At 70.3% G+C, this 57,671-nt stretch carries 45 protein-coding genes and 1 pseudogene (1 of these 46 running past the window's edge); 25 read left to right on the forward strand and 21 right to left on the reverse strand.

The features are described 5' to 3' along the window. Nucleotides 1–840: phosphatase PAP2 family protein (locus tag ABD378_RS37150; protein WP_344528571.1), on the reverse strand; the 840-nt coding region annotated here is incomplete at its 3' end. 477 nt (nucleotides 841–1,317) lie between these two features. Between ABD378_RS37150 and ABD378_RS37155 the strand changes: the two genes are divergently transcribed. Together ABD378_RS37155 and ABD378_RS37160 are read left to right on the forward strand one after the other, a co-directional pair. After that, on the forward strand, nucleotides 1,318–3,012 hold the full coding sequence (locus ABD378_RS37155) for an MFS transporter (RefSeq protein ID WP_344528573.1): 1,695 nt from the start codon (nucleotides 1,318–1,320) through the stop codon (nucleotides 3,010–3,012). Nucleotides 3,013–3,119: 107 nt separating this feature from the next. Then, nucleotides 3,120–4,316 carry an acyl-CoA dehydrogenase family protein gene (locus ABD378_RS37160; protein ID WP_344528575.1) on the forward strand — a complete coding sequence of 399 codons (1,197 nt, stop codon included), beginning with the start codon at nucleotides 3,120–3,122 and terminating at the stop codon, nucleotides 4,314–4,316. Nucleotides 4,317–4,329: 13 nt separating this feature from the next. Here the strand turns inward: ABD378_RS37160 and ABD378_RS37165 are convergent, their stop codons facing one another. After that, nucleotides 4,330–4,773 (reverse strand): cell division protein SepF, encoded by a 444-nt coding sequence (locus ABD378_RS37165; protein ID WP_344528577.1) that lies wholly within the window; start codon nucleotides 4,771–4,773, stop codon nucleotides 4,330–4,332. Between the two features lie 289 nt (nucleotides 4,774–5,062). On the opposite strand from ABD378_RS37165, the gene ABD378_RS37170 reads away from it, so the two are divergent. Continuing rightward, entirely contained in the window at nucleotides 5,063–6,325 is a 1,263-nt protein-coding gene (locus ABD378_RS37170) for a DUF5685 family protein (RefSeq protein ID WP_344528579.1), read from the forward strand. Nucleotides 6,326–6,435: 110 nt separating this feature from the next. Here ABD378_RS37170 and ABD378_RS37175 read toward each other — a convergent pair whose 3' ends face one another. Beyond that, complete coding sequence (locus tag ABD378_RS37175; RefSeq protein ID WP_344528581.1) at nucleotides 6,436–7,425, reverse strand: ABC transporter substrate-binding protein; 990 nt, start codon at nucleotides 7,423–7,425, stop codon at nucleotides 6,436–6,438. Nucleotides 7,426–7,930: 505 nt separating this feature from the next. Between ABD378_RS37175 and ABD378_RS37180 the strand changes: the two genes are divergently transcribed. The 9 genes from ABD378_RS37180 to adhE all read left to right on the forward strand — a co-directional run bounded on the left by ABD378_RS37180 (nucleotide 7,931) and on the right by adhE (nucleotide 18,790). Beyond that, the gene (locus tag ABD378_RS37180) at nucleotides 7,931–8,788 is read left to right on the forward strand and encodes an amino acid ABC transporter permease (protein ID WP_344528583.1); all 858 of its coding nucleotides are present in this window, start codon (nucleotides 7,931–7,933) and stop codon (nucleotides 8,786–8,788) included. Next, complete coding sequence (locus ABD378_RS37185; protein WP_344528585.1) at nucleotides 8,785–9,663, forward strand: amino acid ABC transporter permease; 879 nt, start codon at nucleotides 8,785–8,787, stop codon at nucleotides 9,661–9,663. The genes ABD378_RS37180 and ABD378_RS37185 overlap by 4 nt, the downstream gene beginning before the upstream one ends. Continuing rightward, nucleotides 9,660–10,421, forward strand: coding sequence for an amino acid ABC transporter ATP-binding protein (locus ABD378_RS37190; protein ID WP_344528587.1), 762 nt, complete (start codon nucleotides 9,660–9,662; stop codon nucleotides 10,419–10,421). The genes ABD378_RS37185 and ABD378_RS37190 overlap by 4 nt, the downstream gene beginning before the upstream one ends. 38 nt (nucleotides 10,422–10,459) lie before the next feature. After that, nucleotides 10,460–11,431 (forward strand): ABC transporter substrate-binding protein, encoded by a 972-nt coding sequence (locus ABD378_RS37195; RefSeq protein ID WP_344528589.1) that lies wholly within the window; start codon nucleotides 10,460–10,462, stop codon nucleotides 11,429–11,431. Nucleotides 11,432–11,499: 68 nt separating this feature from the next. Continuing rightward, nucleotides 11,500–12,315 carry a DUF1684 domain-containing protein gene (locus tag ABD378_RS37200; protein WP_344528591.1) on the forward strand — a complete coding sequence of 272 codons (816 nt, stop codon included), beginning with the start codon at nucleotides 11,500–11,502 and terminating at the stop codon, nucleotides 12,313–12,315. Between the two features lie 257 nt (nucleotides 12,316–12,572). Continuing rightward, nucleotides 12,573–13,469, forward strand: a complete 897-nt coding sequence (locus ABD378_RS37205) for a S1 family peptidase (protein WP_344528593.1) — start codon at nucleotides 12,573–12,575, stop codon at nucleotides 13,467–13,469. A gap of 156 nt (nucleotides 13,470–13,625) precedes the next feature. Next, the gene (locus ABD378_RS37210) at nucleotides 13,626–14,528 is read left to right on the forward strand and encodes a slipin family protein (protein WP_344528594.1); all 903 of its coding nucleotides are present in this window, start codon (nucleotides 13,626–13,628) and stop codon (nucleotides 14,526–14,528) included. Between the two features lie 275 nt (nucleotides 14,529–14,803). Then, nucleotides 14,804–15,889, forward strand: coding sequence for a S1 family peptidase (locus ABD378_RS37215; RefSeq protein ID WP_344528596.1), 1,086 nt, complete (start codon nucleotides 14,804–14,806; stop codon nucleotides 15,887–15,889). A 270-nt stretch (nucleotides 15,890–16,159) separates the two neighbouring features. Next, the gene (adhE, locus tag ABD378_RS37220; RefSeq protein ID WP_386545639.1) at nucleotides 16,160–18,790 is read left to right on the forward strand and encodes a bifunctional acetaldehyde-CoA/alcohol dehydrogenase; all 2,631 of its coding nucleotides are present in this window, start codon (nucleotides 16,160–16,162) and stop codon (nucleotides 18,788–18,790) included. An 18-nt stretch (nucleotides 18,791–18,808) separates the two neighbouring features. On the opposite strand, the gene ABD378_RS37225 is transcribed toward adhE, so the two are convergent. Both ABD378_RS37225 and ABD378_RS37230 read right to left on the reverse strand, forming a co-directional pair. After that, nucleotides 18,809–19,957 carry an AAA family ATPase gene (locus ABD378_RS37225; RefSeq protein WP_344528598.1) on the reverse strand — a complete coding sequence of 383 codons (1,149 nt, stop codon included), beginning with the start codon at nucleotides 19,955–19,957 and terminating at the stop codon, nucleotides 18,809–18,811. A 94-nt stretch (nucleotides 19,958–20,051) separates the two neighbouring features. After that, a complete protein-coding gene (locus ABD378_RS37230) occupies nucleotides 20,052–21,098 on the reverse strand; it encodes an ABC transporter permease (RefSeq protein ID WP_344528600.1) in 1,047 nt (348 codons plus the stop codon). A gap of 163 nt (nucleotides 21,099–21,261) precedes the next feature. On the opposite strand from ABD378_RS37230, the gene ABD378_RS37235 reads away from it, so the two are divergent. From ABD378_RS37235 to ABD378_RS37245, 3 genes are all read left to right on the forward strand, one after another. After that, entirely contained in the window at nucleotides 21,262–24,753 is a 3,492-nt protein-coding gene (locus ABD378_RS37235; protein ID WP_344528602.1) for a DNA polymerase III subunit alpha, read from the forward strand. Next, nucleotides 24,750–25,733: a DNA polymerase Y family protein gene (locus ABD378_RS37240; RefSeq protein WP_344528604.1), complete on the forward strand. Its 984-nt coding sequence runs from the start codon at nucleotides 24,750–24,752 to the stop codon at nucleotides 25,731–25,733. Before ABD378_RS37235 ends, ABD378_RS37240 begins: the two co-directional genes overlap by 4 nt. 317 nt (nucleotides 25,734–26,050) lie before the next feature. Then, nucleotides 26,051–26,914, forward strand: coding sequence for an esterase/lipase family protein (locus ABD378_RS37245; RefSeq protein WP_344528606.1), 864 nt, complete (start codon nucleotides 26,051–26,053; stop codon nucleotides 26,912–26,914). Nucleotides 26,915–27,003: 89 nt separating this feature from the next. Here ABD378_RS37245 and ABD378_RS37250 read toward each other — a convergent pair whose 3' ends face one another. Further along, on the reverse strand, nucleotides 27,004–28,002 hold the full coding sequence (locus ABD378_RS37250) for a lytic polysaccharide monooxygenase auxiliary activity family 9 protein (protein WP_344528608.1): 999 nt from the start codon (nucleotides 28,000–28,002) through the stop codon (nucleotides 27,004–27,006). A gap of 290 nt (nucleotides 28,003–28,292) precedes the next feature. Between ABD378_RS37250 and ABD378_RS37255 the strand changes: the two genes are divergently transcribed. After that, nucleotides 28,293–29,618, forward strand: a complete 1,326-nt coding sequence (locus ABD378_RS37255) for a deoxyguanosinetriphosphate triphosphohydrolase family protein (protein ID WP_344528610.1) — start codon at nucleotides 28,293–28,295, stop codon at nucleotides 29,616–29,618. A 69-nt stretch (nucleotides 29,619–29,687) separates the two neighbouring features. Here the strand turns inward: ABD378_RS37255 and ABD378_RS37260 are convergent, their stop codons facing one another. Next, on the reverse strand, nucleotides 29,688–30,374 hold the full coding sequence (locus tag ABD378_RS37260; RefSeq protein ID WP_344528612.1) for a response regulator: 687 nt from the start codon (nucleotides 30,372–30,374) through the stop codon (nucleotides 29,688–29,690). A 195-nt stretch (nucleotides 30,375–30,569) separates the two neighbouring features. On the opposite strand from ABD378_RS37260, the gene ABD378_RS37265 reads away from it, so the two are divergent. The 4 genes from ABD378_RS37265 to ABD378_RS37280 are packed head-to-tail and all read left to right on the forward strand — an operon-like array spanning nucleotide 30,570 to nucleotide 34,051. Continuing rightward, nucleotides 30,570–31,553: a Bug family tripartite tricarboxylate transporter substrate binding protein gene (locus tag ABD378_RS37265; RefSeq protein ID WP_344528649.1), complete on the forward strand. Its 984-nt coding sequence runs from the start codon at nucleotides 30,570–30,572 to the stop codon at nucleotides 31,551–31,553. After that, the gene (locus ABD378_RS37270; RefSeq protein WP_344528614.1) at nucleotides 31,550–32,098 is read left to right on the forward strand and encodes a tripartite tricarboxylate transporter TctB family protein; all 549 of its coding nucleotides are present in this window, start codon (nucleotides 31,550–31,552) and stop codon (nucleotides 32,096–32,098) included. The genes ABD378_RS37265 and ABD378_RS37270 overlap by 4 nt, the downstream gene beginning before the upstream one ends. A 1-nt stretch (nucleotide 32,099) precedes the next feature. Then, nucleotides 32,100–33,608 (forward strand): tripartite tricarboxylate transporter permease, encoded by a 1,509-nt coding sequence (locus ABD378_RS37275; RefSeq protein ID WP_344528616.1) that lies wholly within the window; start codon nucleotides 32,100–32,102, stop codon nucleotides 33,606–33,608. After that, nucleotides 33,605–34,051, forward strand: coding sequence for a GNAT family N-acetyltransferase (locus tag ABD378_RS37280; RefSeq protein WP_344528618.1), 447 nt, complete (start codon nucleotides 33,605–33,607; stop codon nucleotides 34,049–34,051). Before ABD378_RS37275 ends, ABD378_RS37280 begins: the two co-directional genes overlap by 4 nt. A gap of 45 nt (nucleotides 34,052–34,096) precedes the next feature. Here ABD378_RS37280 and ABD378_RS37285 read toward each other — a convergent pair whose 3' ends face one another. After that, the gene (locus ABD378_RS37285; protein WP_344528620.1) at nucleotides 34,097–34,237 is read right to left on the reverse strand and encodes a hypothetical protein; all 141 of its coding nucleotides are present in this window, start codon (nucleotides 34,235–34,237) and stop codon (nucleotides 34,097–34,099) included. Between the two features lie 108 nt (nucleotides 34,238–34,345). On the opposite strand from ABD378_RS37285, the gene ABD378_RS37290 reads away from it, so the two are divergent. Then, entirely contained in the window at nucleotides 34,346–35,821 is a 1,476-nt protein-coding gene (locus tag ABD378_RS37290; protein ID WP_344528622.1) for a trifunctional class I SAM-dependent methyltransferase/NUDIX hydrolase/VOC family protein, read from the forward strand. Between the two features lie 15 nt (nucleotides 35,822–35,836). Here the strand turns inward: ABD378_RS37290 and ABD378_RS37295 are convergent, their stop codons facing one another. Further along, nucleotides 35,837–36,367 (reverse strand): ribonuclease FAU-1 family protein, encoded by a 531-nt coding sequence (locus ABD378_RS37295; protein WP_344528624.1) that lies wholly within the window; start codon nucleotides 36,365–36,367, stop codon nucleotides 35,837–35,839. Beyond that, nucleotides 36,348–37,277, reverse strand: a complete 930-nt coding sequence (locus ABD378_RS37300) for a GNAT family N-acetyltransferase (protein WP_344528626.1) — start codon at nucleotides 37,275–37,277, stop codon at nucleotides 36,348–36,350. Before ABD378_RS37300 ends, ABD378_RS37295 begins: the two co-directional genes overlap by 20 nt. Before the next feature lie 70 nt (nucleotides 37,278–37,347). Between ABD378_RS37300 and ABD378_RS37305 the strand changes: the two genes are divergently transcribed. Continuing rightward, complete coding sequence (locus ABD378_RS37305) at nucleotides 37,348–37,749, forward strand: GntR family transcriptional regulator (RefSeq protein WP_386545647.1); 402 nt, start codon at nucleotides 37,348–37,350, stop codon at nucleotides 37,747–37,749. A 50-nt stretch (nucleotides 37,750–37,799) separates the two neighbouring features. Here ABD378_RS37305 and ABD378_RS37310 read toward each other — a convergent pair whose 3' ends face one another. Next, on the reverse strand, nucleotides 37,800–38,894 hold the full coding sequence (locus ABD378_RS37310; protein WP_344528628.1) for a DUF5925 domain-containing protein: 1,095 nt from the start codon (nucleotides 38,892–38,894) through the stop codon (nucleotides 37,800–37,802). A gap of 198 nt (nucleotides 38,895–39,092) precedes the next feature. On the opposite strand from ABD378_RS37310, the gene ABD378_RS37315 reads away from it, so the two are divergent. Further along, nucleotides 39,093–40,517, forward strand: a complete 1,425-nt coding sequence (locus tag ABD378_RS37315) for a GH39 family glycosyl hydrolase (RefSeq protein WP_344528630.1) — start codon at nucleotides 39,093–39,095, stop codon at nucleotides 40,515–40,517. A gap of 50 nt (nucleotides 40,518–40,567) precedes the next feature. Here ABD378_RS37315 and ABD378_RS37320 read toward each other — a convergent pair whose 3' ends face one another. From ABD378_RS37320 to ABD378_RS37345, 6 genes are all read right to left on the reverse strand, one after another. Then, nucleotides 40,568–44,461 carry a lipopolysaccharide biosynthesis protein gene (locus ABD378_RS37320; protein WP_425583943.1) on the reverse strand — a complete coding sequence of 1,298 codons (3,894 nt, stop codon included), beginning with the start codon at nucleotides 44,459–44,461 and terminating at the stop codon, nucleotides 40,568–40,570. After that, nucleotides 44,454–45,230 (reverse strand): polysaccharide deacetylase family protein, encoded by a 777-nt coding sequence (locus tag ABD378_RS37325; RefSeq protein WP_344528655.1) that lies wholly within the window; start codon nucleotides 45,228–45,230, stop codon nucleotides 44,454–44,456. The genes ABD378_RS37320 and ABD378_RS37325 overlap by 8 nt, the downstream gene beginning before the upstream one ends. Nucleotides 45,231–45,285: 55 nt before the next feature. Then, complete coding sequence (locus tag ABD378_RS37330) at nucleotides 45,286–46,296, reverse strand: glycosyltransferase family 2 protein (RefSeq protein WP_344528657.1); 1,011 nt, start codon at nucleotides 46,294–46,296, stop codon at nucleotides 45,286–45,288. A 29-nt stretch (nucleotides 46,297–46,325) separates the two neighbouring features. After that, nucleotides 46,326–47,165: a glycosyltransferase family 2 protein gene (locus ABD378_RS37335; RefSeq protein WP_344528632.1), complete on the reverse strand. Its 840-nt coding sequence runs from the start codon at nucleotides 47,163–47,165 to the stop codon at nucleotides 46,326–46,328. Nucleotides 47,166–47,545: 380 nt separating this feature from the next. Then, the gene (locus tag ABD378_RS37340; RefSeq protein ID WP_344528634.1) at nucleotides 47,546–48,646 is read right to left on the reverse strand and encodes a GNAT family N-acetyltransferase; all 1,101 of its coding nucleotides are present in this window, start codon (nucleotides 48,644–48,646) and stop codon (nucleotides 47,546–47,548) included. A 1-nt stretch (nucleotide 48,647) separates the two neighbouring features. Next, the gene (locus ABD378_RS37345) at nucleotides 48,648–49,079 is read right to left on the reverse strand and encodes a hypothetical protein (protein WP_344528636.1); all 432 of its coding nucleotides are present in this window, start codon (nucleotides 49,077–49,079) and stop codon (nucleotides 48,648–48,650) included. A gap of 234 nt (nucleotides 49,080–49,313) precedes the next feature. Here ABD378_RS37345 and ABD378_RS37350 point away from each other — a divergent pair, with 234 nt between their 5' ends. After that, on the forward strand, nucleotides 49,314–50,138 hold the full coding sequence (locus tag ABD378_RS37350; protein ID WP_344528637.1) for an SGNH/GDSL hydrolase family protein: 825 nt from the start codon (nucleotides 49,314–49,316) through the stop codon (nucleotides 50,136–50,138). Nucleotides 50,139–50,143: 5 nt separating this feature from the next. Here the strand turns inward: ABD378_RS37350 and ABD378_RS37355 are convergent, their stop codons facing one another. From ABD378_RS37355 to ABD378_RS37370, 4 genes are all read right to left on the reverse strand, one after another. Then, nucleotides 50,144–51,757 (reverse strand): serine/threonine-protein kinase, encoded by a 1,614-nt coding sequence (locus ABD378_RS37355; protein WP_386546867.1) that lies wholly within the window; start codon nucleotides 51,755–51,757, stop codon nucleotides 50,144–50,146. Nucleotides 51,758–51,867: 110 nt separating this feature from the next. Beyond that, nucleotides 51,868–53,259: an urease accessory protein UreH domain-containing protein gene (locus ABD378_RS37360; RefSeq protein WP_344528639.1), complete on the reverse strand. Its 1,392-nt coding sequence runs from the start codon at nucleotides 53,257–53,259 to the stop codon at nucleotides 51,868–51,870. A 700-nt stretch (nucleotides 53,260–53,959) separates the two neighbouring features. Continuing rightward, the gene (locus ABD378_RS37365) at nucleotides 53,960–55,291 is read right to left on the reverse strand and encodes a tetratricopeptide repeat protein (RefSeq protein WP_344528640.1); all 1,332 of its coding nucleotides are present in this window, start codon (nucleotides 55,289–55,291) and stop codon (nucleotides 53,960–53,962) included. 91 nt (nucleotides 55,292–55,382) lie between these two features. After that, on the reverse strand, nucleotides 55,383–56,942 hold the full coding sequence (locus tag ABD378_RS37370) for a DUF4331 domain-containing protein (RefSeq protein ID WP_344528641.1): 1,560 nt from the start codon (nucleotides 56,940–56,942) through the stop codon (nucleotides 55,383–55,385). Nucleotides 56,943–57,154: 212 nt separating this feature from the next. Here ABD378_RS37370 and ABD378_RS37375 point away from each other — a divergent pair. Then, nucleotides 57,155–57,671 (forward strand): annotated as a pseudogene (locus ABD378_RS37375) (sigma-70 family RNA polymerase sigma factor); its annotated part runs 47 nt beyond the window's last position; the annotation flags it as partial.

The following is a 57,671-nucleotide window of genomic DNA, read 5'->3' on the forward strand; positions in this document are numbered from 1 at the left end:
CTCGCGGTGGGGCTCGTCGGCCGGTGCGGCGGGCTGTGGCGACATCGCAGGGACAGGGGTTGCCGGGGCCCCGACACCGGCGCGGCGGCCGCGCCAGAGGTCCCGCAGGCTGAAGATCCAGCCCTCGACCCGGGTGAGCAGCGGCTCCGCCCAGGGCAGCGCGAGCAGGACGAGCAGACCCGCCGCCCAGCCGAGGAAGACGTCGCTCAGCCAGTGCGTGCCGAGATACACGGTGGTGAGGCCGACGCTCAGGGAGACCACGGCGGAGAGCGCCGAGAGGTATCGCCTGGCGCGCGGGGTGGAGGCCATGTGGGCCAGGATTCCCCAGGTCACCACGGCATTGGCGGTGTGCCCGGAAGGGAATATATCGCCGCCGAGCCACATCTCGTTGGCGCCGATCGTGGTGGCGTAGTGCGGGCCGAGGCGGCCCATGCCGATCTTGGCGGCGCCGACCGTGACGTTGAGAAGCAGCAGGGCGGCGCCGAACGTCAGGAGCGGGCGGATCGTGTGCTGACGCCAGGAGCGCCAGCCCAGCCAGGCCGCGACCATCACGGCGGTCGGGCCACGCTGGCCGAGGACCACCCAGTAGTCGAGGAAGGCGTGGATCTCGGGCCACTGCTGGTAGGGCCGGAAGAACATGACCTGCCAGTCGAACCGCACCAGCCACGACGTGGCCAGCACGGCGACCACGATGGCGAGGTAGAAGGCCAGGGTCGCGCTGAAGAGCACGATCCGGTGCCTGCTCATCCTCGGCACATCGAGGCCGGCCGGTCGTTCCGGCTCACGGTCAAGACGGGCGAAGACCCGGTCCAGACGGGTGAGGTTTCGTTCGGTACGCACCCAATCGACGTTACAGCGAGTGAGTGCGGGACTAGGCCGAATCAGTGGCTTTGTGATGACGATGTGATGTGGCATTGATCTCAGACGGGCGGTTTATTCCCGCGGCTTCCTCTTATTTCGCGGTGAGCCCCTTGTTGAATTCGTTGATCATTGGCATGGCCGTTTTATAGTGCTTACTAATTCGTTCACCGGGGCCTGGTGCGGAATTTCCCCTCCGCTCACCGGGCCCCGTGAATGATCATGGTGGGCCCGAGTCGTTGGCGGGAACCGGATGCCCGCCCCTGCGCGTGGTCCATGCGTGACAGCGTGGCAGCGTGGCGTACGCCACACCGACTCAGTGCAACCGTGAGAGGTCCGCCACGCGCCACAGCCGTGAACTCGCGTACTCTGACGGCTCACTCGCCTTTCGCCGCCGCCAGCTGGGAGATCACGTCCCGCGAGGCCGCCGATGCGAGGGATCACTGGGAGGTATCGCACATGTCGGGTTCAACCACGGCCACCGCTCCTTCCGGCCGTCGGGTACCCGGGTCGCAGGGCGGCGCCAACCGCTGGCTGGTGCTCGTCGTTCTCTGCGTAAGCCTGCTGCTCGTCGCCGTCGACGCCACCGTCCTGCACGTGGCGGTGCCCGCCGTCACCGAAGACCTGAAGCCCGGTGGCATCGAGCTGCTGTGGATCGTGGACGTCTATCCACTGGTCTGCGCCTCGCTGCTCATCCTCTTCGGCACCCTCGGTGACCGGGTGGGCCGCAGACGGGTGCTGCTCCTCGGCTACGCGCTCTTCGGCGTGGCATCGGCCGTCGCGGCCATGGCGGACAACGCCCAGATCCTGATCGCGGCCCGCGCCCTGCTCGGCGTCGGCGGCGCGATGATCATGCCGGCGACCCTCTCGATCCTCCGCCAGGTCTTCCCCGACCGGCGTGAGCGCGCCGTCGCCATCGGTGTGTGGAGCGCGGTGGCCGGTATCGGCGCCGCGGGCGGGCCGCTGCTCGGCGGCTTCCTGCTCGAGCACTTCTGGTGGGGCTCGGTCTTCCTGATAAACATCCCGCTGATGCTGGTCAGCCTGCCCATCGGGCGCTGGCTGCTTCCCGAGTCGACGGGCGACCGCGACGGGCCGTGGGACGTGGTCGGCGCGCTGATGGCCGCGGGCGGTCTCTTCGGCCTCGTGTTCGCGGTGAAGCGGGCGGGCGGCGGAGAGTCACCGTTCGGCATGACGACCCTCCTCTCCTTCTTCGTCGGCGCGGCCCTCCTGGTCGGCTTCGTCCGCAGGCAGCGGCGGCGCAAGCACCCGCTCATAGACCTGTCGATGTTCGCGCGGCCCGCGTTCAGCACCTCGCTCGGCTGCATCGTGCTCGCGATGCTCGCCCTGGTGGGCCTCGAACTGGTCGCCGCGCAGTATCTGCAGCTGGTGCTCGGCCTCTCCCCGCTGGAGACCGGTATGCGGCTCGTGCCGCTCACCGTCGCCGCGATGGCCGCCGGCCTGGCCGGATCGAAGTTCCTGCACCGCTTCGGCCCGCGCACGATGGTCGCCTCCGGCTTCACCCTGACCGCGGTGGCGGTGGTGATCCTCACCGGGATGGGCGACCAGCTGAACGACCCGCTGATGATCACCAGCTTCGTGCTGCTCGGCCTCGGTCTGCAGACCACGCTCTTCGGCTCGTACGAGTCGATGCTCAGCGAGGCGCCCCAGTCGCAGGCGGGCGGCGCCGCCGCGATCGGCGAGACCTCGTACCAGCTGGGCGCCGGCATCGGCATCGCGCTGCTCGGCAGCGTCATGAACGCGGCGTACGCCCCTGGCCTCTCGTCCGTGCAGGGCGTCCCCGCCAAGGAGAGCGCCGCCGCGAGTCATTCCCTTGGCGAGGCGTACGAAGTCGCTTCGGGGCTCGGCGGCGGGGCGGGCGAGGCGCTGCGCAGCGCGGCGCGCGAGTCCTTCGTGCACGGGCTGCATGTGACCCTGCTGGTCAGCGCGGGGCTGCTGCTGCTCGGCGCGCTGATGGCGCTGAAGCTGCCGCGGACCATGGAATGCGGGGCCGCATCGCAGGAGTGCCAGGAGCAGGACCCGGAGCAGGACCAGAGCCAGAAGCAGGAGCAGGGCCAGGAGCAGGAGCACGGCGCGGATGCCGGGGTGCCCGCACCGCGTGACGCGGCGGGCGTCCGCGTGGAGTCGGTCCGCTGACGCGGGGACGCACCGGGGGACTCTGGACGTGCGGGATGCTGCGTCGTAACGTCAGCCGAGCCCTAGCTAACTACCACTGCTAGTTTTTGTGCCGCCGGAGGCCCGAGATGTCCGCACGCAGCCGTACGCCCCTGCCGCCCTTCGACCCCACCGACCCCCTCGGCATCGACGATCTCCTGGATCCGGAGGACCTCGCGATCCGTGAGACCGTCCGCTCCTGGGCGGCCGACCGCGTCCTGCCGCACATCGCCGACTGGTACGAGAAGGGCGACCTGCCCGGCATCCGCGATCTCGCCCGTGAGCTCGGCTCGATCGGCGCGCTCGGCATGTCCCTGGAGGGCTACGGCTGCGCGGGCGCCAGCTCCGTCCAGTACGGGCTCGCCTGTCTGGAGCTGGAGGCAGCCGACTCCGGCATCCGCTCGCTCGTCTCCGTGCAGGGCTCCCTCGCGATGTACGCCATCCACCGCTTCGGCTCCGAGGAGCAGAAGCAGCGCTGGCTGCCCGGCATGGCCGCGGGCGAGATCATCGGCTGCTTCGGCCTGACCGAGCCCGACCACGGCTCCGACCCGGCGTCCATGCGTACCTTCGCGAAGAAGGACGGCACCGACTGGGTGCTCACCGGGCGCAAGATGTGGATCACCAACGGGTCGGTGGCCGGGGTCGCGGTGGTCTGGGCGCACACCGACGACGGGATCAGGGGCTTCGTCGTCCCCACCGAGACCCCCGGCTTCTCCGCGCCCGAGATCAAGCACAAGTGGTCGCTGCGCGCGAGCGTCACCAGTGAGCTGGTGATGGACGAGGTACGGCTGCCCGCCGACGCCGTCCTGCCCGAGGTCACCGGGCTCAAGGGCCCCCTGAGCTGTCTCTCCCACGCGCGCTACGGCATCGTCTGGGGAGCCATGGGCGCCGCCCGCTCCTCCTTCGAGACTGCCGTCGAGTACTCCAAGACCCGCGAGCAGTTCGGCAGGCCCATCGGTGGCTTCCAGCTCACCCAGGCCAAGCTCGCCGACATGGCGGTCGAGCTGCACAAGGGCATCCTGCTCGCGCACCACCTCGGCCGCCGCCTGGACGCGGGCAGGCTCCGCCCCGAACAGGTCAGCTTCGGCAAGCTCAACAACGTACGAGAAGCGATCGAGATCTGCCGCACATCCCGGACGATCCTGGGCGCGAACGGGATCTCGCTCGAGTACCCCGTGATGCGGCACGCGACGAACCTCGAGTCGGTGCTCACCTATGAGGGCACCGTCGAGATGCATCAACTCGTGTTGGGCAAGGCGCTCACCGGTCTTGACGCCTTCCGGTGAGCGGCCTCGCCCGCTAGCTCTGGTTGAAGAAGCCGTCCGCCGGACGGCTCGTGGCCTCCCCGTTGACAATCTGCGTGTTGGCGGGGGTGAGCAGGAAGACCCGCGTGGCCACGCGCTCGATGGAGCCGCGCAGACCGAACGTCAGGCCCGCCGCGAAGTCCACGACGCGCTTGGCGTCGCCGGGCTCCATCGACGTGAGGTTGATGATGACCGGGACGCCGTCCCGGAAGAGTTCGCCGATGCCGCGCGCGTCCCGGAAACTGTCCGGGGTCACGGTCCCGATCCGGCGCCCTTCCTCTTCGGCGGCCTCGGTCGCCACCCGCACCCGCGGGTCGGTCACCCAGGCCTCGCCGGGACCCTCGGCCCCGTCGTCGTCGTAGCCGTCGTAGTAACGCTCGTCATTGTTGTTGTCGTCGACGAGGCCAAGCCAGGCACTCGCCTTGCGCACCGATCCCATGGACGCCTCCTCTCACAGCGGGCTTTCTGCGTTCCGCATCCCCATGTTCGTCCATGATGCGGATAGTGCGCCAAGTGGATAGTCGCCGCGCGGGGTTTTCGTGACGGTACTGGTGCAGAGTCAACACGCTGATACACGGGACTCCCCAAGGGTCCTGCTGTGTACGGCTGCTGACAGTGAGTGAAATATGATTCTTCACGGCGTATGGGTGACGACCGGTGCGTCCGGGTGAACGGACCCCTCGATACGATGCCCGAGTTGATCGGCGACAGGCTCACGGGGGAGTCGTATGTTCGGAATCGTCAGGCCCTGCAGTCATCGTCTCGGTGAAGGGCTGAAGGCGCAATGGATGGCGCATCTGTGCGGGCTCTGCCTCGCGCTGCGCGGTGATCACGGGCAGTTCGCCCGCGTCGTGACCAACTACGACGGCCTGATCATCTCGGTTCTGACGGAGGCTCAGGCCGACAAGTCGACGGGATGGCGGCGCACCGCGGGGCCCTGCCCGCTGCGCGGAATGCGCACCGCGTCCGTCGCGCAGGGCGAGGGAGCGCGGCTCGCCGCCGCCGTCTCGCTGGTGCTCGCGTCGGCGAAGGTGCGCGACCACGTCGTCGACGGGGACGGCCTCTTGGCGCGCAGGCCGGTGGCCGCGGCCGCCCGGAAAGTGGCACAGAGCTGGGACAGGGCGGGCGCGCGCACCGGCGCCGATGTGGGCTTCGACACGGCGGTCCTGCTCGACGCCGTCGAACGGCAGGTCGGCATCGAGGGCTTGGCGGGCCCTGGCACCTCCCTGCTCACGGTCACCGAGCCGACCGAGACCGCGACCGCCGCGGCCTTCGCGCACACCGCCGTCATCGCGGGCAGGCCGGGCAACGCCGAGCCGCTCGCCGAGGCGGGGCGGCTCTTCGGCAGGCTCGCGCATCTCCTGGATGCCGTGGAGGACAAGGAAGCTGACGCCGCGTCGGGTGCGTGGAACCCGCTGACGGCCACGGGTACCGGCCTCGCCGAGGCCCGGCGCCTGGCCGACGACGCGCTGCACGGCATACGCCTCGCGCTGCGCGACGCCGAATTCACCGACGGCAAGCTCGCCCACATGCTGCTCGCGCACGAGCTCGGCCGGTCGGTGGACCGCGCCTTCGGCACCGACGCCTGCGGGCACGCCCACGAGGTGACGGCCCATCAGGGCGGCACCTTCGGACCGCCGCCGGACCAGGGCGGGCCGTACGGACCTCCCTCCAGCGGTCCGTACGGCCCGCAGTCCCCGTACGGAGGTGGAAATCCGTACGGAGGCGGGGTGCCCGGCGGCCCTGGCGGTCCTGGAGGCCCCGGGGGTGGACCCGAGTTCGAGCCGCAGCCCCCGAAGCCCGGGAAGCGGGGCTTCTGGGCGGGGTGCGCGGTCGCCATCGGGCTCTGCTGCACCTGCAAGCTGTGCTGCGCCGATTCGTACGAGGGGCCCTGGTCCCGCAAGAAGCGTGAGGGCTGCTGCAACAACTGCGGCGACAGTGGTTGCTGCTCCTGTTGCGAGTGCTGCTCCTGTTGTGACTGCGGGCTCTAGGTACTTCGGGGGCTGCTCCTCGTCTGCGGATTCGTCGTGGCTGGTCGCGCAGTTCCCCGCGCCCCTAGGGGGCCGCGCCCCTTCGGGCGCGGCGGCTCCCTGACCCGTAGTCAGTCCTTGATCTCCGGGGGTGAGATCCGGGACTTCTCGATCGCCGAGTCCTGCGTGCCCCACTTCTTCAGGATGCGGTCGTACGTCCCGTCCTCGATCAGCCGGTTCACCGCGGCTTGGAAGGCGGGCGCCAGCCTCGTGCCCTTCTTGAAGGCGAAGCCGACGTCGAGACGGTGGTACTCGCCGAGGAACTTCAGTCCCTCCTGGTGGGCGACCGCATAGCGCAGGCCGTTGATCGTGGACATCACCACATCGCTGCGGCCCTGCTGGAGCGAGCCCCAGATCGCGCCCTGCTCCGCGTACGTCTTCACGCTGTACGGCTTCTTGCCCGCGTCCTCGCAGACGTGCTTGTTGTCCTCCAGGGTGACCTCGAAGGTGGTGCCCGCGCCGGTCGCCACGTTCAGGCCGCACAGCTGACGGAAGTCGGTGACCTTCTTCAGCTTGCTGTCCTCGCGGACGGCGAAGCCCTGGCCGTCGTTGATGTACGTGACGAAGTCGATCGTCTTGCGCCGTTCCTCGGTCACGCCGAAATTGCCGGTGCCCAGGTCGTACTTCCCGCTGTCCAGGGCCGGCAGGATCGCCTCGAAGCTCGCGGCCTCACGCTTCAGCTTCAGGCCGAGCGCCTTGGCGACGGCCTCCGCGAAGTCCGCGTCCTGGCCGACGATCGTCTTCCCGTCCTCCAGGTAGGTGTTGCCGGGCGGGCTGCCGCCGACGGCGGTCGCGAGACTGAGGGTGCCCCGCTCGCGTACGTCCGCCGGCAGGAGCTCCGCCGCCGCCTCGTCCTTCTTGACCGAGGAGACCACGTCCTGCGTGGGGATCTTGTCGCTCTTGCCCGCGGGCGCCGCGCCGCCCGCGGTGCCGGCGGGGTCGCCCGAGCCGCAGGCGGTGAGCGTGAGGGTGGCGGCGGTGATCAGGGCGAAGGCCGCCGGGATGCGTCGGGAATGCGGGTGGAGGAAATGCGGGTGGAGGAAATGCGCGGACTTGCTCATGGCGTGACGTTCTCCATCAGGCAGCAGGGCAGGGCGAAGCGGACGTACGAGGGAGGGGTGCCGTCGCTCAGAACAGTGCAGAGCGGTGCGGCGGCGGTGTACGCGTGTGAAGGCGAGGTCAACGGCGCGTGGGCGCACGGGAGATGCAAGGCGGAAGAGACCCGGGAAAAGAGAAGGGCTCAGCGCGCAGGGGGTCGGCTCAGAGAGTCGTCGAACACGACGCCGACCACACTCGACCGAAGTCGATGTGGGAGCGCGTGACCAGCCACTGCTGCGAATGCATGGGGCAAGTGGAGCAGGCATCCGTTTGTGCGTCAACTGCCGTGAGACGTACCGCTCATATCCTGGACGGTCTTGACAGCGGGCCGAAAGCGCCCCGTACTCTCAAGGCGGATCGTGCTGAGGGGCTCGGTCCGTGTGAAGGCATCACCCGTGTGATCTCCCGCCACGTGTTCCTTTTCCGCCGTGCGCCGGAGAGACCTCCTGTATCCACGGAGCCTTCGCCATGTCTTCCGACACGCTCGCCAAAGCCGCACCGGCCCCTCCCCAGGACCCACCACCCGACGTCCCGCGCATCGTTCCGCAGCGCCGCGCCGGACAGTGGGTGGCAGCCGCCGCGGTCCTCGTGCTCCTCGCGCTCGCCGTCAACTCGGTGGTCCGCAACGACGCGTTCCAGTGGGACGTGGTCGGCACCTACTTCACCTCCGCGTCCGTGCTGCGCGGCCTGTGGCTCACGCTCTGGCTCACCGCCGTCGTCATGGTGCTCGGCTTCGCGCTCGGCGCGGTGCTCGCCATGGGGCGGCTCTCGTCCAACCCCGTGCTGCGCGCGGTCAGTTGGGGCTATGTGTGGCTCTTCAGGTCGATGCCGATCCTGGTGCAGCTGCTGTTCTGGTTCAACATCGGGGCGCTGTACCCGTACCTCTTCGGCGTGAAGACGGTGAACCTCCTCGGGCCGATCACCATCGCCGTCATCGGACTCACCCTGCACGAGGCCGCGTACGCCGCCGAGGTGGTGCGCGGCGGCATCCTCTCCGTCGACCGCGGGCAGATCGAGGCCGCGCAGGCGCTCGGGCTCAGCCGGTGGCGCCGATGGCGGCGGATCGTCCTTCCGCAGGCCATGCGCTCCATCGTGCCGCCCGCGGGGAACATGCTGATCGGCACGCTCAAGGGCACCTCGATCGTCAGCGTGATTGCGGTGCAGGACCTGCTGTACTCCGTGCAGCTCGTCTACCACCGCACCTACCAGGTCATCCCGCTGCTCCTGGTCGCCACCATCTGGTACGTGGTGATCACCTCGCTGCTCAGCGTCGGCCAGTACTACGTGGAGCGGCACTACGCGCGCGGTTCGGAGCGCACCCGATGAGCGTGACGGAGCGCCGGGCCGCCGGCGACGATCTGGTGAAGGACGACTTCGGCGCGCTGAAGGTCGTTCCCGTACGCCACCCCTGGCGCTGGGCGGCCGTCGTCGCGACCGCCGTCCTCGTGGCCCAGTTCGCGCACGGCCTCGCCACCAACTCCGGTTGGGAATGGGAGGTGTTCGCGGAGTTCTTCACCGCCGGCGTGATCCTCGAGGCGGTCTGGGTCACCCTTCAACTGACCTTCTACGGCACGGCTCTCGGCTTCGCGCTCGGCATCGTGATCGCCTTCATGCGGCTCTCGGCGAGCCCCTTCCTGAAGGCCGTGGCCTTCGCCTACATCTGGGCGTTCCGGTCGATCCCGCTCATCGTGCAGCTGCTGTTCTGGTTCAACCTGGCCTATCTCTACAAGGAGTTGCAGTTCGGGATCCCGTTCGGGCCCGGCTTCTTCTCCTTCGACACGATGGGGCTCGTCGGCGCGATGAGCGCGGCGGTCCTCGGGCTCGCCCTGCACCAGGCCGCGTACGCCGCGGAGATCGTGCGCGCGGGCGTACTGTCCGTCGACAGCGGGCAGTTGGAGGCAGCCGCCGCGCTCGGCATTCCCCGGCTGCGCCAGATCCGCCGCATCATCCTGCCGCAGGCCATGCGCTCGATCCTGCCCAACGCGGCCAACGAGATCATCTCCCTCTTCAAGGGCACATCGATCGTCTCCGTGATGGCGATCGGCGAGCTCTTCTACCAGGTGCAGGTCATCTACGGCCGCAACGGCCGCGTCGTGCCGCTCCTGATGGTCGCCACCGCCTGGTACGTCCTGCTCACCAGCGCCCTCTCCGTCCTCCAGCACTACGTCGAACGTCACTTCTCGAAGGGGGCATCGCGATGAGCGCGATGGTCGAACTCCGGTCCGTACACAAGTCCTTCGGATCCCTGGAAGTCCTGCGGGGCCTTGATCTGGAGGTGCGCAAGGGCGAGGTCACCGTCATCCTCGGGCCCTCCGGATCCGGCAAGTCCACGCTCCTGCGCGCCATCAACCACCTGGAGAAGGTGGACAAGGGCTGGATCAGCGTCGACGGCGCGCTCATCGGCTACCGGCGCTCCGGCGACAAGCTCTACGAGCTGCGCGAACGCGAGGTGCTCAAGCAGCGCACCCAGATCGGCTTCGTCTTCCAGAACTTCAATCTCTTCCCGCATCTGACCGTCCTGGAGAACATCGTCGAGGCGCCCGTATCGGCGCTCAAGCGTCCGCGCAAGGAAGCCGTCGCCCACGCCGGGACGCTGCTCGCCCGGGTCGGGCTCGCCGACAAGGCGGACGCCTATCCCAAGCAGCTCTCCGGCGGGCAGCAGCAGCGCGTGGCCATCGCCCGCGCGCTCGCCCTGGAGCCGAAGCTGCTGCTCTTCGACGAGCCGACGTCGGCGCTCGACCCCGAACTGGTCGGTGAAGTCCTCGACGTCATCAAGGACTTGGCGAGCCAGGGCACCACGATGATCGTCGTCACCCACGAGATCGGCTTCGCGCGTGAGGTCGCCGACACGGTCGTCTTCATGGACGAGGGGCTCATCGTCGAGCAGGGCGCCCCCGGCGACGTACTGGACCGGCCGCGGCACGACCGCACCCGCGCGTTTCTTTCCAAGGTTCTCTAGCCAAGGCTCTCCAGCCGAGATTCTCCAGGAGCTCCCGCATGTTTTCCCGACGTACCCTCTCCGCATCCGTCGCCGCCCTGGCCATCGCGCCCCTGCTGAGCGCCTGCGGCGGGGACAGCGACGCCGCGACCGGTGGAGGCGAGCCCGGCACCAAGAAGGTCGGCGACATCAACATCGGGCCCGACCAGAACCGCGTACGCGGCAAGAAGGTCGACGCGCTCGCGAAACTGCTGCCCGAGAAGGTGCGCGAGCGCGGCACACTGCGGCTCGGCGGCAGCGCCGACTCGGTCGCGCCCCTCGGCTTCTACGCCACCGACGACAAGACGCGGATCGGCTCCGAGGTCGACATCGCGAGCCTCGTCGCCGACACCCTCGGTCTGAAGCCGAAGTTCGAGCAGGTCTCCTGGGAGAACCTCTTCGTCGGCCTGGACAGCGGGAAGTTCGACGGCGTCTTCTCGAACGTCACGGTGACCGAGGAGCGCAAGGAGAAGTACGACTTCGCGACCTACCGCCACGACAACATCGCCTTCGAGGCACGCAAGGACGCCGACTGGACGGCGAAGAAGCCCGCGGACGTGGCGGGCAGGACGGTCGCGGTCTCCTCCGGCACCAACCAGGAGAAGATCCTCATCGACTGGAGCGAACAGAACGAGAAGGCCGGGCGCGAGCCGGTCTCCATCAAGTACTTCCAGAAGGACTCCGACTACTACCTGGCCCTCCAGTCGGGTCGCATCGACGCCTACCTCGGCCCGAACCCGTCCGCCGCGTACCACGTCGCGTCGTCGGGACAGACGAAGATCATCGGGACGATGTCGGGGGGCGGCCCCAGCATCCAGGGCGAGATCGCCGCCACCACGAAGAAGGACAGCGGGCTCGTCGACGCCTACGCGGCCGCGCTCAACCACGTGATCAAGGACGGCAGTTACGCCAAGGTGCTGCGGCGCTGGGATCTGACGAGCGAGGCCGTGAAGGAGTCGCAGATCAACCCCAAGGGCCTGCCGAAGCCGTAGGGGCCATAGAGGCCGTAAGCAGGGAGTCGTAAGGGGATGCCTTATGTCCATATGGAAGGGTTGGTCACATGACGACGGACGCGGTACGCGACTGGAAGCACTGGCACGAGCAGCGGACGGAGACGGTGGCGGCGCCCTACGGCCCGCTCTCCCTCACCGGCACGCACTGGCTCGCGGACTACCCGGACGGATCGCTTCCGGACATCCCCGGGCGCTGGACCGAGGCGGGCGACGAGATCGTCCTGACCGCTGAGGCCGACGACGGACTCACCCTCGACGGGCAGCTGTTCAGCGGCGAGGCCCGTCTCGCCGCCGACCCCGGCCCGGTCGGCGCGGCCCGCGTCGGGCACGGGGACCGCCGCTTCGTCGTGCTGCGGCGCGAAGGGCTCTGGGCGGTACGCGACTTCGACCCGGAGTCCGCCACGCGCCGCGCCTTCCAGGGCATCGATGCCACCGAGTACGACGCACGCTGGGCGGTGGTGGGGCGCTTCACGCCGTACGCCGCCGAGAGCACGGACGGTCCTGGCAGCGGAGTGCGCACCGTCCGGGTCGGCAACGCGGACGGGGTGGAGCGGGGGCTCGGCCTCGGCGGTGAGCTGGCCTTCAGCCTGGCCGGAAAGGACCACACGCTCCAGGTGTCGGTGGAGGGCGACGGCTCACTGTGGGCGGTCTTCGCCGACGCGACCGGCGGGGTGTCCAGCTACCGGTTCCGGTTCCTGCGGCCCGCCGCGCCGGACGCCGAGGGGCGCACGACGGTCGACTTCAACCGCGCGCTGCTTCCGCCGTGCGCCTTCGCCGACCACTTCATCTGCCCCTTCCCGCCCCCGGGCAACACGCTTGACGCCGAGATCGCCGCGGGGGAGCGGAACCTTATCGCCCGCTGACACGTCAGAAGCAGAGCCGATGACCCAAGCCCCGGTGGCGTACGACAGGTACGACAGCCGCCGGGGCCGGTTGCCGTGTATCTGGCTGACGGCCGAAAGACGCCCTTGTGCGTGGTGCCCCTGGCCCGAATACTCCCGAGCAGCGCTTGTCAGGAGCACGGCGTATCCGGAATCCGGCTTGCCTTTTGCTCATTGGCTGCGCCTCACGGGCCCCAACCCACGTGGGCCCACTGACTTCCCCTCGGGAGGAACAACAAGTGAGGAACAAGCGCACCACCCCCCGCAGCGGCATAGCGAGACGTACTCGTCTGCTCGCCGTGGCCACCGGACTCGTGGCCGTCGGCGCGCTCGCCGTCCCCGCTGCGAACGCCAGTGACGTCTCCACCTTCAGCTCGGCGCAGCTCACCAACGCGAGCGACGCGGTGCTCGACGCGGATGTCGCAGGCACCGCATGGAGTGTCGACAAGGCGACGAACCGTCTGGTCGTCACCGCGGACAGCACCGTCTCCAAGGCCGAGATCGCCAAGATCAAGGAGGCGGCGGGCAGCAACGCGGGCGCCCTCAAGGTCGAACGCACTCCCGGCAAGTTCAGCAAGCTGATCTCCGGCGGCGACGCGATCTACGCGTCCAGCTGGCGCTGCTCGCTCGGCTTCAACGTCCGCAGCGGCAGCACCTACTACTTCCTCACCGCCGGGCACTGCACCGACGGCGCGGGCACCTGGTGGTCCAACTCGGGCCACACCACGACGATCGGGAGCACGACAGGTTCCAGCTTCCCGACCAACGACTACGGCATCGTCAAGTACTCCGGCTCGATCAGCCACCCCGGCACGGTCGGCAGCCAGGACATCACCAGCGCGGGCAACGCCACCGTGGGGCAGAACGTCACCCGGCGCGGCTCGACGACCGGTACCCATGGCGGCAAGGTCACCGGCCTGAACGCGACCGTCAACTACGGCGGCGGCGACATCGTCTACGGCATGATCAAGACCACGGTCTGCGCCGAACCCGGCGACAGCGGCGGCCCGCTCTACGCGGGGTCCAAGGCACTCGGCCTCACCTCGGGCGGCAGCGGCAACTGCTCATCGGGCGGCACGACCTTCTTCCAGCCGGTCACCGAGGCGCTGAGCCGTTATGGCGTGAGCGTCTACTGATCCACGTACGGCCAGACTGCAGCCAGCAGCAGGAGAGCCCCCACCCGGAGTCCGGGCGGGGGCTCTCTCCTGTCTCGCGTCTCCCTTTGTGCGCCGTGCGGCGCTACCTTCGAAGTGCACGCCCAACACGCCCAATTCGGACCCTGGGGGGCCGGCATGGTCGAGGAGCTGGTGGCGGCGGGAGTGACCGTCGGGTCTGTCGGAGCGGTCTATGTGATGGCCGCGGCGCGTGTCGTCAAACAGTACGAACGGGGTGTCGTGCTGCGGCTCGGGCGGTTGCAGAGTTCGGTGCGCGGGCCAGGGTTCACGATGGTCGTGCCGTTCGTGGACCGGCTCCGTAAGGTGAACATGCAGATCGTCACGATGCCCGTCCCGGCGCAGGACGGCATCACGCGGGACAACGTCACGGTGCGCGTCGACGCGGTCATCTACTTCAAGGTGATCGACGCCGCCGAGGCCGTCGTCCAGGTGGAGGACTACCGCTTCGCGGTCTCGCAGATGGCCCAGACGTCGCTGCGTTCGATCATCGGCAAGAGCGACCTGGACGATCTGCTCTCCAACCGGGAGCAGCTCAACCAAGGTCTGGAGCTGATGATCGACTCTCCTGCCGTCGGCTGGGGCGTGCAGATCGACCGGGTCGAGATCAAGGACGTCTCGCTCCCGGAGACGATGAAACGCTCGATGGCCCGGCAGGCCGAGGCCGACCGTGAGCGGCGGGCCCGCGTGATCAACGCGGACGCCGAGCTGCAGGCGTCCAAGAAGCTGGCCCAGGCCGCGCACGAGATGGCGGACGAGCCGGCCGCGCTCCAACTGCGGCTCCTGCAGACCGTGGTGGCGGTCGCCGCCGAGAAGAACTCGACGCTCGTGCTGCCCTTCCCCGTGGAGCTGTTGCGCTTCCTGGAGCGGTCCACGCAGGCGCAGCAGCCGCCTGCCGCCGTGGCCGAATCGCCCGCGTCCATACCCGAGTCTCCCGCTGTCGCAATGCCGGATTTCGGTACGACGGATTCGGAAGCCGGAGAGCCGGATGCGCCAGAAGCGTCGAGAACAGGACAGGACTAGTCCTTACCCGCTGCCGATCACCCGCTCGCACGCGGTGTTTGCAACGGGAACCGACGTGGCGAGACCGGCGCCGGTGAAGACACGGGGGGCGCACGGTGACTGTCGCGTGCGCGTCCTGAAGTAGACCTTGTGTGCTACCAGGCGGGGTCGGGATAGTGGGCCGCACCCCTTGGCATGGACGCGGCTATCGCAGCGTGTGCGACTCCATACCAGTACGCCTTCCGGTCCCCAGGTCCCCACACCGAACGGGCCGACCCCCCACAGGAGGACGTGAGTTGAAGCACCGACGCATATCCAAGCGACGTGCCGCCGTGGCAGGTGCGGGCATCACCGCACTGATCGCCGCCGGAATCACCTTCCAGACTGCGAACGCGAGTGAGAGTGCCCCGACCCCCACGCCGGACACCCTCTCGGTCGCGAAGGCCGGAAAGCTCGCCTCGTCCCTGGGCAAGGACCTCGGCCTGGACGCCGCCGGCACGTACTACGACGCCAAGGCCAAGAACCTCGTCGTGAACGTCCTCGACGAGAGCGCGGCGGACGCCGTCGAGTCGGCGGGCGCCAAGGCGAGAATCGTCGAGAACTCCCTCGCCGAGCTGAAGAGCGCGCGTTCGACGCTCAGCGACAAGGCGTCCATTCCCGGCACCTCGTGGGCGGTCGACCCGGCCACCAACAAGGTCGTCGTGACGGCGGACCGCACGGTCAAGGGCACCTCGATGGACAAGCTCGCCAAGGTCGTGAAGGGGCTCGGCGGCAAGGCCGAACTCCAGCACAGCAAGGGGGAGTTCAAGCCCTTCATCGCAGGTGGCGACGCCATCTGGGGTGGCGGCAGCCGCTGCTCGCTCGGCTTCAACGTGGTCAAGGACGGAGCTCCGCACTTCCTGACCGCGGGCCACTGCACCGAGGCGGTCACCAGCTGGTCCGAGGAGCAGGGCGGCCCGGCCATCGGTGAGAACGCGGGCTCCAGCTTCCCCGACAACGACTACGGCATCGTCAAGTACAGCGGCGACACCGCGCACCCGAGTGAGGTGAACCTCTACAACGGCTCGACCCAGGCCATCACCAAGGCCGGCGACGCGACCGTGGGCCAGAAGGTGCAGCGCAGCGGCTCGACCACGCAGCTGCACGACGGCACGGTCAAGGGTCTCGACGCCACCGTGAACTACGGCAACGGCGACATCGTCAACGGACTCATCCAGACCGACGTCTGCGCCGAGCCCGGTGACAGCGGTGGCGCGCTCTTCGCGGGCGACACCGCCCTTGGCCTGACCTCGGGCGGCAGCGGTGACTGCTCCGCCGGTGGGGAGACGTTCTTCCAGCCGGTCCCTGAGGCGCTTTCCGCCTTCGGCGCGGAGATCGGCTGACCCTTCGGGTAGCTTCTCGGAAAGTCCGGCCCCGCCTCTGCCACGGCAGAGGCGGGGCTTTTCCGTAAACTTTGTGAAAGTTTTCACGAGCACGCAAGGGGCTTAAGTCCCATGGTCTTTGCGCAGTTCAGAGCGGGTTCGACAGGCGTCGCTCAGTATTCAAAGGGACCTTCGGCCTCCCGGGTGGGGCCCTTATCAGCGGCTCAAGCGGCCGACGCGGATGTGCAATTGAGGCACAAGCGAAAAGGTCTCAGCCGAAGGAGCCCTGCCATGCAGGCCAATGAGATGGTGGACGGACTGGTCGAGGGAGCGCTGGGCGCGCTCGACCGGTTCGCGTCGTACGACCAGGAGCAGGTCGACCACATCGTCAAGAAGGCCTCACTCGCCGCACTGGGCCGGCACGGGGAACTGGCGGAGCTGGCCGTGGCGGAGACCGGCCGCGGGCTCTTCGAGGACAAGGCCGTCAAGAACCTCTTCGCCTGCGAGCACGTCGTCAACTCGATGCGCGGCCTGAAGACCGCGGGCGTCATCTCCCGCGACGAGCTGAACGGCATCACCGAGATCGCCGAACCGGTCGGCGTCGTCTGCGCCATGACCCCGGTGACCAACCCGACGTCGACGACCCTCTTCAAGGCCCTCATCGCCCTGAAGACCCGCAACCCGATCATCTTCGCCTTCCACCCCAGCGCCCAGCGCTGCTCCGCCGAGGCCGCCCGCATCGTGCGCGACGCCGCGATCGAGGCAGGCGCCCCTGCGGACTGCGTGCAGTGGATCGAGGAGCCCTCGATGGAGGCGACGGGCCTCCTGATGAACCACGAGGGCGTCTCCACCATCCTCGCCACCGGCGGCAACGCCATGGTCAAGTCCGCCTACTCCTGCGGCAAGCCGGCCATCGGCGTCGGCGCGGGCAACGTACCGGCGTATGTCGCGCGCAGCGGCAAGCTGCGGCGCGCCGTCCACGACATCGTGCTCTCCAAGGCCTTCGACCACGGCATGATCTGCGCCTCCGAGCAGGCCGTGATCCTCGACAAGGAGATCTACGACGAGGGGATCGCGGAGTTCGAGCGGCTCGGCGCGTACGTCGTCACGGCGGCCGAGAAGACCAAGCTGGAGGAGTTCGTCTTCGGAGCTACGGCTTTCGGTGCCGACTGCTCGGGCGCGAAACTGAACGCGTCCGTCGTCGGCAGGTCACCGCGGTGGATCGCCGAGCAGGCCGGGTTCGAGGTCCCTTCAGGTACGTCGGTCATCGTCGCCGAGTGCGCGGAGGTCGGCGAAGGCGAGCCGCTGACCCGCGAGAAGCTCTCCCCGATCCTGGCCGCGCTGAAGGCCGAAACCACCGAGCACGGCCTCGAACTGGCCGCCCGGATGGTCGAGTTCAACGGCCTCGGCCACAGCGCCGCCATCCACACCGAGGACGAGGAGCTCGCCGAGGAGTTCGGCAGGCGCGTCAAGGCGGTCCGGGTCATCGTCAACGCGCCCTCGACCTTCGGCGGCATCGGCGACGTCTACAACGCCTTCCTGCCCTCGCTCACCCTCGGCTGCGGCTCCTACGGGCACAACTCGGTGTCGAACAACGTCTCCGCGGTCAACCTGGTCAACGTCAAGCGGATCGGACGGCGCAACAACAACATGCAGTGGTTCAAGGTTCCGCCGAAGATCTACTTCGAGCGCAACTCCCTGCGCTACCTGGGGGAGATGGACGGCATCAAGCGGGTCTCCATCGTGACGGACAAGACGATGTCGACGCTCGGCTTCGTCCAGCGGGTGACCGACATCCTCGCCGCGCGCCCCGAAGCCGTCACCGTCCAGGTCATCGACGACGTCGAGCCCAACCCCGAGCTCGCGACCGTGCGGGCCGGGGCCGCGCGCATGCGGGAGTTCGAGCCGGACACGATCATCGGGCTCGGCGGCGGCTCGCCGATGGACGCGGCCAAGATCATGTGGCTGATGTACGAGCACCCGGAGATCGAGTTCGCGGACACCAAGGAGAAGTTCTTCGACGTCCGCAAGCGGGCCTTCAAGTTCCCGGGCCTTGGCGAGAAGGCGCAGCTCGTGGCCGTCCCGACCACCTCGGGCACAGGCTCCGAGGTCACCCCCTTCGCCGTCATCTCCGACCCGGAGGCCGCGCAGAAGTACCCGCTCGCCGACTACGCGCTCACCCCGAACGTCGCGATCGTCGACCCGGTCCTGCCGATGAAGCTCCCCGCGACGGTCACCGCCGACTCCGGTTTCGACGCGCTGACCCACGCCACAGAGGCGTACGTCTCGGTGTACGCGAACGACTACACCGACGGGCTCTGCCTCCAGGCGATCAAGCTCATCTTCGAGAACCTGGAGCGGTGCGTCGTGAACGGGGCCGACGACCCCGAGGCGCGCGAGAAGATGCACAACGCCTCGACCGTGGCGGGCATGGCCTTCGCCAACGCCTTCCTGGGCCTGGTGCACGCGATGGCGCACACCCTCGGCAACACCTTCCACGTCCCGCACGGCCGCGCCAACGCGCTGCTCCTGCCGCACGTCATCCGGCACAACGGCACCGTCTCCGGCAAGGCGACCCCGTGGCCGAAGGCCGAGGTCTACCGGGCGCCGGAGCGGTTCCAGGAGATCGCCCGGATGCTGGGCCTGGCGGCGGCTTCCCCGGAGCAGGGGGTGGAGTCCTTCGCTTCCGCCGTCGAGGAGTTGCGTGCGAAGTGCGGTGTCCCCGCCTCCTTCCAGGAGGAGGGGGTCGACGAGGCCGCCTTCTTGGAGGCGCTGCCGGAGCAGGCCATGAACGCGTACGCGGATCAGTGTGCGCCTGCCAATCCGCGTATGCCGATGCTCTCCGAGATGGAGCAGTTGATGCGGCGGGCGTACTACGGGGCGCCCCGAAGGGGCGCGGGGAACTGCGCGACCAGCCACTGACGACCCGCAGGTCAGAACTCAGCGCTTCGGCCAGTACCAGAGCGGCTCGTCGAGCAGGCTCTGCCGGCCTGCGACGGCCGTCTCGCCCGACTCCTTCACCAGCTCTATGGAGTTGACGTCCATCCGATGGCGCACCGCCCCCTTGGCGACGGCTTCGGCGAGAGGGCGGGCATGGGTCACCAGGACGATCTGGGTGTCCTTCGTCGCCGTGAGGATCAGGTCCGCGAGCGGGCGCAGGAGGTCGGGGTGCAGGCTCGTCTCCGGTTCGTTCAGGACGAGGAGGGACGGTGGCCGGGGCGTGAGCAGTGCCGCGGTCCACAGCAGGTAGCGCAGGGTGCCGTCGGACAGTTCGGCGGGACCCAGCGGACGCAGCAGTCCGCGCTGGTGCAGCTGGAGTTCGAACCGCCCTCCGTTGTCGACGATCCGCACGCTGCTGCCCGGGAAGGCGTCGTCCACCGCCTCGTCGAGCGCACGGTCGTCGCCGATCTCACGGATGGTCTGCAGGGCGGCCGCGAGGTCCGCGCCGTCGTGGCCGAGGACGGGGGTGCGGGTGCCGATGCGGGCGGCGCGGGCGGGGGCTCCGGCGTCGGTGCGCACATGGTCGTAGAACCGCCAGGAGCGGATCAGCTCGCGCAGCCTGAGCAGGTCGGGTGCCAGCTGCGGGTCGGCGAACTCGCTGAGCATGCTGTCGTACGGCCGGATGTCCTGGGAGCGGTGCCAGCCGCCGTCGGCGGTGCGGGTGCGCACGGCCGGGCCCGCGCGGTCGCAGAGCAGCGCGGCGGTCCGCAGCACGGGCCCGGCCCAGGTGGACTCGCGCTTGATCTCCGGGTCCAGGCCGAACATGGAGGGGGCGCCGCCCGGGCCCGCGCCGCTGGACTGGGGGAGGCCGAAGTCGACCGCGTACCCGAACTCGTCGCCCGCGAAGCCGAGGCGCAGGGCGGTGGGCTCCGCCTTGCGCTCGCCCGCCCACATCACGGAGGGCAGGCCGCCCTCGCGTGCCAGAGCCGCGACCGCGCCGCCCGCCGCGGAGTCCGCGAGCAGCCGCAGCGCGCGGTACAGGCTCGACTTGCCGGTGCCGTTCGCGCCCGTCACGACGTTCAGGCGGTCCAGGGGGACGATCAGTTTGCGCAGGGAGCGGTAGTTCTCGACCGCCAGGGTGGTGATCATTGCTCAAGACTCGCACTTGGGTCTGACAACGGCCGGGGAGCGGGCCGTTCCGGGCGGCCCGTTCGGCTCACTCGGCCCGCTCGGCCCGTTCGGCTCACCGGCGGTGGGCGCCGGTGTCCTCCTCCATCGCGGGCCTCTGGCCGGGCTGGCGGTCCCCGCGCAGTGCGGACATGACCAGGGTGACGACGGTGCCCACGACCGCCCAGGCGGCGAGCACCAGCATCGGTCCGGTGATCGCGTTGCCCTTGAAGTACGCGATCGAGCGCGCCACCCAGGTGCCCGCGCCCGGCGGCAGCCAGGGGCCGATCTCCTTCCAGAATGGCGGCAGCATCGGCAGCGGGAAGGCGCCGCCCGCGCTCGGGTTGCCCGCGATCACGACGAGCAGGACGGCGAGGCCGATGCCCACGATGCCGGTGAGCGACTGCAGGGCGAGCGTGATCATGCCGACCCCGAAGACGATCAGCGAGCCGAGGCCCCACAGGCCCATGATGCTGCCGGGCAGGGCGCCGAGGATCGGCCCGATGATGAGCGCGCCGCCCAGGCCGCCCGCGATCGAGTAGAGCGCCATGACGCCGGTCCTGATCAGCGCGCGCGGGCCGTTGGCGGCCCGGGAGCCCGCGCTGATCGCCAGGATCGAGGCGCACAGATAGCCGCCGACGCACCAGCCGACGACCAGGTAGAAGGACGAGAGCCCGTCGAAGTCCTTGGTGGACGCCGGGGCGACGTCCACGGTCTTGACCGTCCGCTTCTCGGCCCCGTCGACCTCGGTGGCGATCTTCTCAAGCGCGGTGGCCAGGACGGTGCCGCCGCCCGAGCCGACCAGGAGGGTGTCGGTGGTGCCCCGGGGGTCGACGATCAGGGCGCCGTCGATGTCGCGGTTCATGATCTGGTGCCGGGCCGTGGCCTCGTCCTTGAGTACGCGCGGGTCGAGCGGTTCATCGGGGAGTTTCCCGAGCTTGTCCGATGTCTCCTCGGCCGCGGGGCCCGGAGCGACGACTCCGAAGGGCACGTCTCTCGGCTTCGGGTCGTGCAGGGCTCCTACGTAGGAGGCGATGAACAGCAGCTGCAGGGCCAGTACACCGATGACCAGCAGGGCTGCTCGCGGGGTGACGGCGCTCTTCAACTCATCGGTGAAACTCATGCCCCCACGCTCCGGGGCCACCGGTGTTTCCGCAGGTGGGCGGGGCCGAATGGGCGAAGCGTGGGGTGGGTCACCGCGCGTGTCGCACATGCGTTCGAAACTTGGTCTATGGTGGAGGCGGGGGATGTGAGGTCGGATCGGTTCAGGGTTTCAGGAGGTGCGTGTGCCAGGGTTCACGCATCTGCACACCGTCTCCGGGTTCTCCCCGCGGTACGGGGCCTCGCACCCGGAGCGGCTTGCCGAGCGCGCCGCCGAGCGGGGCATGGACGCCCTCGCGCTCACCGACCGGGACACCCTCGCGGGGACCGTCCGGTTCGCCAAGGCCTGTGCGAAGGAAGGGGTGCGGCCGCTGTTCGGTACCGAGCTCGCGGTGGGGGAGCCCGCCTCGGCGCCCGGTGCGCGGCGACGGACCCCCGTGCGCGGCGGTGCCTTCATCGATGAGTCGACCCCGCGTGTCACCTTCCTCGCCCGCGACGGCGCCACGGGCTGGGCCGCGCTGTGCCGCCTGATCACCGCCGCGCACCGGAGCGGCGATGGACAGCCCGTGCTCCCGTGGGAGGAGAACCACGGCGACGGCATGACCGTGCTGCTCGGGCCCGCTTCCGACGTGGGGCGAGCGCTCGCCGCCGGGCGCCCCGACCGGGCCGCCCGCCTCCTGGTCCCCTGGCGCGAGCGCTACGGAGACGCGCTGCGCCTGGAGTCCGTGTGGCACGGCCGCGAGGGCACCGGACCCGGTTCGCTCCGTCTCGCCGCCCGCACCGTCGGCTTCGCCGCCGAGCAGGGTGTCCGCCCCGTCCTGAGCAACGCCGTCCGCTACGCCGACGCGGGGCTCGGCCCGGTCGCCGACGTGCTCGACGCCGCGCGCCGCCTCGTCCCCGTCGACCCGACCAAGGAACTCGACGGCGGGGAGCGGTGGTTGAAGGGCGCCGACGCCATGCTGGGCAACGCCGAGCGGATCGTGGAGGCGGCCGGCTTCCGCCGCGACACCGCCCACCGACTAGTCGAGCAGACGCAGACGGCCGCCGCCGAGTGTCTCGTCGACCCCGAGGACGACATCGGCATCGGCTCCGTGCGCTTCCCCGAGCCGCACCTCGTCGGCGCGGGCCGCCGCACCGCGCAGCGCGTGCTCACCTCGCGGGCGGCGGCGGGGATGGTGCTGCGGGGGTACGACCGCGCCCCCCAGGGCCGCGAGTACTGGGAGCGGATGCACCACGAGCTGGACATCATCGCGTACCACGGCTTCGCCTCCTACTTCCTCACCGTGGCCCAAGTGGTCGACGACGTACGCGACTTGGGGATCCGCGTCGCGGCGCGCGGCTCCGGCGCCGGGTCCCTGGTCAACCACCTCATCGGCATCGCGCACGCCGACCCCGTCGAGCACGGCCTGCTCATGGAACGGTTCCTGTCCACCCGGCGGGCCGTCCTGCCGGACATCGACATCGACGTCGAGTCGGCCCGCCGCCTGGAGGTCTACCGCACGATCATCGGCCGCTTCGGCACCGAGCGGGTCGCGACCGTCGCCATGCCCGAGACCTACCGCGTCCGCCACGCCATCCGTGACGTCGGAGCCGCCCTCTCCATGGACCCGGCCGAGATCGACAAGATCGCCAAGGCCTTCCCGCACATCCGCGCGCGGGACGCACGCTCGGCGATGGAGGAGCTGCCCGAACTGCGGGAGGTGGCGGGGGAGTGGCAACGGGGAGGGGTGAAGCACAGCCGTCTGTGGGACCTGGTGGAAGCCCTGGACGCGCTGCCGCGCGGGATCGCCATGCACCCGTGCGGAGTGCTGCTCTCCGACGCCTCGCTGCTCGCCCGTACGCCCGTCGTGCCCACCAGCGGCGAGGGCTTCCCCATGTCCCAGTTCGACAAGGAGGACGTGGAGGACCTCGGGCTGCTCAAGCTCGACGTGCTCGGCGTGCGGATGCAGTCGGCGATGGCGCACGCGGTGGGGGAGGTCGAGCGGGCCACGGGTGCGCGGGTGGACGTGGACGCGGTGCCGCCGGGGGACCCGGCGACGTACCAACTCATCAAGTCCGCCGAGACGTTGGGCTGTTTCCAGATCGAGTCGCCGGGCCAGCGTGACCTGGTCGGACGCCTTCAGCCCGCGACCTTCCACGACCTGGTCGTCGACATCTCGCTCTTCCGTCCCGGGCCGGTCGCCGCCGACATGGTGCGGCCCTTCATCGAGGCCAGGCACGGCCGCGCGCCCATCCGCTATCCGCATCCGGATCTGGCGGGGCCGCTCAAGGAGACGTACGGCGTCGTCGTCTTCCACGAGCAGATCATCGACATCGTGAACATCATGACCGGCTGCGGACGCGACGAGGCGGACCGGGTGCGGCGCGGGCTCTCCGACCCCGAGTCGCAGGGGCGGATCCGGTTCTGGTTCGCGCAGCAGGCGGCGGCGAAGGGATACGACGCCGAGACGATCGGCCGGACCTGGGAGATCATCGAGGCCTTCGGTTCGTACGGCTTCTGCAAGGCGCACGCCGTGGCCTTCGCGGTGCCGACGTACCAGTCGGCGTGGCTGAAGGCCCATCACCCGGCCGCCTTCTACGCCGGGTTGCTCACGCACGACCCCGGCATGTACCCGAAGCGGCTGCTGCTCGCGGATGCGCGGCGGCGGGGAGTGCCGATCCTTCCGCTGGACGTGAACCGGTCTGCGGTCGCTCACCGTATCGAACTGGTGTCTGATAACTCTGGTCGTTCGTCCAAGACCAGGGAAGTGTGGGGCCTGCGCCTCGGCCTCTGCGACGTCCACGGCATCAGCGAGGCCGAGGCCGCGCGGATCGCCGACGCCCAGCCCTATGCCTCACTCCTCGACTTCTGGGAGCGGGCCAGGCCCAGCAAGCCGGTCGCGCAGCGGCTCGCCCAGGTCGGCGCGCTCGACGCGTTCGGCGCCAACCGCCGCGATCTGCAACTGCACCTGACGGAGCTGCGGCGGGGCTCGCGGGGTTCCTCCGGGGCTCAACTCCCCCTGTCCGGCGGGCGGAGGACGGCGCCCGCCGGGCTGCCGGACCTGGACGACGCGGAGCGGCTCAGCGCCGAACTCGGCGTCCTCGGCATGGACTCCTCGCGCCATCTCATGGGCGACCACGCGGAGTTCCTCCGGGAGCTCGGCGTGCTGACGGCCCGCCGCCTGCGGGAGGCCGAGCACGGGGCGACCGTCCTTGTCGCGGGCGCCAAGGCGGCCACCCAGACCCCGCCGATCCGCTCCGGGAAACGGGTCATCTTCACCACCCTGGACGACGGCACGGGCCTGGTCGACCTGGCCTTCTTCGACGACGCCCACGAACGGTGCGCGCACACCGTCTTCCACTCCTGGCTGCTGCTCGTCCGCGGAGTGGTGCAGCGGCGCGGGCCGCGCAGCCTCAGCGTGGTCGGCGCGGCGGCGTGGAACCTGGCGGAGCTGGTGGAGCTGCGGCAGGAGGGCGGGCTCGAGGCGGTGGGGGCGCGGCTCGCCGAGCCGGGACCGGAGGGGGAGTCCGGCGGAGCCGCGGCGGATGACGGCGCCTCGCCTCCGGCGGACGGCGGCCGCCGCATCCGGATGTCCACGGGGTACGAGATGCACCCCTGGGCCGACCTGCAGCCCCCCGGCGAACGGGCGGCGACAGGACGGAAGTTGTGGCACCAGAGCCCGGGGAGCGCGGGATGAGCACTCTCTGCGTACGGTTCCTCCTGCCGCCCATGTACGAGGCCGCCATGCCCCGACTGCTCACGCTGCTCGGCGAGTTCAGCCCTGTGGTCGAGGCACTGCCGCCCGACGCCGCGCTCGTCGACGTACGGGGAGCCATGCGTTACTTCGGGCGCGACGCCGTCGAGCTCGCCTCAGTGATACGGGTGCGGGCGCTCGCCCACTGCGGCGTGGACTGCGTGATCGGCGCCGGTCCTGGGCCGATGCTGGCGCGGATGGCCGTGCGGGGAGCCGAGCCGGGGGTGACCCTGGTCGTGGGGTCGGAGCCGGACGCCGTCGCGGAGTTCCTCGGCCCGAAACCGGTCGCCGAACTGCCGGGGGTCGGCCGCGCCACCGCCCGCACCCTCTGCTCGTACGGGCTCGACTCCGTCGGCAAGGTGGCCGCCGCGCCGCTGTCCACGCTGCAGCGCCTCGTCGGCGCCCGCACCGGCCGCGAACTGCACGAGAAGGCGCACGGCATCGACCGCGCGCGTGTCGTGCCGAACGCGGCAGCCCGCTCCCTCGCCTCCGAACGCCCCTTCCCCCGCGACGAGTTGGACCCCGCACGGCACCGCAGGGCGCTGCTCTCGCTCACCGATGAACTCGGTGCGCGGATGCGCGACGAGGGTCAGGTGTGCCGCTCCCTGGCCCTCACCGTGCGGTACGCGGACCGCACCGGCTACTCGACGATCACCCGCACCCGCACGCTGCCCGAGCCGACCGCGCACTCCTCCGCGCTGACCGCGACCGCCTACCGCATGTACGAGGCGCTCGGCCTCCAGCGGGCCCGGGTGCGCGGCATCTCACTGCGCGCCGAAGGGCTCGGCCCCGCCGAACACGCCGCCCACCAGCTGATGTTCGACCCGGTGGACGACAAAGCCCGCAGGATCGAGGCGGTGGCCGACCGGGCACGGGCGAAGTTCGGCCCTGGCGCGATCGTGCCGGGGACGCTGGCGGCGTAGCCCCCGGGGCTACAGGTCGCGGCGGTGCACGGTCACGACCGTGACGGCCGCCGCCACCAGCGGCCACACCGCGAACACGATCCACGCCTCGGTGGCCGACACCGGGTACGCGTCCGGCGGGTAGCCGATCGCCGAGCGACAGGCCCCTCGATAGGCGCTCGCGAGGGACCGCGCCAGTGATTACTGGAAGTTTTTACTGACGCGTAACTTCACACTTCTACGACCGGCACCTAATTTGGCGTGTGCACGGCATCCTCGTGATCCGGATCACAGGGCTCATTCATCGCAACTCCCTTGAGCCGCAAGGAGATCACACGATGCTGCCCTGGAGACGAGCGCTCACCGCGTTCACCGCCGCCCTGCTCATGACGGGCGCGCTCACCCTCACCCCCGCCGCCACGGCGTCCGCCGCGCCCGTCGCCACCGCCTCTTCGAGCGGCTGGAACGACTACGGCTGCAAGCCGTCCGCCGCTCATCCCCGCCCCGTGGTCCTCGTCCACGGCACCTTCGGCAACTCCATCGACAACTGGCTCGTCCTGGCGCCCTACTTGGTGCGGCGCGGCTACTGCGTCTACTCCCTCGACTACGGCCAGCTGCCCGGCGTGCCGTTCTTCAACGGACTCGGGCCGATCGACAAGTCGGCCGAGCAGCTCGACGGCTTCGTCGACAAGGTGCTCGCCTCGACGGGCGCCGCCGAAGCGGACCTCGTGGGCCACTCGCAGGGCGGCATGATGCCCCGCTACTACCTGAAGTTCCTCGGCGGCGCGGAGAAGGTCAACGCCCTGATCGGCCTCGCGCCCGACAACCACGGCACCACCCTGCTCGGCCTGACCAGGCTGCTGCCCTACTTCCCCGGCATCGAGGACCTGCTCACCACCAAGACCCCGAGCCTCGCCGACCAGGTGGCCGGATCACCGTTCCTGACCAAGCTCAACGAAGGCGGCGACACGGTGCCCGGCGTGCGCTACACCGTCATCGCCACGAGGTACGACGAGGTGGTCACCCCGTACCGCACGCAATTCCTGAACGGCCCGGGCGTACGCAACGTCACCGTCCAGGACCTGTGCCCCGTCGACCTCGCCGAACACGTGGCGATAGGGATCCTCGACCGCGTCGCACACCACGAGGTCGCGAACGCCCTCGACCCGGCGCACGCCAAGCCGAGCACCTGCTTCTCCTGAACGTTCTCCTGAACCTTCGCCTGAACCGAGAGCCGCCGCTGACCGGGGTCAGCGGCGGCTCGACGCGTACTCGACGCGTACTCGACGGCTCAGCGGCCGTGCCGCGCCGTCCGGCGGCGGGCCGTGCCGAACATGGCCGCGGCACCGACGGCCAGGGCGGCGGCGCCGCCGATCGCGATGTACGGGGTGTTGCTGTCGCCGCCGGTCTCGGCGAGGTTCTCGTTGGTGGCCGCGGGCTTCGCGGCGGAGCCGTTCACCTCGGGCTGGTTGCCGGAGGCGCCCTCCTCCGTAGCCGGGGCCGGAGCCGCCTCGGAGGCCTCGGCACCCGTCTTGGCGTCACTGTCGCCGTGGCCCCGGTGCTCGACGGTGGACTTCTCCGCACCCGCGGCGATGTCCTTCTCGGAGGGCGCGGAGGCGGTGGGGGCCGGAGCCGCGGCCTCGCTGCCGCCGCTGTCCTTGCCGAAGACGACGTCGGAGCAGGTGTAGAAGGCCTCGGGGGAGTCCGAGCGCTGCCAGATCGAGTAGATCAGGTGGCGGCCCGACTTGGCCGGGACCTTGCCGTCGAAGACGTAGTCACCGTTCTCCATCTTCGGGTCGGTGACGTCGACGAACGGCTTCTCCTCCAGGTCCGACCACTTCAGGGGCTTGGTCGGGTCGTACGAGTCCTTCGTGATGTACAGCTCGAAGGAGCCCTTGTGCGGGGCGGTGCCCTTGTAGTGGAAGGTGTGGTTGCCGCCGGCGAGCTTGCTGGACGGCCAGTCGGCGCGCGGCAGGTCGAGGCCCTTGTACTTGTCGTTGCCCGCGCTGCACAGCTTGCCGTCGGGGATGATCTCCTTCGACTTGCCCGCGGCGTTGGCGATGTTCACGCCGTTCCAGTCGTAGAAGGCCTGCGCGCCACTGGCCGCGACAGCCGCCTTGCAGGCAGCCGACTTCGGGGCCTCCGGACCCTCCTGGAAGCACGCGGAGACACGGCTCACCGGGTCCGTCATGGAACCGTGCGCGGCGGCGGGGGTGGCCGAAAGGGCGGTCAGGGCGAGCGGGGCGATGCCGACGGCAGCGATCGTGGCGACCTTGCGACGTGCGGTCATGAGTGGTTCTCCTCAGCGGCGGTTCTGGGGGTGGGGGACACGAGACGGTTGCGAACGGCCGGTGCCGCCCCCCGATTGCGTGCGGCGCCGACGGTTCGTAACCGGCCCGGCGACGAGAAAACTAGCCGCTGAAATCCCCGAATTCGCCTGCTGGGAGGGGGTGATGGCGATCTTTATGGTGGGGTTAAGGGAGGGCTAACCGAGGGCTGAGGCTGAGCCCTGGGACGCCCCTGTTTGACCAGTACGTGAGCTACGGGACGGTCCGGGGGAGTAGGCCGTAGCATCCGCGCATGCGACCAGCCAGATACAGCGACGAGGATCTAGAGCAGCACTCCCTGCAGCGCCGGGTGGCCGACGACGGGCAGCGGTCCGGGTTCGAGCACGACGTGGACCGGATCCTGTACTCGACCCAGTGGCGGGCGCTCGCGGGCAAGAGCCAGGTGGTGGCGAGCGCCGAGCTGGGCGCGTACCACACCCGCCTCACACACTCGATGAAGGTCGCCCAGCTCGGCCGGCGGATGGCGGAGCGTCTTGAGCGCAAGTACGGCGGGCCGAATCCGGCGCTCGTCGAAGCGGCCTGCATGGCGCACGACATCGGCCATCCGCCCTTCGGGCACGCCGGTGAACTGGCGCTGCGCGCCACGATGGACGAACTGCACCTCGCGGACGGCGTCCTCGACAGCTTCGAGGGCAATGCGCAGACCCTGCGCGTGCTGACCTTCCTCGCCGCCCACAAATACCCGGGCCATCGCGGACTGCACCTGACCCGCGCCTGTCTGGACGCGTCCACCAAGTACCCGTGGGAGCGGGCGCCGATCGACCAGGACGCGGCGCGGCACGTGAAGTGGGGGGTGTACGTCGCCGACCGGGATGCGTTCGCGTGGGTGAGGGCGGGCCGCACCGACGACGCGGTGCCGGTCGAGGAACAGGTCATGGACTGGGCGGACGATGTCACCTACGCCTGCCACGACGTGGAGGACTTCTACCGTACGGGCCTGATCCCACTGGCCGCGCTGTTCCCGCCGGACGGAGCCGCCGGCGGCGACACCGAGCGCGAGACCCGCCGCTTCCTGGACTACGTACAGGCCAAGCGGGTGCGGGCGGGCGAGGCCTTCGACCGCGATGCGGCGCTGCTGCTGATGGCGGACATCGGCAAACGGCTCGCGGTGCACGCCCCCTACAGCGGCAGCCATGAGGACGCGGTCGCGGTGAACCGGCGCACCGCCGACCTGATCGCGTACTTCACCCGCGGCATCGATCTTGAGGTGGGCGGCACCGCGGCGATCCGGTACGGGGCGCGCCTCGTGATCCCGGCCGAGCGGCGGGCGGCCTGCGATCTGCTCAAGGAGCTGGTGTGGTGCTACGTCATCGACCGCCCGGCGCTCGCCACCCAGCAGCACGGCAAGCGGCGGGTGGTCGGCGAGCTGCTGCGCTGGAGCCATGACGCGCCCGAGCTGCTGCCGCGGGACCGTGCCGAGGAGCTGGCGCTGCACGGCGACCGGCTGCGGGCCGCCGCCGACCATGTCGCCTCGCTCACCGAGGACCAGGCGCTCGCCCTGCACCGCCGCCTCTCCGGCACGGGCCTCGGCTCGGTCAACGACAACGTGTGGCTGTGACACCGGGCCCCCAGGGGCGCGGGGCAGCCGCGCCGCCGATGGGCCCGGGGGAGCCCTCCGGGCCGACCGCTAGCGGACCCAGCGGTACCGCCGCTCAGGCCGCCCCGTCCCCCCGTACCGCAGCGTCACCTCGACCCGCCCCGTGTCCGCGAAGAACTCCAGATAGCGGCGGGCGCTGACCCGCGAGAGCGCCCCTTCCTGCGCGCACTCCGATGCGGAAAGCCCGCCAGGGTGGCCCCGCAGCGTCTGCTCGACCAGGTCCGCGGTGTGGGCCGCAAGGCCCTTCGGGAGTTCGCGGGAGCCGGGAGGGCGGGGGCCGAATATCTGGTCGACGTCCTCCTGGCGCGCCTCGTCAAGGCCGTCGAGGCGGGCCCGCACCGCCGCCACGTGCAGCAACTGCTCGCGCAGCGCGGCCTGGTTGAACGGCTTGATCAGATAGTGCAGCGCACCGGCCCGCAGCGCCGCCCGCACGATCTCCGCGTCCCGCGCCGCCGTGATGAACAGCGCGTCCAGCGGCTGCCGTTCCCGGTCGCGCTCCTCGACGGCCCGCAGCTCCCGTAGCACCGCGATGCCGTCCATATCGGGCAGATAGACGTCAAGGAGTACGAGATCGGGGCGCAGCCGCTCCACCGCGGCAAGCGCCTCCGCACCGCTGTGCGCCACTCCCACCACCGAGAATCCGTCCACCGCGGACACATAACGGCTGTGCAGTTTGGCGACCATGAAGTCGTCGTCCACGACCAGCACCCTTGTCATCGCCGCAGGCTATGGGCGCGACCACAACGACCACAACGTCCGTTGATTCCGGAAGAGAGACAGCTTCTTAACGCGCAGGCAACATGTGGGCCACCTCACAGGTATCCCCGTCCCCGCGGACGGCGGCCGGGCTCCCGCCCCCACGGGGAGCCCGGCCGCTCACAAACTCCTACGTACCGACAGGTGGTGGCACACGTGCGTCTGCGCACACCCCTTGCCCTGCTCGGGGCCGCGCTGCTCGTGCTCGCAGGGCCGCCGCTGCTCTCCACGGGCAGCGGCTCCGAGACCGGCACACAGATCCCCGGCCTGCGCCTCATGGTCCCCAACACGCCGGGCGGCGGCTACGACATCACCGCCCGCACCGCGGCGAAGAACGCCGAGGACGCCGGACTCACCCACAACATCGAGGTGTTCAACCTGCCCGGCGCCGGCGGCACCGTCGGCCTCAGCCGCCTCGTCGGCGAGCACGGCAACGGCAAGCTCGCGATGTCCATGGGGCTGGGAGTCGTGGGCGCGGCCCGCTCCAACGACTCGGCCAAGACCCTCGCCGACACCACCCCCATCGCCCGCCTCACCGAAGAGCCGGACGTCGTCGTGGTCGCCAAGGACTCGCCGTACAAGAACATCAAGCAGCTGGTCACCGCCTGGAAGAAGAACCCGGGCAAGCTCCCGGTCGGCGGCGGCTCATCCCCGGGCGGCCCCGACCACCTCGCCCCGATGCTGATGGCACGCGCCGCGGGGATCGACCCGAAGAAGGTCAACTACGTCCCCTTCGACGGCGGCGGCGAACTCCTCGCCTCGATCCTCGGCAAGAAGGTCGCCTTCGGCGTCTCCGGCGTCGGCGAGTACCTCGACCAGATCAAGTCGGGCGAACTGCGGCTGCTCGCGACCACCGGACCCAAGCGGGCCAAGGGCCTGGACGGCCCGACCCTCAAGGAGTCCGGCTACGACGTGGACTTCACCAACTGGCGCGGCATCGTCGCCCCGCCCGGCCTCTCCGAAGCCGAACGCAAGAAGCTCACCGGCCTGGTCAGGAAGCTGCACGACTCTCCCCAGTGGCGCAAGTCCCTCAAGACCAACGGCTGGGACGACGCCTTCCTCACCGGGGACAAGTTCGGCGACTTCCTGGCCGCCCAGGACAAGAGCGTGGTGTCCGTGCTGAAGGAGCTGGGACTGTGACGACGACGACCGAATCCCCGTCGAACCCGCCCGGGGAGAGCGGGAGCAGCCGCCGCTCATGGCTGCGCGAGCACTCCGAACTCGGCGTCTGCGTCATGCTGTTGGCCCTCGGCGTCCTCGTCCTCACGGACGCGCTCACCATGGACGTCGAGATCGCCCAGCGCGGCCCGATCGGCCCCAAGACCGTCCCCATAGCCGTGGGTATCGGACTCCTGGTCGTCGCCGTCCTCCTCGCGATCGACGTCCTGCGGGGCGGCCGCGGCGAGGCCGAGGGCGGCGAGGACATCGACCTGTCCGAACCCGCCGACTGGCGCACCGTGCTGCTCCTGGCCGGAGTCTTCCTCGGCGCCGCCGTCCTCATCGAACCGCTCGGCTTCCCCATCGCGGGCGCCCTGCTCTTCTGGGGCGCCGCGTACGCGCTCGGCAGCCGTCACCTGGACCGCGATCCGCTCATCGCGGCAGGGCTCTCCCTCATCACGTACGTCGTCTTCAACAACCTGCTCGGGGTGCCGCTCCCCGGCGGACCACTGATGGGAGTGCTGTGACATGGATGCCTTCAACTCCCTGATGGACGGCTTCGGCACGGCCCTCACCCCCATGAACCTGCTCTGGGCCGCCATCGGCGTGCTCCTGGGCACCGCGATCGGCGTCCTGCCCGGCATCGGCCCCGCGATGGCGGTGGCGCTGCTGCTGCCCGTGACGTACGGCCTGGAGCCGACCGGCGCGTTCATCATGTTCGCGGGCATCTACTACGGAGCGATGTTCGGCGGCTCGACGACCTCGATCCTGCTGAACACACCGGGTGAGAGCGCCGCGGTGGTGGCCGCCATGGAAGGCAATCCGATGGCCAAGGCGGGGCGCGGCGCGCAAGCGCTCGCGGCCGCCGCCATCGGGCACTTCGCGGGCGGCATCATCGGCACGATCCTCCTGGTGGCGCTCGCACCGACCGTCGCGGAGCTCGCGGTCGACATCGGGGCGCCCGACTACTTCGCCATCATGGTGCTCGCGTTCATCGCGGTGACGTCGGTCCTCGGCTCCTCGCGCGTACGAGGACTCGCCTCGCTCCTCATCGGCCTCACCCTCGGCCTGGTCGGCCTCGACCAGATGACCGGACAGCAGCGTCTGACCTTCGGCTCGCTCCAACTCGCCGACGGCATCGACGTGGTGATCGTCGCGGTGGGTCTCTTCGCGATCGGCGAGGCCCTGTGGGTCGCGGCCCATCTGCGGCGCACGAGCGGCGAGGCGATCCCGGTGGGCCGCCCCTGGCTGGGCAAGGCCGACGTGAAGCGCACCTGGAAGTCCTGGCTGCGCGGCCCGCTCATCGGCTTCCCGTTCGGCGCGATCCCCGCGGGCGGCGCCGAGATCCCCACCTTCCTCTCCTACGTCACCGAGAAGCGCCTGTCCAAGCACAAGGAGGAGTGGGGCAAGGGCGCGATCGAGGGAGTGGCGGGCCCCGAGTCGGCGTCATCGGCATCGGCGGCAGGCACTCTCGTCTCCATGCTGACCCTCGGCCTGCCCACGACGGCGGTGGCGGCAGTGATGCTCGCGGCCTTCCAGCAGTACGGGATCCAGCCGGGCCCGCTTCTCTTCGAGCGCGAACCGGACCTGGTCTGGGGCCTGATCGCATCCCTCTTCGTGGGCATGGTCCTGCTCCTTGCCCTGAACCTGCCGCTGGCCCCGGTCTGGGCGAAGCTGCTCCGCATCCCGAGGCCCTATCTCTACGCGGGAATCCTCTTCTTCGCGGCGGTGGGCGCGTACGCGGTGGGCGGCGAGGCCCTCGACCTGGTGATCCTGCTGATCATCGGCCTGATCGGCTTCGGCATGCGGCGCTACGGACTGCCCATCCTGCCCGCGGTCATCGGCGTCATCCTCGGCCCGAACGCCGAGCAACAGCTGCGCCGTGCCCTGCAGATCAGCGACGGCAGCGTCAGCGGCCTGGTCGACACGCCCTTCTCGATCACGGTGTACGTGATCATCGCGCTGATCGTGCTCTGGCCGCTCCTGAAGAAACTGCTGGTGCGGGGCAGGAGCACTGACGTAGACGTAAAGGCATGACAACCGACATCCGCCTCGCCACCGCCGCCGACGTCCCCGCCGTGAAGGCGGTGACGGACGCGGCGTACCACCCCTACATCGAGCGCATCGGTGTCGTGCCCGTCCCCATGGAGGCGGATCACGCGGCGGAGGTGGCGGCGGGGCGGGTGTTCGTCACCGGGGACCCGGTGGTCGTGGGCGTCCTGGTCCTGGTCCCGCACGAGGACCATCTCTTCCTGGACAGCATCGCGGTCCACCCCGAGGCCGCGGGCCAAGGGGTGGGCCGCCGCCTGCTCGCCTTCGTGGACGAGCGGGCGCGGTCGCTGGGGCTGCCGGAGGTCCGGCTCTACACGAACGCGATGATGTGGGAGAACCAGAAGCTCTACCCGCGGTACGGCTACGAGATGGTGGAGCGCAGAGTGGACGGCCCCTACGACCGCTACCACTACAGGAAGACCCTCTAGAGGCGCGTCTCCGATCGGCTCCCGCTGCCCTGTGGGCGCCGGATCTCACCCATCGGGCCACCAGGTCCGCTGGATGTCCTTGCGGATCTCGGGGCGCTCGCGGCGGCGGTCCTCGGACTCGCACTTCTCCCGGATCTGTCGATTGGTGGGCTTCCCGACGGTCTTGTGCACGGTCACACGGCGCATGGCTGCCTCCCTGTACTACCGATGTCCAAGGTGGGACGTCTGTAGACCTCTGCGGGGAGGGTTTCTCATTGAAGACGAATTGTCAGTGGCGAGTGTCACCATCGCCGGATGAGCATCGACTGGGACGCCGAGGCGGCCACTTTTGACGACGAGCCGGACCACGGACTGCGGGACACGGCGGTGCGGGACGCGTGGGCGGAGCGCCTGCGGGACTGGTTGCCCGAGGCCCCGGGTGACGTCCTTGACCTGGGCTGCGGCACCGGAAGCCTGTCCTTGCTCGCGGCCGAGCGAGGGCACCGCGTCACGGCGGTGGACCTGTCCCCGAACATGGTGGAGCGGGCCCGCGAGAAGCTGGCGGGGCAGGAGGCGCAGGTGCTGGTCGGCGACGCGGGCGCCCCTCCGGTGGAGGGGCGCCGCTTCGACGTGATCCTGGCCCGGCACATCCTGTGGACGCTGCCGGACGTGGAGGCGACGCTGCGGCACTGGGGCGGGCTGCTGCGGCCAGGTGGACGCCTGGTCCTCATCGAGGGCGTATGGGGCACGGCGAGCCCCTCCGGGATCCCGGCGGAGCGCCTGATCAGGGCGCTGACTCCGCCGGCAGAGCGTCTCCACTCCGAACGGCTGTCGGGCGACGAGCGGTTGTGGGGGAGGAGGGTGGAGGACGAGCGCTACGCGGTGGTGGCGGTCTTCCCCGTGCTCCGCCGCCACAAGGAGGTGGTGGACGTCCACCTCATCCTCCGCCGCGGCGACGAGGTGCTCCTTGCCCGCCGCGCCAACACCGGTTACGGGGACGGCCTGTTCAACGTCCCCTCCGGCCACGTCGAACCGGGCGAGGACGTCCGCACGGCGGTGATCCGCGAGGCGAGGGAGGAGATCGGCCTCGACCTCACCCCCGAGGACGTACGCGCCGAACTGGTCCTCCAGCACCGGGGCCCGGGTGAGGAGCCCCGCATCGGCTGGTTCTTCGAGGCGACGTACGGCGCGGGCGGCGAGCCCTTCAACGCGGAGCCGTCCAAGTGCGACGAGCTGGCCTGGCACAGGACGGAGACGCTGCCGGACGACATGGTGGCCTACTGCAGAGCGGCACTTGAGGCATGGCGCGCGGGGGAGCGGTTCGCCCTGCACTGGCAGGAGGAGGGGGACGCGGTGAGCCACGAGAGCGGTGGGGCTGATCGGACGGCCGCTCTCGGGGCTGTAGGGGGCACGCACCATGTCGAGCTGTGGGTACCGGACTTCGCTGCCGCCGAGGCTTCGTGGGGCTGGCTCCTGGGGGAGTTGGGGCATGTCCGTGACCAGCGGTGGGAGAACGGCGGCAGTTGGCGGCGAGGTGCGACGTACGTGGTGCTGGAGCAGTCGACGGACATGCGCGACGGGGCACATGACCGGCTGCTACCCGGCCTGAATCACCTGGCGTTCCACGTGGCGAGCGCGGTGGAGCTCGACCGGCTGGTGGTGGAGGCTCCGGGCCACGGGTGGTCCCTGCTCTTCCCGGAGCGGCATCCGTTCGCGGGAGGGGATGAGCACCGCGCGGCGTATCTCGTGGACCGGGCGGGGTTCGAGGTGGAGCTGGTGGCCGGGGGCTGAATCGAGAAGAAGGACTCAAACGCCGGAGGGGGGCGGGGCCGGGGAGAGGGAGCCGCCCCCGCGCGCCAGACGCTCCAGCTCGTCCAGGGCGGCCAGAGCCGCCTCGGCCGCCGCGGGATCGCGGTCGGCGAGGCCGCTTTCGGTGAACTCGTCCTCGTCCAGGCGGATGACCGTCTCGCCGTTCGCCGAGCACCACAGGTCCAGGTCCAGGTCCTCCACCGTGAGCGTGGCGCCGTCGCGTACCGCGGGGCGGGTCACGTCGCAGTACCAGCCCTTCAGGACGCCCGTGGACGTGCGGACCTCCTTCACGGCGTACCAGCGGTCACGCCAGTAGTGCTCAGTGAAGACATCGCCCGGCTCGAAGCGTACGAAGCCGAAGTCCCGTACCCCGTCGGCCGCCCACGGCGCGCGGACCGTCACCACGGTGCCGTCGTCCGTGACGACCTCCGCCGGGTAGCGGATCTTCGTGCGGCCCGCCTTCATCAGGATGACGTCCACCCTGTCGGCCGATGTGTCGGTCGATGTGTCAGCCGAGGTCTCGGACATGACGTACCTCCGTCGCGCAGATCTCGTAGCCGAACCACTTGTTGATCGCCAGCATCGGCTCGTTGCCGGCGTCGTTGCCCGTGAACGCCTCGGTGCAGCCCGCCGCCCGCGCCCGGTGCAGGGAGTCGTTCTTGGCGAGCTTGGCAAGGCCGCGCCCGCGGAACGCGCGTGCGGTGCCGGTCATGCCGCTCGCGTAGCGCGACGCGTCGTCGGTGCGGGCCAGGGTGAAGGCGGCAGGAGCGCCGTCCACCACTGCCACCGAGGTCAGGTCGCGGTTCACCAAGGGGTGGTTCCAGGTCTCGGCGAGCCAGTGCCCGTAGTCCGTGAACTCCGTGGCCACATCGCTCGGTTCGTCCGCGACGGTCTCCGCGTCAAGCTCGAAGAGGGCGCGCGGGTCGTCCCCGAACTCCGCTCCCGTACGCAACTCCACGCCGGAGGGCAGCTCTTGGCGGGGCGGCAGTTCGCCGCCTGCCAGGTCGAGGCGGAGGAAGTGGGCCGAGCGGCTCGCACGGTAGCCGCGTCCGGCGGCGAAGGCGCGGTTCGCGGGCTCGTCGAGCACCCAGGAGAAGACCGTGGTGGCGCCCTGGTCCGCCAGGTACTCCTCCGCCGTCCGCAGGGTCAGCGACCCCGCGCCGAGCCCGCGCCGCTCCGGGAGTACGTAGACGTTGGCGAAGCCCTGGCCCGGCTCGGGGCTGTCGTAGGCGATGCCCACCTGCGCCGTGCCGATGATCTCCCCGTCGGTCTCGGCGACCAACTGGAGGTAGCGGGAGTCGGGATGGGCGTGGGCCAGGTCGAACTGGATCGAGTCTGCGGTGGCGAGCATGGCGGGTACGCAGGCGCGGCGGACGACGGCGAAGGCCTCGGCATCGGCTCTGTCGCCGGGGCGCAGGGCGCGGACTAGGACGGTCATGGAGCCGCACGCTACGCGCGAGGCGCGCCGGGGTGCCTCTTATTTTCCGGGGGTGCGGGACAATCTCCGCGTGACTTTGAAGATCGAGATCGAGATCGACGGCAGCGCCGGCGCCGGTGCGGGTGGCGTGCCGCCCTATGAGCAGGTGCGGGCCCAGATCGCCGAGCAGGCGCGGGGCGGGACGCTGCCGGTGGGGTACAAGTTGCCGACCGTGCGAGGGCTCGCCCTGGAGCTGGGGCTCGCGGCCAACACGGTGGCCAAGGCGTACCGGGCCCTTGAGGCGGACGGGGTGATTGAGACGCGGGGGCGTCATGGGACGTTCGTGGCAGCTGCGGGGGACGCCGCCGCGCGGGAGGCCTCGGCTGCGGCCCAGGCCTTTGCCGAGCGGGCCCAGCGGCTCGGCCTCTCCGAGGCGGGGGCGCTTGCCGCTGCGCGGGATGCGTTGCGGGCGGCTTACGGGGACTCGGGGTGAGCCTGCGCCGGGGCGGTACTTGAGGCGTTGTCGTATCGGCGCCCGCCGGGCTACAGGTAAAGCCCCGAGTCCGCCCCCTCCCGAGGCTCCGGGACCGACGTAGGCGACGTGCCGCGCCGCAACGCGTACAGCTCGGCCAGCGTCGCGCCCTCGCGAGGAACCCCCTCGTCCGTGCCGAGCCAGTCGATGGACTCCGCGCGGGTCAGGCTCCCGACCTCGATCCGGGCGAGGCACCGCCCGGGACGGACCACCGCCGGGTGGAGCCGCTCCAGGTCCTCGTTCGTCGTCACGCCGACCAGGACGTTGCGGCCCTGCCCGAGCAGCCCGTCCGTCAGGTTCAGCAACCGCGACAACGCCTGCCCGGCGGTGTGCTTGGCCTCGCCGCGGATCAGCTCGTCGCAGTCCTCCAGAAGCAGCAGCCGCCAGCGGCCCTTCGCCGAGCCGTCGTCCTCGCCGATCGCGATGTCCATCAGATAGCCGACGTCGCTGAACAGCCGCTCGGGGTCCAGGACACAGTCCACCTGGCACCAGTCACGCCAGGACCGCGCGAGCGTCCGCAGCGCCGACGTCTTGCCCGTGCCCGGCGGGCCGTGCAGCAGCAGGAGGCGGCCCGCGATGTTCTCGGGCACCGTCTTCATCAGGGAGTCCATGGCATCGGCGACCGGCGCGGTGTAGTTCTCCCGCACCTCCTCCCACGTACCGGCGGCGATCTGCCGGGTGGTGCGGTGCGGGCCGCGCCTCGGGGACACGTACCAGAACCCCATGGTCACGTTGTCCGGCTGAGGTTCGGGCTCGTCCTGCGCGCCGTCCGTCGCCTGCTTCAGGACCTTCTCCGCGAGGTCGGCGGTCGTCGCCGTCACCGTGACGTCCGCGCCGCGGTTCCAGCGTGAGATCAGGAGCGTCCAGCCGTCGCCCTCGGCAAGCGTGGCGCTGCGGTCGTCGTCGCGGGCGGCGCGCAGCACCGTCGCACCCGGCGGCAGCAGCGTGGAGCCGGACTTGACGCGGTCGATGTTCGAGCTGTGCGAGAAGGGCTGCTCGCCGGTGGCGAAACGGCCGAGGAAGAGGGCGTCCACGACATCCGACGGAGAGTCGCTGTCGTCGACGTTGAGCCGGATCGGCAGGGTGTCCTGAGGGTTCGCAGACATGCCGCCATGATCCGGCACGCAAGTGCCCTTGTGCATCCCGGTTTACGTACTCCGACGTACTCCGTTCAGGTGCGGGCAGCCGCCGGGTTCCCGCCGGGTTTCCGCCATGTGTCCCGTGTGTGGTGCTCTGTGTCCTGTTGCAAACCTGTGGTGCGGAACCTGTGCTACCGCCAACTCCCACGGATACTCTTGCCCTTGATGGGACGTCATGGGTGGAATTCGGGGGCACAGCGGTGGCGGCTCACCGCGCTGCTCGGAGTTGGTCTGGCCGCACTGGCCCTGATCCTGACCGTCATCACCACGCTCCCCGGTGACGACAAGGGCACCGAGGGCACCACGCGCGACGGGGACAAGGTGCACGGCACGCCCGCCGTCCCGCCCGACGAGGCGAAGTCGGCCGTCGGCTGGGGCTTCACCCACACCCAGTACAGCGCGGACGAGGGCACGGAGGCCGCCACGCGGCGCGCCGAGACGATGCTCGCCGAGCAGCCCCGCGCGCTGCCGCAGATCCAGCACATCATGGGCTGGGGCGCGAGCAACCCCGAGCCGGTCAAGGGGCGCTACGACTTCACGGAGATGGACCGGCGGATGGACTTCATCCGCGCCACCGACGGCACGCCGGTCGTCACCCTGTGCTGCGCCCCGGACTGGATGAAGGGCGGCAAGCCCGGCGCGGGCAGCACCAATTGGAGTCAGCAGTCCCTGGAGACCGCCCCGGAGCGCGCCCACTACAAGGACTTCGCCAAGCTGGCGGCGACCGTCGCCAAGCGCTATCCGGACGTACGGCACTTCATCGTCTGGAACGAGTTCAAGGGCTTCTGGAACAACGAGAAGGCCCGCTGGGACTACGAGGGCTACACCGAGCTCTACAACCTGGTCCACAAGGAGCTCAAGAAGGTCAACAAGGACATCATGGTCGGCGGCCCCTACCTCGTCATGGACAGCGTCGACCCGCGCCAGACCGAGGGGGCGTCGACGAAGGTCAAGGGCGCCTGGGGCCGCATGGACCAGCGGGTCCTCGACGCCTTCGACTACTGGAACAAGAACAAGACGGGCGCGGACTTCGTCGTCGTGGACGGCTCCAGCTACACCGTCGACGACGAGATGCTCCCCGACGAGTTCAAGGCCACCGACAAGCTCACGGCGGTCGGCAAGTGGGTGCGGGAGCGCAGCGGCGACCTGCCGCTGTGGTGGGCCGAGTACTACGTGGAACCGGGCGACAGCAACGACGACCGCGACGGCTGGTCCGAGTCGCACCGCGTAGCCGTCCAGGCGTCAGGCCTGATGGCGATGGCCCGCGGCGGCGCGAGCAGCGGCTTCTACTGGAACCCGCAGAACAAGGGCGAGAGCTGCGCGGGCTGCCTGTGGCGCTCCACCCAACTCCGCGATGGCGGCACGGAATTGCCCATGATGAAGATGCTCGCCCGGTTCAACGAAGCGTTCCCGCCCGGCACGGACTACGAGAAAGTCTCCGTCGCCCCCGACGACGTACCGAACGTCCGCGTCCTCGCCGACAAGAAGACGGTGCTCGTCGTGAACACCCTCGACCGCTCGATCAACGCGAAGGTCGACGGGAAGCGGTTCGAGATGCAGGGGTACGAGGTGAAGTGGCTGAAGCGGTGATCCGCTCAGCCACCCACCCCCTCAGCCGCCCACCCCCGTCGCGCACCACGTCACGCCATCGTCAGGAACCGCTGGATCAGCGAGGCGAGCAGCACCGCGAGCAGCGGCAGCGAGAACCAGAAGCTGCTCTGCAGCCACCGCAGCTGCCGCACGCTCGGCTCCACCGCCACCCGCACGACCTCACGGGCGGCGAGCAGCAGGACCAGGGCGATCGCCGCGAGCGCGCCGATCACCGACCAGGGAGTCCATGTCACCTGCGGGCCGATCGGTCCTGGTGCGGCCTTCTCGACCGCGCCGTTCGGCTGCTTGCGCAGTGTGTAGAGGGTCGCGTCGTCGTTCGTGAGGACCTTCTTCAGTTCCTGGCGGTTGTCGAGGTTCGTGATCAGCCGGGAATCCCAGGTGCTCGAGTAGCCCACGTCCATCTGGAGATAGACCGTCTGGCCCTTGTTGATCATCAGATACGAGTTGGGGCCCGCGTCCTTGAGCGCCTTCACCAGGCTGGAGACCAGGACCGGGTCGGCCGGGGCGAGGGTCGGGACGTACTGGACCTTCTCCATGTCACGTGTGCCCCAGGGCATCGCGGGCGTCACGTTGTTGACCGTGTCGTCGCTCATCCACAGCAGCCGCACCGTCGGGTCGTCGTGCTCGTACACGTACTCCATCGCGGCGACCTCGCCGGACCGGGTCCGCTCGAAGGGTTCGTTGCCCCAGCGCGCCACGAGGAAGCCGCCCATCAGGACGAGACCCGCCATCAGCGCGGCGATGGGCGCCAGGCTCACCCGGTCGCGGTCCCGCTCCTTGGCGGTGATGCCCGCGCGCGGGAAGAGGGCGAGTCCCGCAAGGAGCGCGGCGCCAGGCAGGGCGAACATGAAGACACGGAGCGCCATTTCGCCGCCGTACGACTGCATGCCGAAGCCCAGGAACGGCACGAAGGTCAGGACGAGCAGCGAGCGCTCCGTGTACTTGTGCTCGCGCCGCCGCCACCAGCCCCAGCAGGCAAGCGCCATGACGCCGCCTGCCAGCGCCACGCGTGCGTACAGCACGAGCTGATGGGTCGAACTGCCGCCCTCGATGCGCCCGGACACGGATGAGGACACATTGCCGCCGACGCCGCCGATCCCGCCGAACAGCTCGTCGAAGTGCCCCGACCAGTACGGCTCCGCGAGGAAGCCCACCCAGACGGCGACGAAGACCGCGAAGAGGATCGGCAGGCCGCGCAGCTCCGAGCGGCCCACCAGGACGAGCGCGGCCAGGACGCCGAGCATCACGAACGGCGTGAGCTGGTGCGCAGGGACCGTCGCCGCGAACAGGGCGATCAGGACCACGAGCAGCACCGCGCGCTGGCGCCGGTCGGCCGGTTCGACCTCCAGCTCGCCCGGGCGCCGCTTGGCCCACAGCACGTGCGGCGCGCGGAACCACACGAGGAGCACCGCGACGAACACCAGATAGAGCAGATACGTGAAGCCCTGCGGGGAGAAGTAGTCCTGACCGACCCAGCCGCTCAGGGCGAAGATCCACAGGCCGGCCCACTTGGCGCGCCAGGCAGCCCGCATCGAGCGCACGAGCAGCATCATCGGCGCCAGATACAGCAGTTGCATGGCCAGCGGCCACCAGCGGATCACCTCGGTCATGTCCGAGACGCCGCACGCCTTCGCCACGAACGTGGCCGCCGCGAAGAACCCGGGCCAGCTCCAGCGCGCGTCCAGGTCGGGAACCGCCGAGCCGGTCCTGTCGATGTACTCCATGAAGCCCAGGTGCTGCCAGGCCGTCGCGAACCGCGGCTCGTCCTCGAGCACGGCGGGCAGCGCGTGCAGGCATACCACCGTGGCGATGAGCGTCGCCAGGAGCAGGGCCTTGTGCGGCCGTTCCGTCCAGAGCAGCGAGGCGAAGACGACGACGAGCAGCGCGGCCCCGACCAGGGTCGGCGCGGGCAGGACGGAGATGAGTCCGAGCCCGCCCATCGTGTCCAGGTCCGCCTCGGTGATGCCCAGGGAGGGCAGCCAGTACAGGGCGACCGCGAAGGCCAGGAGCAGCGCCATGAAGAGGGAGCGGCGCCGGGGGAGCGGTCCGGGCGCGGCGACGGGCTCGGGCGGGGCCTCGGGCAGGCGTGTGTCGGTGCCCGGCTCCTCGGCGGGCGCCGTGACGGCCGATGACACCGAAGGCGGCACCGGCGAGGACGCCGCCGGTTCGTGTGGTCTGAGTGGTGCTCTCAACGCCCAGGTCGGCCGGTGCTCCATGTCGTCCCCCTCGTCACCGGCGCCCGCGGACCTCCCGGAAGCGGGCTCCCCGGAAGCGGCCTTCCCGAAGGCCGGTGTCCTGGACATGGGCGTTCCGGACACGGGCGTTCCGGACATGGGCGTCCCGGACGCGGGCGTGCCGAGCCCGGGGCGCATGTCGGGCCTGCGCTCCGGATGCTCGAAGTCCATCTGCACGGCCAGCTGCAGGGTTTCCGAGTCCAGTGTCTCGCGCAGCGCCCATGCGGGCCCGCGCCGCTCCTTCGTCTCCTGCGGCCGCTCCGGTGCCTCGGGCGTCCCCAGGTCGGCGAGATCACCGTCCGGTGCCGCGTCGGCAGGCTCGGAGGAGGGAACCCCCCGCGCCACCCGGTACAGCTTCGGCGCCGCGATCGCCACGATCACCGCGAGGCTGGAGATCTCCGCGACGCCCGCCCCCGTAAGACCCATCCGCGGCAGCAGAAGCAGCGTCAGGCCGAGCACGAGGACGCACAACAGGCCCTGCATCCAGGCGATCCCGGACGTACGGCTCTGCGCGCGCTGCACGGCGAAGTACGTCTCCATGACGACCCGCAGCGCCGCGCCCACCGCGAACCAGCGCAGCAGAGGCGTCGCCGCGTCCGCGTACCCCTGGCCGAAGACCCGCAGGATGTAGGGCGCGGCGACGAAGAGCAGACCGCACACCGGCAGCATGATGCGCGCCATGCGGCGCAGCGCGGCCCGGGTGTTGGCCGCGAGCCGCGCCGGGTCGTGCGCGCCCTCGACGGTCAGCGACGCGCCCATGTTGATGGCGAGCAGATTGACCGTGCCGCCGATCGTGGTGGTGATGTAGAAGTACGCGTTGTCAACCGAGCTGACCTGCGAGGCGACGATCACCGGCACGAGATAGACCACGGCGAGCGAGAAGAGCGAGCCCGTGTAGTCGCCGGCCAGGAAGCGGCCTATCTCGCGCAGCGTCGGCGGCTGCGCCTTGTCCTGGGTGGCCTTCACGTGCCGTGGCACGAGCCGCCGGAACACCAGCCAGCCGAGCGGTATGACCGACAGGGCGATGGCGGCGACCCACGACACGAACACGCCGGCCGTCGGGATCGCCGCGGCCACCGCGATGAGCAGCCCCAGCTTGACGACCGAGAAGATGGTGTTGCCGACCGGCACCCACAGCGCGCTGCGCAGCCCCGTGAGCACCCCGTCCTGCAGGGTGAGCAGCGACCAGGCGACCACCGCGGCGATGAAGCCGAGGCCGGTCAGCGGGCCGTGCAGGAATCTGTACGAGGGTCCCCACAGGTCGAGCGTGAACAGGAAGATCAGGGCGGCGCACGCGACCACCAGTGAACTTCCCGCGTACGTACGGAAGATGAGCCTGCCCGTGGCGCGCCCCGCGACGGGGATGAAGCGGGCGAGGGCCCCCATCAGGGTGAGGGCGGTGAGTCCCGCCAGGAACTTCATGGCGGCGATCGCCGCCGAGCCCTGGCCGACCGCCGACTCGGAGTAGTACCGGGCGGCGGCCAGCCAGAAGCCGAGGCCGAGCACACCGGAGATGCCGGTGTTCAGCATCAGCGCGTAGGCGTTGCGGAACAGGGGACTCCCGCCGCCGGAGCCGCCCGTTCCGGGCAGCCGCATTCTGCGCGGCCTGCCCGACTTGCCGGACGGCGGCTGCTGTTCGGTGCTGGGAGACCCAGAGACGTCTGCCTGGGCGGTCGACGTGTCAGACACGGGTACGAGTTGCCTTCCGGCGGGCCTGTCGGACTCTGCGGACCACTGCGTACCCCTTGGTGAGGGCACAGTCCCTTGCGAAGGTGCGGGTGATCGCACGGCCCTCGACGAGCCGCTCGAACTCCTCGATGCCGGTGGAGCGCCGCACGGTCACCCGCTGCAGGGCGTACGGCCCCTGGTTGCGCCGCGCGAGGCCGTTGTTGACCGCGAGCGACTGGGCGAACCCGGCGCCGCGCACCGTGTGGCGCACCCGGCGGCTGGAGTAGCCGTACGGGTAGGCGAAGGAGGTCGGCCGGGTGCCGAGTTCGTCGGTCACGATCTCCCTGCAGCGCAGCAGCTCGAACCAGAGGTCGTCGTCGTCCAGCTGGTCGAGCTGCGGGTGCGTGTGGCTGTGTCCGCCGATCTCCGTGCCCGCCGCGGCCAGTTGGCGCACCTGGTCCCAGTCGAGCATCAGGTCGAGGCCGCCCCCGGTGTCGTGCGCCCCGCGCAGCCACCCCGTGGAGACGAAGAGCGTCGAGGCGAAGCCGTGCTTGGCGAGCACGGGCAGCCCGTGCCGGTGCACGCCCTCATAGCCGTCGTCGAAGGTGATCAGGACAGGCCTCGGCGGCAGGGCCCGGCCGGGAGTTCGCCAGATCGCGGCGAGCCCGGACGTGCTCAGCGGCGTGAACCCCCGCTCGCCGAGCAGCTCGAGCTGCTCGGCGAACGCCCTCGGAGACACGGACAACTCCCGTGTCTCCAGGGTCGGTTCATGCGCGATCGAGTGATACATGAGTATCGGCACGGGGGCGTTCACGGCGTTCCCCCTCGGCCGTTCGGTGCCGTGCTCATGCGGCAGACCTCTCCTCACCGTCCACGTCCTTCTCGATCTCCACGACCGAGAAAGTGGCGCCTCCCCTGCGCGCGCGGACACTTCCGAGCACGTACCCCCCGGCCGCCGTTGCCACGCCCGCCACGATGGCGCCCGCGCGGCCCGCGCCGCCAGGACGCGCGAGCAGCGCGTCACGCAGCCCGCGCCCGACACCGGCGGGCAGGACGCGCGTGGCGTACCGCCGCTCCGACTCAAGTCCCTTCTGAGTGCCGACACTTCGGGCCACGAGCGCCTTGGAGAGACCCTCCGCGTACGTCCGCGTGCGGAAGTAGTGGAAGCGCTCCCGTGCCGCGGGGACGCGGTGGTGGATCACCGCGCGGTCGTCGATGAGCAGGATCGCGTCCGGCCTTGCCCGGGTGAGACGGATGCACAGCTCCGTCTCCTCGCCGCCAAGGGGGCGCTTGTCGCCGTCGCGCCCGATGCCGGTCGCGAAGCCGCCCGCCGCCTCGAAGGCGGTGCGACGGAAGGAGGCGTTGCCGCCCAGGACGTTGCGCACCCGCACGCGGCCCTCGGGCAGCCCCTTGTACGTACAGCCGACGACCCAGTCGAACTCCTCGGGGAACCAGGCGGGCCTGCGCCTGGACTCCCAGATGGGCATGGTGCGTCCGCCCACCGCGAAGACCTTGGGATCGGCGTACCCCTCGGCGAAGTGGTGCAGCCAGTCCCGTTCCGCGACGGCGTCGTCGTCGAGGAACGCGATGATCTCGCCGCTGGAGGCGGCGATGCCGGTGTTGCGGCCCGCGGAGAGGCCGCGGGGGCCCGCGTTCGCGAGCACCCGCACCCCTTCGGTCTCCTTGTACTCCTTGGCGAGCCGGTCCAGGAGCGAGGCGTTGTGGTCCACCACGAGTAGCGTCTCGAGTGCCGTCAGGGACTGTGCCCGCACCGAGGCGACCGCCGCGAGGATGTCCTCCCAGCGGTCCTCGGTGTAGGCACAGATGACGACTGAGAAGTCGACGAGGCCCGCCATCGTGCTTCCCCCGTGGTGGTCGGGAGCGCTCAAGACACCTCTCCCTGACGCGTGCGGAAGGGAACGCCACGGGGGCGGCGCTGCTGCCCACGGCGGTTGGAGCGCTCCGTGAGGATCACCTTCAGGACCCGCAGACCGTCGCGCACGGCGCTGAGATTGCTGCTGCCGTGGATGCGGAGGTACTCGTGGCTGGGGATCTCCTGCACCTTGAGCCCGGCCTTGACCACCCGGATGTTCATGAGGGTCTCCACCTCGAAGCCCGTGCAGTCGAGGTCGATCTTGTCCAGGCAGTGCCGCCAGAAGGCGTTGTAGCCGTAGCACAGGTCGGTGTAGCGGGCGCCGAACTTGGCGTTCACGACGGAGCACAGGACGTGGTTGCCGAGCTTGCGGATCGGCGTCATGTCGTCCGTGGCGCCGCCGTTGGCGAACCGCGAGCCCTTGGCGAAGTCCGCGCCCGAGACGAGGGCGGAGACATAGCTGACGATCTCGTGCCCGTCGGCCGAGCCGTCCGCGTCGACCATCACGATGATGTCGCCGGTGCACGCCTCGAATCCGGTGATCAGGGCGTCACCCTTGCCCTTGCCCAGCTGCCGGACGATCTTCACGTCCGGCCACAGCTCCCGCGCGACGGCCACCGTGTCGTCGGTGGAATTTCCGTCCACGAGCACGACCTCGTGGATCCAGTCCGGGAGTGTCTTGAAGACGTAGGGAAGATTTTCTGCTTCGTTCATCGCGGGAATCACGACGCTCACCGGCGGTGTGATCGCCAAGTGCGTCGATATCGGCCGGTAGTTACCCGGCAGCTTCGGCTTTTCTAACGGGTCTTGGCCCTGGCCCGGCTCGGTCGCCGGGCGCACAAAAGAAGTCATGAGTCTGGTCCCTCTCGTCCGGTGGACCGCCCACCCCCGGGCAGTCCGGCTATGTATCCGGTTCGAAAGGGGGGTTCTCACTTGCGCATGACGAAATAGATCTCCGTGCATGCCGAGTGAGCTGGCATCGCGCGGGACGTGACTCGGCACGGATTCAGTCGCCGAGCACGGCACCCCCCTACCGCGCCCCGCGCCGGGACCACCGCGATCTTGAGCCCTCCCCTAGATCGCATTGCGTGATGGACCGATGCGGGTGGATGTACGACGGTATTGATGATTGAGACCTTATGGCAAGACCTGGAACGTGGCCTCACGTTTTCGATGATTTGGCCAATCTTGGCGGGCACATACGGAGTGCCCTGTTCCCGTCGTCTTCCCCCTTATTCTTTCTTTCTTGATCGAATTTTCCCCAGCTGTTTGAGCAGCCTGTCGGCCGGTTCGAAGAATTCCGGCCGGGACAAGACGGTGTTGCGCAGCGCCCTGACCGGAGCGCGCCGCGCCCGGTGGCTGATCGCTGCCGGATGGCGCAGAGCCACCCATCCCTCGGACACGGTGAGTTCGCGTGTCTTGAGGGAGTCCTTGTACTGCTTCTGGCCCCGCCCGAGATCGAGATACGCGATGCCGTCGGCGGCGGCCGCCTCGGCCATGCGCAGATGCAGGATCAGTCCGGGCGAGTACTTGGCGAACGCGGGGTCGTAGGCAGGGAACCACTGGGCGAAGACCCGCTCGGAGCGCAGCCCGAAGTGCGCGGCGACCGGCACCTCGTCGACGTACAGCACGGAGAGCAGGCCGGCGAACTGATCGGACCTGGTGTGGAAGAGCTGCCGCACGAGCTGGCTGATCCAGGGCTGCGAGAAGCGGTCGCTGCGGCCGGTCCTGCGGTACTGGGCCGACTTCCACTCCATCAGGGTGCGAAGGACCGCGGGGTCGCGCTCGTCGTGTACGTAGCGCACGCTGCCGTGGTCGCGCCCGAGCCTGCGCTCCTTGGCGAGGGTCGTGCGGGTGAACTTGGGCGATTTAGCCTTGAGCTGGCGCAGATATGCCTCGTACCCCTGGTCGATGTCCATGACGGGGGAGGCGAAGGAGCCGGAGGCGCCCGCCTCGAACGGCCCCTGGCCGCCGGCCAGATGGTCGAACTCGTACATCGCGAGCCCGCAGGCCCGTAACAGTTCTCGCGCGTCCCAGGTGAAGCCGGGCCGGTGCACCAGGCCCTGGCAGTCGGAGACGCCGAGGCCGATGGCCCGGCCGACGCCGGTGATGGATCTCTGGAACGGGAAGAAGGCCGCGGGCTCCCCCGCCTCGCGTACGACCGCGATCCGCACCCCGCGCCGCCAGTGGCCCACCGCGAGGGTGAACTCAGGGGAGAGGAACGGATTGGCCAGCTCCGGTGAGCCGTTGAGGTGGGCCTTGGACTGCAGCGCTGTCCAGGCCACCCGGTCCGCAGCGGTGAGTTCTCCGGGGCGGTGCACGGTGATGTCCACGTCAGGAGGTCCGCCTCGTCGGGGTACGGCGTCTCAGCCGCCGTACCAGTACCAGCAGATGGATGAGCGAGCCGATCACGGCGATGGCGGCGACCCCGCCGCGCACCGACCACATGTGCAGGGCCAGCATCGCCTGGGCCACCAACAGGTTGACCGCGACGGCCCCGGAAATGGAAGCCACGATCCGGCCCCATGGCTCAAGTCCTCTGAGGGTGGCGGCTATTGCCCCGCCGGGGGCGGCCAGCAGGAAGAACAGGGTGAAGGGGCCGCGCAGCGGTGAATCGATGTCCGTGAGCGCGAGCACCGCGCCGACCGCCCCGACCGCAAGGGCCATGCCCGCGAGCAGCGGCAGCGCGTCCTCGTGCCGGCTCGGCCGGTCCCCGGGCTCTCGCCCGGTGTCTGATGACGGTGCCTTGATCCTGATCGTCTGCATTGGCGACTTTGCCCCCCGACGCGCCGGATGCCGGGCTTCAATGTCGCGCAGTGGACGGCAGCGCGTCAAGATGCGGAGGGAGTGTGGAGATGTCCGTTGTCGGGTCCTTGAACCGGAAGGGAACTCCCCGGGTGGGCAAGGGAATTACAGGAGAACTCGTTGACATGAACACTATCGGCGACCTGGGGGGAGTGGTACCACAGTCGAGGCAGAAATCCTGCTAAGGGAGGTTCCATGAGATTGTCCCGAATCACGGCATACGCTTCCTCACTCCTCCTCGCCACCGCCTTCGCCCTCACCGGGGCCACAGCGGCTCAAGCGGACCAGCAGATCGATCAACAAGCCGCGGCCACCGGCTACGTGGCGCTCGGCGACTCCTACTCGTCCGGTGTCGGAGCCGGCGGATACGACAGCGGAAGCGGCAACTGCAAGCGCACCCCGCGCGCCTACCCCGCGCTCTGGGCCGCCGCCAACTCACCTTCCAGCTTCAACTTCACGGCATGCTCGGGTGCCCGTACCGGTGACGTCGTGGCCAACCAGCTCGGCCCGCTCGGCTCGGGAACTGGCCTCGTCAGCCTCTCCGTGGGCGGCAACGACGCCGGCTTCGCCGACGTCATGACGACCTGCGTCCTGCAGTCCGAGAGCACCTGTCTCGCGCGGATAGCGACGGCCCGCAGCTACGTCGAGACGACACTGCCCGGCAACCTCGACAAGGTCTACACGGCGATCAGCGCCAAGGCACCGGCCGCCGAGGTCGTCGTGCTCGGCTACCCGCGCTTCTACAAGCTCGGCGGAGGCTGCCTCGCCGGCCTCTCCGAGAAGGAGCGCACCGCCATCAACAGCGCGGCCGACCTCCTCAACTCCACGACCGCCAAGCGCGCCGCCGACCACGGCTTCACCTTCGGCGATGTGACCTCCACCTTCACCGGGCACGAGATCTGCTCGGGCGACGCGTGGCTGCACAGCGTGAACTGGACCAACATCGGCGAGTCCTACCACCCCAAGGCCGCGGGCCAGTCCGGCGGCTACCTCCCTGTGTTCAGCGCGGCAGCTTCCTGACCCACTCAGTTCGGCGCATAGGAGGAGGCTCCGCCCGTCGGGGTCTCCTCCTCGCATGTCACCGAGTACGCAACGGAGTTGGACGAGGCCTTCACCGGGCCGCGCACCTCCACGCTGATCTCGTTCTGATACGTCGAGCCCGGCTCACCCTCGACCGTCTCCGTGTGATGCACCTGCTTGGTCCTGCCGCCGCCGGAGGCGAAGCTGAGCGTCTTCCAGCCGGGGTCGCCCGGCTCACCGGACTTGGTCACCCAGCGGTAGTCGACGGTGACCGGAACCCGGCCCACCGTGAACGTCGCGGTGAACGAGGGAGCCTGCCCGGCGGCAGGCGGACATGCGCCGCTGTACTGCGTGTTCGCGCCGGTGACCGAGACCTTGACGGTCTGCGCGGGGTGAGTGGTCGACCCTCCGCCGTAGCCGCCACCGTCAGTGGAGCTGCCGCCGGTGGAGGAGCCACCGTCACCGTCGTCGCCCGACCCTCCGCCGTTTCCGTTGCCGTTTCCGTTGCCCGTCGTACCGCTGCCGCCGTTCTTGCCGCCGTCGGAGCCGTCGCCGCCGCTCCCGCCGCTGCCGTTTCCTCCTCCGCTGCCTTCGGACGCGCCGTTTCCGCCGCCGCCCCCGCCTCCGTCGTCACGATTGACCAGGGCGTACGTGAGCCCGGCCAGCGCGAGCGCGAGAGCGACCAGGCCCGCGGTGAGGACGAGGACCGTGCGGCGCGAACGGGTCGGCGCGACGGTGGTGGTCGTGCCGACGACGGGCTCCTGCCGGTCCGGTGGCAACGGAAGAGGAGCGGGCGCTTGCTGATGATGCTGCTGCTGTGACGTGACGGTCGGCATGTACGGCAGGGGCGTCGCCACCTGCGGCGTGCCGCCCGCCGCGACGAGCCGCAGCTGGTTCTCGGCATCGGCGGCGGAGATCCGCGCGGCGGGGTCCTTGCGCAGCAGCCCTTCGATGACCGGGACCAGCGGCCCCGCGTTCCGGGGCGGCGGCAACTCCTCGTCGACGACCGCACGCAACGTACTGAGAGGGGTGTCCTGCCGGAACGGCGAACTGCCCTCGACGGCCGCGTAGAGCAGCACTCCCAGCGACCACAGATCGGACTCGGGACCAGGCCGATGCCCCAATGCCCGCTCCGGGGCAAGAAATTCAGGGGAGCCGACCACCTCGCCCGTCATGGTGAGAGCCGAACTCCCCTCCACCATGGCGATCCCGAAGTCGGTGAGGACGACCCTCCCGTCGTTCGCGATGAGTACGTTGCCGGGCTTGACGTCGCGGTGCAGGACCCCGGCGTCGTGGGCGGCACGCAGGGCGGCGAGCACTTCGGCGCCGATGCGGGCGGCGCGCTGCGGAGCCATCGGCCCCTCCGCGTCCAGGACATCGGACAGCGAGAGCCCGCGCACGATCTCCATGACGATCCACGGGCGCCCGTCCTCGCTCGCCACGTCATAGACCGTCACCACATTGCGGTGCGGGATACGGGCCGCGGCCCAGGCCTCGCGCTCCAGGCGTGCGTACAGCCGGTCGACCTCACTGGCGGGCAGCCCGGCGGGGGCGCGCACTTCCTTGACCGCGACCTCGCGGCCGAGGACTTCGTCGCGGGCCCGCCAGACCGTGCCCATGCCGCCCTCGCCCAGAGGGGACAGCAGGCGGTAGCGCCCCGCGATCACACGCTCGTCGTCGCTCACGGGGGTCCCCCATCCGCAGCCGTGCGATTCTCCACAAAACTATCTCAACCGAGCGCGGTTGCAGCCCCCTTGAACACCAATCCGCACCCGATGGCGACCACGACAAAGGCGGAGCCGAGCGGCAGGAAGCGGTGCGCAGCCTGGTGCAGCCACCGGGGCCCGTGGACCCGCCGCCCGGCGAGCGACCCGACCCGAACCACGAGGACCCCGGCGGCCGTCAGCGTGAGCGCGAGCCCCACCCCGTACGCGAGGACGAGCAGCAACCCGAACCAGGCCTCGCCCAGGGCGGCGGCGCCGACGAGCACGACGACGGCGGAGGGGCTCGGCACGAGGCCACCGGCGAAGCCGAGGAAGAGGGCGCCGCGGACCGAGGGCGCCGCTTCGTGGGCGTGATGGTGATGGTGATGGGCGTGCCGCCTGCGCCGCCGCCAGGCCCTGCGCAGGAGCAGGGCGCCCGCTCCGGTGACGAGGACGCCGCTGACCACGCCCAGCCACGCGATGACGGACGGGGCGGCGGCCGAGCCTCCCGCCACGAGCAGCCCCAGGGCGGCCACCCCGAGGGTGTGCGTGACGGTCACCGATGCGGCGAGGGGGAGGACGTCCCGCAGCGAGGCGCGCCCCCGCGCGGCGGCGCTCGCGGCCATCAACGTCTTGCCGTGCCCGGGAGCGAGGGCGTGCAGCGCGCCGAGCAACAGGGCGATGGCCAGGGCGAGTCCGGCGAAGGCCGGGGTGAGGTCATGGCGGGCGACGAGGCCGGTGAGGGCCTGCGTCCACCGGTCCGCGCCGCGCGGCAGCACGGAGGACGGTGCTTGCGTCGGCTCCTCGCTCAGGGTCGAGCCGCCCGGGGTGATCCGCAGCGTGGCGGAGTCCTCGCCCGGCGGCGAGTCGAGCAGCCGCTCCGGGTAGCGGGTGAGGCGCTTCGAGACGGATGTCTCCGGTACGTCCGAGGCGCTGAGGGTCATCCTGTCCCCCCGCGCGGTGACCTCCCGCCACCCCGGTCCTTGCTGTCCGGCGGCCTCGAATCGGGCGGCGAGCTCGGTGCCCCGGGGGAGCGGGGCGCCGAGCTCGCACTCCACGCGCAGGGTGGGCAGTCCGGCCTGGCCGTCCCGGGTGACCGCCCGGGCCCGCTCCACGCGGAGCTGCGCCGCCTGCCCGTCCACGCGCAGCCGGCTGCCGCGGGCGGCGTCCTCGCACCGCTCATCGGCCCAACTCTCCATCCCTACGCGCTTGATGCGGGGCATGGCCTGAGTGGCCGGTATCTCGGCGAGGTCCTCGGCGTGGTCGACCCGGAGGTGTCCGGGGCTCACCACGACTCCGTCGTACCGATTGACGGTGAAGTTGCCCAGGGGATGGGCGGTGGCCTCCCCGGCGGGCACCAGCGCGAGAGCGAGCCCCGCGACCAGAACCCCCCCGAAGCCAAGCCCCCGCCGCTTCACCGACCCTCCCCAAGGCTGCCCCTGACCGAACAACCTCTCCCGCCCACCCACCCGATTGCCCCGCGGTGCCAAGAGGTGGGTGGGTGGGGAGGGCGTGCGTACGGCCGGGGATGATCCGCGCCGACGGGGGCGGGGAGGGCGTACAGCCGGCGCCCTCGCCGACGGGCGGGGAGGGCGTGCAGCTGACGCCCAACCGTGCTGCGACGCACCCCGGCCACGAAAAGAGAGACCAGCCCCCACACACTCGCAGTAGGCAGCGCACCCGAGGGGACGTGGCGGTATGTCCGCCCGGAGCACGGTTCGCGGCACTCCAGCCCCGAAGCACCAAAGCGGCCACCGGACGATAGCGAGGACGGACATACCGGCACGGCCCCGCCCCCAAGCCGGACCGGCGCCGGAGGACCCGCGCATCCGCAGTTGGCCGCGCGCGTGAGGGGGCATGGCGGTATGGGCCCGCCTCCAAGCCGGACCGGCGCCGGAGGACCCGTGCACCCGCAGTTGGCCGCGCGCGTGAGGGGGCATGGCGGTACCGCCCCGCCTCCAAGCCGGACCGGCGCCGGAGGGCCCGCGCATCCGCAGTTGGCCGCGCTCGTCAGGGGGCATCGCGGTAAGGCAGCAGCCCCGCGGCCGCCGGACGATGGCGAGGACGGGTATACCCGTACGGCCCCGCCCATAGGGCGCAGTGAAAGCGACCGCGGCCTCATGACACTGCCCCCAGATCCCGCGCCGCCGCCATCCAGCGCCGAGCCGCCCCCGCATCACCCGCCACCCCCTCGATCACACCCCGGTGATACATGAACGACGCCTCGCGAAACCCCGTAGCCGTGGCGCGCCGCGCATACGGCAGGGCCTCCGCGGAGCGGCCGGCGACGTGCAGTGCCCAGGCCAGCGCATCCGCCGTATGGACCGTCTGCCGACGCCCCCACTCCGCCCTCGCCGCCCGCAACGCCGACTTCCGCTCATCCCGGGTCCCGTGATCCGTCAACGCGACCGCCGCGTCCAGGTCCGCGTTCACGCCGTTCGCCCGAGCCAGAGACACCCACGCGGACACCAACGCGTACTGCTCCCGGGCCCTCGCCGCGTCCCCCCGCTCACCCCGCGCCTCGTACAGCTCGCCCAACGCGACCGACGGCCCCGGCAGCGGCGCCCGCGCCACCACGTCCCGCAGCGTCCGTATCGCCTGCCCCGTCTTGCCCTGCCCGGCCCACGCCCGCGCCTTGCACTCCATGGCCGGGAGATAGGTGACGTCGGCCCGCAACGCCCTCCCGCACTGCTTCAGCGCCTCCCCGTACTGGCCCTGCCGCCAGGCGAGTTGCCCCAGAGCGGTGGTGACATAAGCGACATCCCCACCACTGGAGCCCGAGCCCGATCCCGAGTCCGAGCCCGAACCCGAGCCCGAGCCTGAGCCCACAGCCTGCGAAAGTGCCCGCCGGGCCCCCGCCACATCGCCCCGCAGCTCCCGCACATACGCGTACCGCGTGAACACCGGCACCCCGGGCCGCCGGGCATCGGCCACATCCGCGGCCCGCGCCGCCGCCCCGTACCGCCCGAGCTCGACCAGCGCATCGATCCGCGAGGCCAACGCACCCTCGCTGTAGGGGTTCACCTCCAGCGCGGCCTCCGCGTGACGCAGCGCTCCGGTGAAGTCGTGGCGGGCGGCAGCCAGCGCAGCCCGGCCCGCGAGCCCCGCGTCGTTGCGGGGCCGAAGCTCCAGGGACCGGTCGAGAGCTCGCTCGGCCTCGCGGTACCGCGACGGGTCACCCCGGGTGCGGGCCTGCTCGACATAGGCCGTCCCCAGCGAGGCCCACGCCCCGGAGTCCCGCGGCTGGTCCCGCAGATGGGACTGCAGCGCCTCGACGCCACGATCGAGATCAGCACCCCGCAGCGCGCCCGGCGCCACGGCGACGGACGACGACGGCGGCGGCCGACCCGACCCACCCTCACCGCCGACCACGACGGCACCCCCGGTGATCGCGAGCGCAAGAGCGACGGCGGCCACCACAGACCGACCGGCAGGACGAGGTAATGCCATCACTGGACCTTCCATAGTTTCCGCAAGAGGAGGTACGGCGCGGCCCGCAGGGGGATGAGTGAGGGCCGCGCCGGTCATAGGGGGGGAAGGCTCAGCCCGCAACCCCGGTGGAACCACGCCTGCGCCACCACGCAAGCCCGAGCCCGACAAGGAGCACACCGGCCACCCCCGCGCCCCCGGACGCGATCAGCACGGAGTCGGTGACATCGCCACCGCCGGACCCCGAACGCCCGGGCACGGCCCCGCCGTTGAGCGCGTCACGCGCCGAGCTGGCATCGGAGCCGCCACCCTTGACCAGCGGTCCCCGGGACCCGGACGTGGGCAGCGCCACGTACGGGAAGCTCCCGCCGAACTTCTGGTCGTTGACGTTCACCGCGTCGCCCAAGTCGTTCTTGTTGCCGGTGAGTTCGCCCTCGACGGCCTGCAGTTCGATGTCCACGACGTCGTCCGCGAGCCGCCGCCCGTTCGGGAACCCGGCGTTGTCGCCGTCGAGCACCCCGAGCCGCTTGGGCGAAGCCGCGGGCTTGACGGACGTGTTGAGCCGCAACGCCTCGGCGGGCCGGACGCCGGGCGGCTGGTTGAGGTCCTTCACGCCCGTCAGGAACACCGACACGAGATCGTCGCGCGGCTCGGCGGGCGCCTTCAGCTTGTAGATCTTCTCCAGGAGCTTCGGCAGCTCGGGCTTGGTCACGTACTTCAGGAAGTCCGCGTCGTTCCAGGGCGAGGACGCGTTGAACTTGTCCTTGTCCTTCTGCGGCACGACCAGCTCGTTGACCAGCGGATTGCCGAGTCGCGAGACCTGGGACCACTTGCCGTTCGCGTTCTTGCGCTGGGTCGTCGACCAGATGCCCACGGTGGGCTGCTTCTCCGACTGCCGTATCTGGGCGGTCGGCACCTGAAGGGCGAGGGAGTTCACGTTGTAGCCCTTGAGGGTGTCGTTGCCGACCTCCGAGAGATCGCCGCCGTACAGCAGGTCGAACACCCGCAGATCCAGGAAGAACGGGTCGTCGGCCTGCCCCGCGAACGTCGAGCCCCCGCCCTTGACCTGCCGCACGGCCTGATCACGCAGCTTCTTGTAGTTCGGCATGGACGCCTTGCCGACGTGCGACGGCGCCGCGGGTACGTCGTCGGCGACCTTCGTGGTCGAGACGACCTTCTGGTCCTTGAGCTTGATCAGCTCCAGGTCGTACGTCTGCGTCACGTTCAGGTCCGGATCGTCGAGGCTCGTCACGGGCCCGGTGTTGTAGAGGAACGTGTCGCCGTTCTTGGTCTTCGTGTCGAACGTCCACCGGTAGAGGAGGTCGCCCTGCGCGTCCCCGTCGCTGTCTATGTGGACGTCGTACTGGGCGTCATCGGCGAAGGGATAGAAGTTGGGGCCGCCCGCGGGCTCCTCGAAGGGCAGCCAGTTCGCCACGATCGTCGTGGAGTCGGGCTTGTCCGGGCTCACGAACGCGTACACGTCCGTGGTGTCGTACTGAGGCTGCCCCGAGATCAGCGGGGCCTCCCGGTGGCTGGAGGCGTCGGCCGCCTCCGGCTCCAGTGCCGTCACGCCGGCGGCTGCGAGCCCCCCGGCGGCCAGCGCGCCACACACGAGCGCGGCGAGGCCCCGCTTGCTGCGACGCCCCGCTCGGCTCTTGGCGATAGCTGTCATCGCGTCCGTCCTCACTGTTGCTCGCGCGACCCGGCGCGCGGTGCGCGCAAGCCGCCTGACGAATGCCATTCGGGGCGGAGCGCCCAGCGGATTGGCCTCATTTCCCATCCGGCCCAATCCGGTGCCTTCTCTCGCCCCGAATCCCGGGCGACCGGCAATGAGCCACCCGGCCCCGGAGGAAGTGAGCCGCCAGGGCCGGGCAGAGGGGGAGGGGGACGCGCATGGAGGCCGACGAGCTGTTGCCTCTGATCGCCCGAGGGGACCACCAGGCGTTCGAGAAGCTGTACGGCCTGGTCTCCGGACCGGTCTACGGACTGGTCCGCCGGGTGCTCCGTGATCCGGCGCAGTCCGAGGAAGTGGTCCAGGAGGTGCTGCTCGAACTCTGGCGGACGGCCGTACGCTTCGATCCGGCGCGCGGCAGCGCCCTCTCCTGGATCCTGACGCTCGCGCACCGCAGGGCGGTGGACCGGGTGCGCAGCGTCCGCGCGGCCGGCGACCGCGAGCGGCGCGTGGCCGAGCGCGGCGAAGGCCCCGCGTTCGACCAGGTCGTCGAGGCGGTCGAGGAGAGCCTTGAGCGTGAATGGGTGCGCCGCTGCCTGCGGCGCCTGACCGATCTCCAGCGCCAGGCCGTCACCCTCGCCTACTACGACGGGTACACATATCGCGAAGTGGCCCGGCGCCTGTCCGTCCCGCTCGGCACCGTCAAGACGCGGATGCGGGACGGGCTGC

Origin of the sequence: Streptomyces rectiviolaceus (assembly GCF_039533825.1) — a bacterium.
In the GTDB taxonomy this organism is placed as follows: Bacteria; Actinomycetota; Actinomycetes; order Streptomycetales; family Streptomycetaceae; genus Streptomyces; species Streptomyces rectiviolaceus.

Coding starts and splice junctions, on each gene's coding strand:
- ABD378_RS37345 (WP_344528636.1), bottom strand. CDS start 49,079: ATGCAGACGATCAGGATCAAGGCACCGTCATCAGACACCGGGCGAGAG.
- ABD378_RS37230 (WP_344528600.1), bottom strand. CDS start 21,098: ATGAGTTTCACCGATGAGTTGAAGAGCGCCGTCACCCCGCGAGCAGCC.
- ABD378_RS37210 (WP_344528594.1), top strand. CDS start 13,626: ATGGTCGAGGAGCTGGTGGCGGCGGGAGTGACCGTCGGGTCTGTCGGA.
- ABD378_RS37290 (WP_344528622.1), top strand. CDS start 34,346: ATGAGCATCGACTGGGACGCCGAGGCGGCCACTTTTGACGACGAGCCG.
- ABD378_RS37185 (WP_344528585.1), top strand. CDS start 8,785: ATGAGCGTGACGGAGCGCCGGGCCGCCGGCGACGATCTGGTGAAGGAC.
- ABD378_RS37350 (WP_344528637.1), top strand. CDS start 49,314: ATGAGATTGTCCCGAATCACGGCATACGCTTCCTCACTCCTCCTCGCC.
- ABD378_RS37315 (WP_344528630.1), top strand. CDS start 39,093: ATGGGACGTCATGGGTGGAATTCGGGGGCACAGCGGTGGCGGCTCACC.
- ABD378_RS37170 (WP_344528579.1), top strand. CDS start 5,063: ATGTTCGGAATCGTCAGGCCCTGCAGTCATCGTCTCGGTGAAGGGCTG.
- ABD378_RS37285 (WP_344528620.1), bottom strand. CDS start 34,237: ATGCGCCGTGTGACCGTGCACAAGACCGTCGGGAAGCCCACCAATCGA.
- ABD378_RS37175 (WP_344528581.1), bottom strand. CDS start 7,425: ATGAGCAAGTCCGCGCATTTCCTCCACCCGCATTTCCTCCACCCGCAT.
- ABD378_RS37300 (WP_344528626.1), bottom strand. CDS start 37,277: ATGACCGTCCTAGTCCGCGCCCTGCGCCCCGGCGACAGAGCCGATGCC.
- ABD378_RS37225 (WP_344528598.1), bottom strand. CDS start 19,957: ATGATCACCACCCTGGCGGTCGAGAACTACCGCTCCCTGCGCAAACTG.
- ABD378_RS37240 (WP_344528604.1), top strand. CDS start 24,750: ATGAGCACTCTCTGCGTACGGTTCCTCCTGCCGCCCATGTACGAGGCC.
- ABD378_RS37335 (WP_344528632.1), bottom strand. CDS start 47,165: ATGACTTCTTTTGTGCGCCCGGCGACCGAGCCGGGCCAGGGCCAAGAC.
- ABD378_RS37280 (WP_344528618.1), top strand. CDS start 33,605: ATGACAACCGACATCCGCCTCGCCACCGCCGCCGACGTCCCCGCCGTG.
- ABD378_RS37255 (WP_344528610.1), top strand. CDS start 28,293: ATGCGACCAGCCAGATACAGCGACGAGGATCTAGAGCAGCACTCCCTG.
- adhE (WP_386545639.1), top strand. CDS start 16,160: ATGCAGGCCAATGAGATGGTGGACGGACTGGTCGAGGGAGCGCTGGGC.
- ABD378_RS37260 (WP_344528612.1), bottom strand. CDS start 30,374: ATGACAAGGGTGCTGGTCGTGGACGACGACTTCATGGTCGCCAAACTG.
- ABD378_RS37250 (WP_344528608.1), bottom strand. CDS start 28,002: ATGACCGCACGTCGCAAGGTCGCCACGATCGCTGCCGTCGGCATCGCC.
- ABD378_RS37155 (WP_344528573.1), top strand. CDS start 1,318: ATGTCGGGTTCAACCACGGCCACCGCTCCTTCCGGCCGTCGGGTACCC.
- ABD378_RS37190 (WP_344528587.1), top strand. CDS start 9,660: ATGAGCGCGATGGTCGAACTCCGGTCCGTACACAAGTCCTTCGGATCC.
- ABD378_RS37370 (WP_344528641.1), bottom strand. CDS start 56,942: ATGACAGCTATCGCCAAGAGCCGAGCGGGGCGTCGCAGCAAGCGGGGC.
- ABD378_RS37330 (WP_344528657.1), bottom strand. CDS start 46,296: ATGGCGGGCCTCGTCGACTTCTCAGTCGTCATCTGTGCCTACACCGAG.
- ABD378_RS37195 (WP_344528589.1), top strand. CDS start 10,460: ATGTTTTCCCGACGTACCCTCTCCGCATCCGTCGCCGCCCTGGCCATC.
- ABD378_RS37160 (WP_344528575.1), top strand. CDS start 3,120: ATGTCCGCACGCAGCCGTACGCCCCTGCCGCCCTTCGACCCCACCGAC.
- ABD378_RS37180 (WP_344528583.1), top strand. CDS start 7,931: ATGTCTTCCGACACGCTCGCCAAAGCCGCACCGGCCCCTCCCCAGGAC.
- ABD378_RS37355 (WP_386546867.1), bottom strand. CDS start 51,757: ATGGGCACGGTCTGGCGGGCCCGCGACGAAGTCCTCGGCCGCGAGGTC.
- ABD378_RS37245 (WP_344528606.1), top strand. CDS start 26,051: ATGCTGCCCTGGAGACGAGCGCTCACCGCGTTCACCGCCGCCCTGCTC.
- ABD378_RS37325 (WP_344528655.1), bottom strand. CDS start 45,230: ATGTATCACTCGATCGCGCATGAACCGACCCTGGAGACACGGGAGTTG.
- ABD378_RS37275 (WP_344528616.1), top strand. CDS start 32,100: ATGGATGCCTTCAACTCCCTGATGGACGGCTTCGGCACGGCCCTCACC.
- ABD378_RS37165 (WP_344528577.1), bottom strand. CDS start 4,773: ATGGGATCGGTGCGCAAGGCGAGTGCCTGGCTTGGCCTCGTCGACGAC.
- ABD378_RS37295 (WP_344528624.1), bottom strand. CDS start 36,367: ATGTCCGAGACCTCGGCTGACACATCGACCGACACATCGGCCGACAGG.
- ABD378_RS37365 (WP_344528640.1), bottom strand. CDS start 55,291: ATGGCATTACCTCGTCCTGCCGGTCGGTCTGTGGTGGCCGCCGTCGCT.
- ABD378_RS37310 (WP_344528628.1), bottom strand. CDS start 38,894: ATGTCTGCGAACCCTCAGGACACCCTGCCGATCCGGCTCAACGTCGAC.
- ABD378_RS37200 (WP_344528591.1), top strand. CDS start 11,500: ATGACGACGGACGCGGTACGCGACTGGAAGCACTGGCACGAGCAGCGG.